Below are 57440 nucleotides of genomic sequence, written 5' to 3'. Positions count from 1 at the left end.
CTCGGCCACTTCGTCCACCACGTCCCCAAGCGGCCCGACCCTGAGAGGGACAACCCGCACGTCCTCACCCGCACGGTCGCGCTCATCGAGCAGGCCGGGTACATGGTCGACGCCGAGCTGTGGACGGAGCCGACGCGCGCCCTGGTGCCGGTCGGCACGCCGAGCCTGCACACCCCCCGGCCCGGCGGCTGCGGGCCGATCAACCCCGGCAACTGCGCCACCCATGGAGGCGGAGGATCGACCGGTTCGGGCGGCGGCAGCAAGTAGGCTCGGCTCACCGCAGAGAGGGGCAGGGTATGGACGCGGCTGAAGCACGGATCGTGGATGCCGTCCTCCGGCAGCACGGGATCGACGGGGTGGTCGCCCCGGAAGACCCGGACCGCCCGGGTGGCGCCTGGAGCGTGTACGACCAGGCAGATCCCGCCGCCCGCCGGGACATCACCGGTGCCGCTCTGGCCGCCCTCGCGGCAGCCGTCCACCGGCCGCCGAACGGGCCGCAGCGCGGCTTCATCGTCCCGCCGCCCGTGGCCTGACCCGCACAACGCCCAACAGCGCCCGTCGTACGGCCCGGGGCGGCCGTACGACGGGCGTTCGCGTGCTACTTGGAGAGCGGTGCCAGGGGGCCGGCCCGCGACCCGGCGTCCGCCATCGACACAAGACGAGCCGAGCAGACAAAACACTAGGTGTCCAGGCCGTTCGTTCAGTAGAGGGGGGTCACCTTGACTAACGGCACCGCGCCCGCTGCATATTCGTGTGGGCGGACGGTAGATGGGATGGAGGTCGCGGGTGCTGACGGGTGAAGGTAGTCAGGATGGCGATCCGTTACTCGGGGGAGCGTCCGTGATCACCCTTATCCTTCTTCCTTTCGAATCGCGCCGAGCGAGGACGATCGATTCGAAGAAACCGACGACGCCGAATAGGGAAAACGGTGCGGCAACTGCTGCGCACCACCACCAATAACCCCCGTTACTCGCCGGTAGCCACCACAGGAAAGCCCCGGATGCCGCTAGGAATACGGCCACTGCGGCGCCGGCCAGGTCGCGCGATTTATCGCGTCGATCTGCGATGTATCGAGCCACAGCCTCTTCAACGCTGGCCTGTAGGGGTGCACGCTGCTCGCTCTGCTCGGGTAGGAGTGCCCACACTTCCAAGTCGCGCTTTACGTCGTCCATCACGTGGCGCGTGCGGCGAGCCTGAACAATAAGACCGATCACGCCGCATAGGGCCACCACGGCTGCTGCTACAGGCTGGTAGTTCATAGTCAGGTGATGCTAGCGCTGAGGCAGGTTCGTCGTCTCGGGATTGCCGGAAACTGAACGGCCGGATATGAGGAATGCTTGGCTCGCCAACAATTCCGCAGGCGACACCCTCTCGTGAGGGCGAATGGCCTCGGCGGCCGCTGCGACGGCGAGGAGGTCGGCCTCGTGGTGGTGGCGGGCGATCAGTTGGAGGCCGACTGGTTCTCCGGAGGGGGTCAGGCCGGAGGGGAGGCTGATCGCGGGGTGGCCGGTGATGTTGAACGCCCAGGTGAGGGCCACGCTCATGGTGGCGCCGGGGCCTTGGTGGCCGTGGGGCGGGTTCGGGGTGGTGGGGGTGGCGATCAGGTCCACCTGGTCGAAGACCGCGTCGAGGTGGTGGGTAAGGGCCGCGGACTGGCGGGCGGCGTCGGCCAGGGCGGCGGTGGGGCGGCGGCGGTGGGCTTGCCAGGAAGGGACGGGGTCGGGGAGGTGGACGGGGGTCTGGTGGAGGTCCAGTGCACTGGTGGCGGCCAGGGTGGTGAGGTTCGGCGGCGCCTGGGCGGCGGCGAGGTCGGGCCAGGGTGCGGTGAAGGCCCGTAGGGTGTCGCGCTCGGCCATCCGTTCCAGTGCCGCCGCGGCTGTATCGCGTGTGGTGAGCTCGCCCGCGTGGACGGCGGCGGCGATGGCGCAGGCGGTCGTCGGGATTTCGGCGAGGGGGCCGGGGGCGGTCATGCTCCCGGGGTGAGGGCCTTGGCGAAGCAGCGGCTGCTGTCGTAGTGGCGGTAGTAGCCGAACTTGGCGCAGGGGGCGTAACCGCTGGAGGTGTAGAGGGCGATGGCCTCGGGCTGCATGTCGCCGGTCTCCAGCACCATGCGGGTGCGGCCGGCGGCGCGGGCGTCGTCTTCCAGGGCGGCGAGGACGCGGCGGGCGAGGCCCAGGCCGCGTGCCTCGGGGATGACGTACATGCGCTTCAGCTCGGCGTCCCCGTCGGCGTAGCCCTCGTCGTTGCGGTTCTGGGAGCGCCAGCCGCCGGTCGCCACGGGGCGGTCCAGGTGGTCGTAGGTGATGAGGAACAGGCCGTGGGGCGGGCGGAACATGATCGGGTCGAGGTAGGTGAGGTCGCCGCCGTCGCCGTAGCGCTCCATGTACTCGAGCTGGACCTCGTCGTTGAGCTTGCGGGCGTCGGGGTGGTCGAACGGCGTGGGGCGAACATGCATGCCCGCATGCTACGGGGGAGGGGAGGCCCTGGCCTGGGGCGAAGGTCCTGAGGGTTCGGAGGGCGGCGGCCGGTGGGGCGGGTAGGGTGCCGGGATGCTCACCGTGACGACCGTGAATGTGAACGGGCTGCGCGCCGCCGCCAAGAAGGGGTACGTGGAGTGGCTGGCCGGCAGCTCCGCCGACGCCGTCTGCCTCCAGGAGGTACGGGCCGAGGAGGCCCAGCTCGCGGAGGAGGTGCGGGCGCCGGAGGGGTGGTATGTGACGTATGCGCCGAGTGCGGTGAAGGGGCGGGCGGGGGTGGCGCTGCTCACGCGGCGGGAGCCGGACGCGGTGCGGGTCGGCTTCGGGTCGGCGGAGTTCGACGCGAGCGGGCGCTATGTGGAGGCGGATCTGCCGGGGGTGACGGTGGCCAGCCTGTATCTGCCGTCGGGTGAGGTCGGGACCGAGCGGCAGGACGAGAAGCTGCGGTTCATGGGGGAGTTTCTGCCGTATCTGCAGGAGTTGCGGGGGCGGGCTGCGGGGGAGGGGCGCGAGGTGGTGGTGTGCGGGGACTGGAACATCGCGCACCGGGAGGTGGATCTGAGGAACTGGCGGGCGAATCGGAAGAGCTCGGGGTTCCTGCCGGAGGAGCGGGAGTGGTTGGGGCGGGTGTACGGGGACGCCGGGTATGTGGATGTGGTGCGGGCGCTGCATCCGGAGGGGGAGGGGCCGTACTCCTGGTGGTCGTACCGGGGGCGGGCGTTCGACAACGACTCCGGGTGGCGGATCGATCTCCAGGTGGCGACGCCGGGGCTGGCGGCGCGGGCGGTGAAGGCGTATGTGGAGCGGGCCGCCACGCATGGGGAGCGGTGGAGCGATCATGCGCCGGTGACGGCGGTGTACGGGGACTGAGGCGGGAGGGGCGGTCAGGCTTCGCGGAGGCGGCGGTCGAGGGCCATGGAGAGTTCGGCGTCGACCACGCTCTTGGCCAGGGGGCGGAGGCGGTCGGCGTCGGTGCCGGCGCCCTTGTGCTCGTGGAGGAGGTCGGTGAAGAGGGCGGCGAGGGCGTCGGCGTGTTCGCGGACGCGGCCGGCGGCGGCGAGCACGGCGGCGAGCGGCACTCCTTCGCGTACGAGGGCGGAGGAGACGTCCAGCAGGCGACGGCTGACGTGCACGATCTCCTCGCCGTCGGTGGCGAGGTAGCCGAGGTCGAGGGCGGCGGCCAGGTTCTCCGGGGTGACCTGGTCGCCGAAGTGGTCGGCCAGCTCCTCGGGGGTGAGGCGGACGGGTTCTTCCTCGGTCGGCTCGCCCAGGCCCAGGACCTCGCCGACGTCGCGGCCGCTCTCGAAGGCGGTGGCGAGGTCGGCGATGCCGTTGAGGGTGTGGCCGCGCTCCAGCAGGGCCGCGATGGTGCGCAGCCGGGCCAGATGGTGGTCGTCGTACCAGGCGATCCGGCCCTCCCGGCGGGGCGGCGGGATCAGTCCGCGTTCGCGGTAGAAGCGCAGCGTACGGGCGGTGATGCCGGCGGCCTCCGCCAGCTCCTCGGCCCGGTATTCGCGCCCGGGGGGCCTGGAGGCCGGGCCTGCGTCCCCGGCTTCCTCCTTGGGCCGTCCGTCATGGGCCCTGGTTCTCGTCCGCTCGTTCGCCACGGCGACAACCCTATGTTGTACCGCCGGTAACTTTGTCGGTCGCACCCCTACCGCTCGGTAGGTGACTGCTCTACGCTCCCGACCAGAGACCTTGCCAGTGATTGCTGGCAAGGTTGCGTGCGCCGATGGCGGCGAGGTCGGTCTGGACGGTCGACGCGGTCGATGCGGTCGAAGCGGATGTGGAGGCGGTGGCGATGAGCCAGCACGAGCACGTACGAGTGGCGGTGATCGGGTCGGGGTTCGGCGGGCTGGGCGCCGCCGTCCGGATGCGCCGCGAGGGGATCACCGACTTCGTCGTCCTGGAACGGGCCGACTCGGTGGGCGGCACCTGGCGGGACAACAGCTATCCGGGCTGCGCCTGCGACGTCCCCTCCCATCTGTACTCCTTCTCGTTCGCGCCCAACCCGGACTGGCCGCGCACCTTCTCCGGGCAGCGGCACATCCGCGCGTATCTGGAGCATGTCACCGACACCTTCGGGCTCCGGCCCCATCTGCGGCTCGGGCACGAGGTGCTGGGGATGCGCTGGGACAACGAGGAGCTGCGCTGGGAGATCGAGACCTCGCGCGGGCGGTTCACCGCGCAGGCGGTCGTCTCGGCCACCGGGCCGCTGTCGGACCCGAAGATCCCGGACGTGCCGGGGCTCGACGGCTTCCGCGAGGCGGGCGGCCGGGTCTTCCACTCGGCCCGCTGGGACCACGACTACGACCTCGCGGGCAAGCGGGTGGCGATGATCGGGACCGGCGCCTCCGCCATCCAGATCGTGCCGGCCGTGCAGCCGACGGTGCGGAAGCTGACGCTGTTCCAGCGCACCCCGGCCTGGGTGATGCCGCGGATGGACCGGGCCATCAGCGGCCCCGAGCGCTGGCTGCACCGCCGGCTCCCGCTCACCGCCACCGCCCGGCGCGGGCTGCTCTGGGGCATCCGCGAACTCCAGGTCAGCGCCTTCACCAAGCGGCCCGAGCGGCTCGGCCTGGTCGAGTCGCTGGCCAAGGCCAACATGGCCAAGGCGATCAAGGACCCGGAGCTGCGGGCCAAGCTGACCCCCTCGTACCGCATCGGCTGCAAGCGGATCCTGCTGTCCAGTGAGTTCTATCCGGCCCTCGCCCAGCCCAATGTGGACGTGGTGGCCTCCGGGCTCTCGGAGATCCGGGGGCGTACGGCGGTGGCCGCCGACGGCACCGAGGCCGAGGTGGACGCGATCGTCTTCGGCACCGGCTTCCATGTGACGGACATGCCGATCGCGGCCCGGGTCACCGGGGCCGACGGGATCACGCTCGCCGAGGCGTGGAAGGACGGCATGGAGGCGCTGCGCGGCGCCACCGCGGCCGGCTTCCCCAACTGGATGACCATCATCGGCCCGAACACCGGGCTGGGGAACTCGTCGATGATCCTGATGATCGAGTCGCAGCTGAACTACATGGCCGACTACCTGCGGCAGTTGGGGCTGCTGGGGGAGCGGGCGGCGCTCGACCCGCGCCCCTTGGCCGTCTCCGCCTGGAACCGGCGGGTGCAGTCCCGGATGGAGCGCACGGTGTGGAAGGCCGGCGGCTGCGACTCCTGGTACCTGGACCCCAGCGGCCGCAACACGACCCTCTGGCCGGGGACGACGAGCGAGTTCCGGCGGGCGACCAGGGCGGTGGACCTGGCGGAGTACGAGATCGTGCGCCCGCCCCGGGCCGTACCGCGGCAGAGCGGCACGACCGCGAAGGAGGCGGTGTGATGAGGGTGGTGTCGGCGGACGGGACCGAGCTGTACGCCCGGGTGCACGGGCCCGAGGGGGCGCCGGCCGTCGTGCTCGCGCACGGCTGGACCTGCTCCACGGACTTCTGGAACGCGCAGGTACGGGAGCTGGCCGCGGACCAGCGGGTGGTCCTCTACGACCAGCGCGGCCACGGCCGCAGCCCGGCCGCGGGGCCCGGCGGCTACTCCACCGAGGCGCTCGCCGACGACCTGGAGGCGGTGCTCGCCGCCACCCTCGCCCCCGGCGAGCAGGCGGTGCTGGCCGGGCACTCCATGGGCGGGATGACCATCATGGCCGCCGCCGCCCGGCCCCGGGTGCGCGAGCACGCCGCCGCCGTACTGCTGTGCAGCACCGGGGCGTCGAGACTGGTGGACGAGTCGCTGGTGCTGCCGCTGCGGGCCGGGGCGCTGCGCACCCGGCTGACCGCCGCCGTGCTGGGCGCCCGCGCCCCGCTCGGCCCGGTCACACCGGTGTCCCGCGCCATCCTCAAGTACGCCACCATGGGCCCTGCTTCGGCGCGGGACCGGGTCATCGAGTGCGCCAGGATCGTGCACGCCTGCCCGCGCGGCGCCCGGGTCGCCTGGTCGCATGTGCTGTCCGGGCTGGATGTGGAGGCGCACGTACGGGAGTTGGCGGTGCCCACGGCCGTGATCGCCGGTACGGCCGACCGGTTGACCCCGCCCGTACACGCCCGGGCCATCGCGGCCGCGCTGCCGCAGTGCGTCGGGCTGGAGGAGCTGGCCGGGATCGGCCATATGACCCCGATCGAGGCGCCGGACGTGGTCACCGGCCGCATCCGGGAGCTGGCCGGGACCTACCTGCCGGGGACGGAGACGGCGACGGGGACCGGGGCGGGGACGGGGATCGGGACCGGTACGGAGACGGAGATGGAGAAGGAGGGGGTGGCATGAGCTCGCAGCGGAGTGTCGGTCGTCTGGAGGGCCAGGTCGCCGTCGTCACCGGCGGCGCCCGGGGCGTGGGTGAGCTGCTGGCCCGCAAGCTGTCGGCGCGCGGGGCGAAGGTCGCGCTGGTCGGCCTGGAGCCGGACGAGCTGAAGCGGGTCGCCGGGCGGCTGCACAGCGAGAGCGACTGGTGGCACGCCGATGTCACCGACCACGAGGCCATGAGCCGGGTCGCCGCCGAGGTCAGGGAGCGCTTCGGCCGGGTGGACATCGTGGTCGCCAACGCGGGCGTGGCGACCGGCGGTCCGCTCACCGAGTCCGACCCGGTCGCCTGGCGCCGGGTCATCGAGGTCAACCTGATCGGCGGTGCCGTGACCGGCCGCGCCTTCCTGCCGGTGCTGCTGGAGAGCCGGGGCTACTTCCTTCAGATCGCCTCGCTCGCCGCGATGACCCCGGCGCCGATGATGACCGCGTACTGCGCCTCCAAGTCGGGCGTGGAGGCGTTCGCGCACAGCCTGCGCGCCGAGGTCGGCTACCGGGGCGTGAAGGTCGGCGTCGGCTATCTGTCCTGGACCGACACCGACATGGTGCGCGGAGCCGACCAGGACGACGTGATGCGGGAGTTGCGGCAGCGGCTGCCCTGGCCGTGCAACCGCACCTACCCGCTGGGCCCGGCCGTGGACCGGATCGTCGCCGGCATCGAACGGCGCTCCGCGCATGTCTACGCCCAGTGGTGGCTGCGCGGGATGCAGTCGGTGCGCGGCTATCTGCCGAGCCTGATCGGCACGGTCGGCGCCCGCGAGGTCCGGCGCTTCGAGGGCCGGCTCTCAGGGATCGGCAAGGGCCTGGTCGGGGCGGGTGGCGAGGCCGACGAACTGGCGCGTGCGGAGCGTGACGAACCGGTCACGTCTTGATCGAAATGCGCGGTATGTCCGGGCGTGTCAGTCTGATCGAGGCCGGGGATCGGGAAACGGTCCCCGAAGTCCCCACTTCCCTTACAGGAGACCCTCGATGGGCATCGCAGACCAGTTCAAGGACAAGGCGCAGGAGATGAAGGACCAGGCCAAGCGCCAGGGCCAGGACGCCAAGCGGAACGCGCAGCAGCGCCCCGCCAAGGCCGACCGCCCGCAGCGCGACGAGGCCGCGCGCCGGCAGGACCGTCCGATGGACGAGCGCCGGCAGCCGACCGCCATGGCCGCCGACGAGCGCCGCGACCGCCGCGCTTGAGCCGCGCCTGAGCGTGCTTGAGCAGGGCGCCTTCGGCGCCTGCGCTGGTGGCCTTTGAACGGCCGCTGAGAAAGGCGCACCCGGGACGCCGGGTGCGCCTTTCGCGTGTGTGCGGTGGGCGGGAAAAGGCTTTCCCCGGGTGGCTCCCCGGCTGGCACGCTGAGGCCGACCGGGGGACGGGGACGGGGATGGGCCGGGGATGGGGGAGGGATGGCGGACGGAACGCTGGCGGCGGTGGACGAGGTGCCGTGGGAGCGGGTGGTCTCCGAGGTGGGGCGGAGCCCGGCCGGGGAGCTGCGACGCGGTCTGAGGCGGCTGGTGCGCAAGGGGCGGCAGGCCACCGAGGAGGACGCCTGCGAGCCGTTCGAGCGGATGTCGTATGGCTACAGCATGCGGGCGACCGGAGACGGGGCGGTGCTGGCGACCGTCCTGCTGCCCGTCCTCGTCGCTCTCGCCGGCGACCCGGAGCTGGGCTGCCGGACCAGCTTCGTCGACGACCTGGTGGGCCTGCACGAGGAGGTGGCGGGGGCCCGGCCGGAGGACGTGGACGCCGGGTGGCGTGAGGCGTGGGAGCGCCATGCCCCGGCGATCGGGGCGCTGCTCGTGGACCAGGATCCAGCGGTACGGAGGGAGGCCCTGGGGCTGGCCGGGGGGATCGGCGGGCTGCTGGAGCGGTGGCGGGAGGAGAGGGACCCGGCGGTGCGGCTGACCGTACTGCTCGCCCTCGGGACCGCCGCCGCGGGGTCGGCGGACGCCGGGGCGGTGGAGCGGGTACGGGCGGTGGCGGAGGAGGTGCTGCGGACCGGCGTCCCGGTGATGCGGGCCGCGGCCGTGCACGCCTGGGCGGCCTTCGAGCCCCGGGTGGCCGTGGAGGAGTCGGAGCTGCTGGTGGAGGTGGTCTGCGACCCGGACGCGCGCTTCGAGGACGTCTGGTACGCGCCCGGTGTCCAGGGGGCCTTCGCACGTGAGGACGTGGCCCGCTGGTCGGCGCAGCTCTTCGAGGACGAGCCCCGGACGCAGCTGGCCTTCGCCCTGCGGCTCCTGGAAGAGGCGCGGCGCACCGGGAACGCCCCGGTGTGCCGGGAGATGCTGGACGCGGTGTGGCAGGTGCTGGTGGTCCTGCCGTCGGCGGCCGCCGTGCTGCTGCCGCTCGCCGGTGCGCTGCTCGCCGACCCGGACGACGGCGTACGGTACCGGGCGGTCCATCTGCTGGCGGTGCTGGGCGCCCAGGCGGCCCCGTACGCCGAGGAGTTGGCCGCGCTGGTGGACGACCCGGGGGAGGCCTGGCTCCTGGAGGGGACCATCGGCGATCACGCCCGCTGGGCGCTGGCCCGCATCGGTGACCAACGGGCGCTGCCGGGGCTGGTGGAGCGGCTGTGCGCGCCGTACCGGGGAGCCTGGTCCCGGGGGTACGTCATGGGCGACCCCCGGCTGCCGGAGGTCGAGGAGGTGCTGGCCCCGCTGCGCACCTACGCGGAGGCCCTGGTGCCGGAGGTGCGCGCGGCGCTCGCGGAGGGCGGCGGGGGCGGCCCGCTGACCGGCACGTTTCTGAGGGTCCTGGCCGCCTGGGGACCCGCCGCCGCGCCCGCGCTGCCCGAGATGGTGGCCCTGCTGGGTGATGCGCGGTACGCGCGGGAGGCGGTGAACGCGCTGCTGGCGATGGGCCCGGCGGCGAGGTCCGCCGAGCCGGCCGTGCGCGGGTGCGCGCACCTGGGCGAACCTGCCGACCACCCCTGGGTGGCCTGGGCCTGCTGGCGGCTCGGGGGCGACCGCGAGGCGGCGCTGCGGTCGGTCGGTGCGGAGATGGCGAGCGCGGAGGAGCCGTACCTCGGTCCGATCCGCCTGCATGGGGTACTTCGGCCCGGCGGCGGCGCCGTACGCCGAGCGGGTGCGCCGGGTCATGGCGGACGGGGATGACTGGGCACGGCCCAAGGCGGCGGTCGCCCTCTGGTCGATCACCGGGGAGCCGGAGCCCAGCGCCTCCGTCCTGGAGGGGTGCCTCGCGGATGTCGCCGAGGGCGGGGACTCCTACGGCCTGTTCCACGAGGCGCTGCGGGCGCTGGCACGGATCGGCACGGTCTCTCCGGAGGCGCGGAGCCTGCTGCGTACGGTGCGGAACTCCGACCGGCGGCTGTCGACGTACCGGGACTACCGGGCCTTCCTGGACGACGAGTTGATCCGGTCGGCGATCGACGAGGTGCTGGCGCTGGACGCCCGGCCCTCCGAAGGATGAGCTGGCGATCCTCTGCGATGGCTCCGTTAAACAAGGTCAGGCTGGCCTGAGTTGAGATCTACGATCGTGATCATGAGGAGATCGATTCGCGCCTTGGCGCTGACGCTGGCCGCGTTGACCTTGGCCGCCCCGACCGCCCTGTCCGGTACGGCGGTTGCCGCGAGCGCCGGGCCCTCGCCCGCGGGCTCCGGCACCGCCGCGCCCCGGCTCACCCTGCCGGAGCCGACCGGCGCATCCGCCGTGGGCCGGGACACGCTGCACCTGGTCGACAAGGGCCGCAAGGACCCCTGGGTGCCCACGGCCGACCGGGAGTTGCTGCTGTCGCTGTACTACCCGGCCAGGGCGGGCACCGGCCGTCCGGCCTCGTATATGACGGTGCCGGAGGCCACGGCGCTGCTTACCGACCGGGGCACGCTGGGGCGGCATGTGACGGCGGAGCAGGTGAGCGCGACGCGCACGTACGCGCGTGACGGCGCCCGGCCGTTGACGGGCCGCCATCCGCTGGTGGTGCTCTCGCCCGGCTTCACCGTGCCGCGCACCACGCTGACCTCGCTCGCCGAGGAGCTGGCCAGCCGCGGCTATGTGGTCGCGGCCGTGGACCACGCGTACGAGACGGACGGCACCAGCTTCCCGGGCGGGCGGCTGCTGGGCTGTGCCGCCTGCGAGCAGATCTCCTCGATGGAGGAGATGGGCCGGGTCTCGGACGGGCGGGCCAAGGACATCTCGTTCGTACTGGACCGGCTGACCGGGCCCCGGGCGGTGTGGCGGTACGCGGAGCTGATCGACCCGCGCCGGATCGGTGCCGCCGGGCACTCCATCGGCGGGGCGAGCACGGCGGCGGTGATGGCGGCCGACCGCCGGGTGAAGGCGGGGGTCAACCTCGACGGCACCTTCTTCACCCCGGTGCCGGAGCGGGGGCTCGACGGTCGGCCCTATCTGATGCTCGGCGGCGACCCGGCCCTGCTGCCCCCGGACGTCGAGGACCACAGCTGGGAGCAGGCCTGGCAGCGGCTGGACGGCTGGAAGCGGTGGCTGACGGTCACCGGCGCCGGCCACTTCGCCTTCACCGACTGGCCCGTGCTGGGCGAACTGGCCGGTGACACCGACCCGGACTCCCCGCTCTCCGGCACCCGCTCGCAGCAGATCACCCGCGCCTATGTGGGCGCCTTCTTCGACCACCAGCTGCGCGGCCGCCCGGCACCGCTCTTCGACGGGCCGAGCGCCGCGAACCCGGAGGTGGTGTTCCAGCCCTGAGGGCCGCCCGCCTCAGTCTCGTCCCTTCTCGCCTGTCGCCATATCGAGATATGGTGTTTGTATGGCTACCAAGAAGGTGACCGTCACTCTCGATGAGTCCCTGGTCGAAGCACTGGCGGACGCGGCCGAGCAAGAAGGAGTGCCGCTTTCCCGGCTTGTCGCGGGGGCGGCTGAGCGGGAACTGCGTCGGCGGGCCGCCCGGGCGGTGGTGCAGGAGTGGCAGGCGGAGCGCGGCGCCTTCACGCCGGACGAGCTCGCCGCCGCCCGCGCGGAGATGGCCGCCGCCGACGCCGAGTATCTGAGCAGTGCGGGGACCTCGGCCGCGTGAGCATCCCCTACCTCTACGACGCTGGTGTGCTGATCGCCATCGACAACGACGACCGGAGCATGTGGGCTCGCCACCACCTGGCCTTGGAGGAGGGCCGTGACATCCACGTCCCGTCCGTGGTCGTCAGCCAGGCCTGGCGGAACTCGCGTCGCCAGGTCAGGCTCGGCAAGTTCCTCGCCGGGTGCACGGTTGTGCCGGTCGGCCTGGAGACGGCCAAGGCCGCCGGCATTCTCTGCGGCGAGGCCGGAACCAGTGACGTAGTCGATGCCACGGTCGTCGTCATGGCGGCCAACTACGGTGCCGTCGTCTGGACCTCCGACCCGTCCGACATCCGGGTTCTCATCGACGCCTTGGACATCAAGCCCGCCCCCGTCGTTCGCATCGTCTGACCGTCCGGCCACTGGGCCCGCCCGCCTCACCCCCGTGGCGGGAGCTTGGGGCGGCGCAGGTCCGGGACCTGGGAGTAGTCGGGTGGGCGGGCCGCGGGGTGGTCGGCGAGGAGCTCCATCGCCAGCTCGACCGCGTCGGAGAGCTGGCGGTGGCGGCCCTCGGCCCAGTCCAGCGGGGTGCGCGGGATCTCGATGTCGGGCTCCACGCCCCGGTTCTCCACGGTCCAGCCGTACTCGTCGAACCAGGCCGCGTTCATCGGCACGGTGATGACCGTGCCGTCGCCCAGGCGGTGGCGGCCGGTCATGCCGACCACCCCGCCCCAGGTGCGCAGCCCGACGACCGGGCCGAGCTTCAGCAGCCGGAAGGCGGCGGTGATCATGTCGCCGTCGGAGGCGGTGGCCTCGTCGGCGAGGGCCACCACCGGGCCGCGCGGGGCGTTGGAGGAGTACGAGACGGGCTGCGCGTTGCGGGTGAGGTCCCAGCCCAGGATCTTGCGGGTCAGGGTCTCCACCACCAGCTCGCTGATATGGCCGCCGGCGTTGCCGCGCACGTCCACGATCAGCGCGGGCCGGGAGACCTCCATCCGCAGGTCGCGGTTGAACTGCGCCCAGCCCGAGCCGCCCATGTCGGGGATGTGCAGATAGCCGCACATGCCGTTGCTCAACTCGCGCACCACATCCCGCCGTTTGGCCACCCAGTCCTGGTAGCGCAGCGGCCGCTCGTCCGACAGGGGCACGATGGCGATCCGCCGCGCCCGGCCCGGCTCGCCCTCGGGCGGCTCGAAGGTCAGCTCCACGGAGGTGCCGCCGGCGCCCGCGAGAAGGGGGAAGGGGCCGGCCACCGGGTCCACCGGGCGGCCGTCCACATGGGTGAGCGCGGCACCCTCGCGGATGCCCGTACCGGCCAGCGGGGAGCGGGCCTTGGAGTCGGAGGACTCACCGGGCAGGATCCGCTTGACCAGCCAGCGGCCGTCCCGGACGGTGAAGTTGGTGCCGAGCAGGCCCTGGGGGCGCTGGTAGTGCGGAGGGCCCTCGTTGCGGCGCGCGGGGGTGACATACGCGTGCGAGGTGCCCAGCTCGCCCAGCACCTCGCGGACCAGATCGGCGAACTCGTCGGGTGAGGACACCCGTTCGAGCAGCGGGCGGTACTGGTCGAGGATCTGCTCCCAGTCGATACCGCTCATCCCCGGGTCCCAGAAGTAGGACCGGATGATCCGCCCCGCCTCGTCGTAGGCCTGCCGCCACTCGGCACACGGGTCCACCTCGTGCAGGATCCGGCGGGTGTCCAGGTAGACCGTGCTGTCGCCGTCCCCGGGCTCGGTCGCCGGGACGGCCCGCAGCTCACCCTCGTCCAGCACGACCAGCCGGGTGCCGTCGCCGCTCACCGCGAACGAGTCGAGTCCGCTGACCAGTTCGGTGCGGCGGGCCTTGGCCAGGCTGAAGTGCTCCAGGGTGGGCCGCCCCGAGGTGTCGGCCGGGTTGGCGAAGGTCTCACCCAGCGCCCCGGAGATCGGCCAGCGCATCCAGACCAGTCCGCCGCCCGCGACCGGCCGCAGCGAGGAGTACTTGGAGGCGGAGACCGGGAAGGCGGTCACCCTGCTCTCCAGCCCCTCGAACTCCACCACCACGGTGCCGTCGCCGGTCCCGGCCTCACCCGGGTCCAGCCCGCCCGCCGCCGGGCGCCCCTCGGGGGAGAGGGCGAAGGGGGAGGGGGTGGCGGAGGCCAGTGGTACGAGATGGGGGCGGCAGCCCAGCGGGAAGGAGAGGTCGCCGGTGTGCACGTCGTACACCGGGTCGAAGCCCCGCCAGGAGAGGAAGGCGAGATAGCGGCCGTCCCGGGTGAAGACCGGGTTCTCGTCCTCGAAGCGGCCGTTGGTGACGTCCACGATGGTGCGGTCGGCGATGCGCGCGATCTTGATCTGGCGGAGGGAGCGGCCGATGCCGGGGTGCGACCAGGTCAGCCAGGCCCCGTCGGGGGAGAAGGCCAGGTCGCGGACGGGGCCGTTGACGGAGCGGGTCAGTTCGAAGGGGGAGGGGGAGGGGGAGGCTGAAGCCTCCGGGGAGGGGGGCGCCGGGGCGGCCGTCTCCGGGGAGCGGGGCTCCGGGGCGGCCGTCTCCTGGGCGGGGGACTGGGCGGTCTTGGGAGCCTGTTGGACGTCGGCTTCCGGCCCGGGGGCCTCTTGGGCGGGGGACTGGGCGGTCTTGGGGGCCTGTTGGACGTCGGCTTCCGGCTCGGGGGCCTCCTGGGCGCCCGCGCCCGTACGGCCGTCGGCACCGGCACCGGCGCCCGTACGACTGCCAGTGTCCGTACCCGTACCCGTACCGTCTTCGGCGCCCGCGCCCGTATCCGTACGCGTACGGTCTTCGGCGCCCGCGCCCGCACCCGTATCCGTACCGGATTTCGCACCCGTGCCCCCGCCCGCCTCCGTGCCGACCGGTCGGGCGCGCACCAGGCGGGGGCCGTTCGTGATGCCGCCTGTCGAGGGGGCCGCCGCCTCGGGTACCGCTGCCGCGTCCTCGGCGGAGACGTCCAGGAGGAGGAGCCGTCCGTCGTGGCAGGCGACCGCCAGCCGGTCGCCGTCCGGGTCGGCGGCCAGCTCGTGGACGCGGCCCAGTTCACCGGCGGCCAGGCGGCGGATCGGGCGGTCACCGCTGGCCCGGGGGAGGTGGGCGATCTCGACGGCGTCCTCGCCCTCGGCGTCGGTGACGTAGGCGACCCGGCCGCCGTCGCCCAGCATCACCGGCAGCCGTACCCGTACGCCGGGGGTGTCCGCGATGGTGCGGGCGGGGCCGTCCCGGTGGGTGAGCCAGTAGAGGCTGCCGCGCACGCCCACCGCGCTGGCCCGGCCGGTGTCGTCCACCGCGACGGCGTTGACGTGGTGGGAGGCCGGGACCTGGTAGGTGCGGCGGCCGGGGCGGGGGCCGCCGAGCCGGACGTCCAGCCGGCGCGGCCGCGAGTCGGGGGTGAGCGCGTCCACCGTCCACAGCTCGCCGGCGCACTGGTAGACCACCCGCCGCCCGTCGGTGGAGGCGTGCCGGGCGTAGAACTCGTCGTGGTCGGTGTGCCGGGTGAGGCCGGAGCCGTCGGGGCGGCAGGAGTAGAGGTTGCCGACACCCTCGTGGTCGGAGAGGAAGGCGATCCGCTCGCCGACGAACATCGCGCAGTCCAGATGCCCCCGCCCGTCCAGCTCGGGCAGCAGCTGCTCGCCGTGCAGCCAGAGCCGGCCGGTCGCCCCGCCCCGGTACCGCTTCCAGGCGGCCGGCTCGTGCGGCGGCTTCCCGGTCAGCAGCAGGGTGAGGTGGCGGCCGCCCACGTCGGCGACGGCGATGTCCGAGACCGGCCCCCAGGGCAGCCGGCCCCCGGGGGAGCCGTCCACCGGCACCTTGTAGGCCCAGGAGAAGTGCGAGAACGGCTGGCCGTGCGAGGCGACGGCCAGGATCTCGCCGTCCGGCGTCCAGCCGCAGACCCGGGTGTCCAGCGCACCCCAGTAGGTCAGCCGCCGGGCCGGGCCGCCGTCCACCGGGGCGAGGTGGATCTCCGGGTCCAGGCTCCGCCAGGTCGTGTACGCGATATGGCGGCCGTCCGGCGAGAAGCGCGGCTGGTCCACCCGGGTGCGGTCCACCGTCAACCGCCAGGCCCGCCCGGGCGGATCGCCGTCCGCCGCGAGCGGGGCGATCCACAGGTCGTCCTCGGCCGTGAAGCACAGCAGGTCGTCGTGGAGGTGCGGGTGACGGAGGTAGGCGGCTTCGCTGCTCACACGTTCATGCTTTCCGCGCGGAAGGGGCCCGGCAACCCGGCTGGGGGGACTTCCACGATCTTCTCGCTTCGGCGGTTCGGCACGGCGGGCGCCGGGACGTGATCGGGGACACGTACGAAACCGTTTCGTTTCGCTGAGGGGCGGACATACGATGCTGGTGTACGAAACCGTTTCGTATCGCGAGTGGATGTGTGTCCGGGCGGCCCGGTGCCGACCGGGGGCGGACCGCTCGCGGCCGGTCAACGCATCACACGCAGGACGGTCCCATGGCACGCGGCAGGCTCACCCCCGAGCGCGAGGCGGAGTTGTACGAGGCCGTCCTCGACCTGCTCCGGGAGGTCGGGTACGACGCGCTGACCATGGACGCGGTCGCCGCGCGGACGCGCTCCAGCAAGGCCACCCTCTACCGCCAGTGGGGGAGCAAGCCCGAACTGGTCGCGCACGCGCTGCGGAACGACAAGCCGGTGGACATCGCCGCGATCGACACCGGTTCGCTCCGCGGCGACTTCCTGGCACTGCTGGCGCACACCGACGAGTGCCAGATCGAGAAGGACTCCGCGCTGATGCGGGGTCTGGTCCACGCCGTCCACGACCATCCCGACCTGCTCCAGGCGCTGCGCGAGCTCCTGGTCGAGCCGGAGGTCACCGGCCTCGGCGAGGTGCTGGCCCGTGCGGTGCGGCGGGGTGAGGTGGCGGCCGACAACCCGGCCCTCCAGCTCGTCCCGCACATGGTGCTCGGGCTCTTCGTCGTCCGTCCGCTGATCGACGCCCGGGACGTGGACCGGGCCTTTCTGACCGAGTACATCGACGCGGTGGTCCTCCCCGCCCTCCTCGTCCGAACCCCTCGCAGCCAGCCGTAACCCGTACCACCCAGAGCTCGATCCGCACCACCCGCAGCTCAACTGACGCGTGACCGCTCGCGCCGTCGGCCGACTCCCCATGTCCTGTCCCTCTCGAACCGGGAGACGCCCTCGTGGCCACGTTCCTGTACCGACTCGGCCGTGCCGCCTTCCGGCGCCGGCATCTGGTGGCCCTGCTCTGGGTTGCCCTGCTGGCCCTCGCCGGAACCGGCGCCGCGCTGGCGCCCGCCGCCACCTCCAGCTCCTTCTCCATACCCGGCACGGAGGCCCAGCGGGCCTTCGACCTGCTCGACGAGCGCTTCCCCGACGCCGGCGCGGACGGCGCCACCGCCCGGGTCGTCTTCAAGGCCCCGGGCGGCCAGAAGATGACCGACGAGGCCAACAAGGCTGTCGTCACCCAGGCTGTCGGCGAGCTGCGCTCCGGCTCCGACAAGGTCGCCGACGTCAGCGACCCCTACCGGTCGCAGGCCGTCTCGCGGGACGGCACCACCGCCTACGCCCAGGTGTCGTACAAGGTCAACGGCATGGAGCTGACCGACGCGGACCGCGAGGCGCTCACCGAGGCCGGCGACCAGGCCCGCAAGTCCGGGCTCACCGTGGAGATCGGCGGTGACGCCCTCCAGGCGGTGCCCGAGACGGGCTCCGGCGAGATCGTCGGCGTGGTCATCGCCGCCCTCGTCCTGGTCATCACCTTCGGCTCGCTGATCGCCGCCGGAATGCCGCTGGTCACCGCCCTGATCGGGGTCGGCATCGGCTCCTCGGCCATCACCGCGCTGGCCGGTGCCCTCGACCTGGGCTCCACCACCGGCATCCTGGCCACCATGATCGGCCTCGCGGTCGGCATCGACTACGCGCTGTTCATCGTCTCCCGCTACCGCGCCGAACTCGCCGAGGGCCGGGAGAAGGAGGAGGCCGCCGGGCGCGCCGTCGGCACCGCCGGCTCCGCGGTCGTCTTCGCCGGCCTCACCGTGGTCATCGCGCTGACCGGCCTCGCCGTCGTCAACATCCCGATGCTGACGAAGATGGGCCTCGCCGCGGCCGGCACGGTCGCCATCGCCGTGCTCATCGCCCTCACCCTCATCCCCGCGCTGCTCGGCTACGCCGGCACTTGGGTGCACGGCCGCAAGGCCCGCGCCAAGCTCGCCGAGGACGGCTCGGGCGCCGACGCCAAGCCGAACATGGGCACCCGCTGGGCCCGTACCGTGCTGCGCCACCCGGTCGCCGTGCTGCTCGCCGGGGTGATCGGCCTCGGGGTGATCGCCGTCCCGGCCGCCTCGCTGGAGGTCGGCCTGCCGGACGACGGCGCCCAGCCCACCTCCACCACCCAGCGCCGCGCCTACGACCTGATCTCCGAGGGCTTCGGCCCCGGCGCCAACGGCCCGCTGATGATCGTGGTCGAGGGCGGCAAGGAGTCCGCGGAGAAGGCCACCGGCCAGATCAAGAAGGTCGACGGGGTCGCCGCGGTCACCCCGGCGATGTTCAACAAGGCCGGCGACACCGCGATCGTCACCGTGGTGCCCAAGGACCGCCCCTCCTCCACCGAGACCGAGGAGCTGGTCCACTCCATCCGGGACACCACCGGGGACGAGGTCCATGTCACCGGCGCCACCGCGATGAACATCGACTTCTCGCAGAAGATGAACGACGCCCTGGTGCCGTATCTGGCGCTGGTGGTCGGCCTGGCGTTCCTGCTGCTGATGGTGGTCTTCCGCTCGGTGCTCGTCCCGCTCAAGGCGGCGCTCGGCTTCCTGCTCTCGGTCGTCGCCGCGCTGGGCGCGGTGGTCGCGGTCTTCCAGTGGGGCTGGCTGGGCTCGGTGTTCGGCGTCGAGCAGACCGGCCCGATCATGAGCATGATGCCGATCTTCATGATCGGTGTGGTCTTCGGGCTGGCGATGGACTACGAGGTCTTCCTGGTCACCCGGATGCGGGAGGCGTTCGTCCACGGTGAGACCCCGCACGAGGCGGTCGTCACCGGCTTCCGGCACGGGGCCCGGGTGGTCACCGCCGCCGCGATCATCATGATCGCCGTCTTCGCCGGGTTCATCGGCTCCAGCGACCAGATGGTCAAGATGATCGGCTTTGGCCTCGCCGTCGCCGTCTTCTTCGACGCCTTCGTGGTCCGGATGGCCATCGTCCCGGCGGTGCTGGCCCTGCTCGGCCGCGCCGCCTGGTGGCTGCCGCGCTGGCTGGACCGCGCGCTGCCCAACGTGGACGTCGAAGGCGACTCGCTGCGCAAGCACATCGAGAGTCGGCGTGGCGAGGACGAGCGGGAGCTGGTCACCGCGGGCGGTGGCGGCACCGGCCGCTGACGACACCCCTTTCCGGTATGACCGGCGGCCGGACCCCTGGACGGGGTCCGGCCACCGGTGCGTGTCCGGGTGGGGCTCGGCCGGCTCAGCTGGTGACGGAGGGGCGGGACGCGGCCGCCGCCGAGGCCGCGTAGCTGCGGCGGACGCAGCGCAGCAGCGCCGAGGAGTCGAACTGGACCACCGCGACCGACTCCGGCGCGTGGAACTCCACGATCACCTGCACCCGGCCGCAGGGCCAGATCTCGATGTCACCGCCGCGGGCCGGGCCGCGCAGGCCCTTCTCCAGCAGCGCCCGGGGCACCGGCCACTCGGTGCCGCCGGGGAAGCAGAAGCGCACGGACGGCTCGGCCGCCTCTTCGCCGGCGGTATCGGGCTCGTGCTCGTGCTCGGGCTCGGTCGGGTCGATGCGCAGGGCGACCGGTACGGGGCGGGAGAGCGGGCCGTCGGTCACGATCAGCGCCTTGGTGTGGACGACGTGGCCTTCCTCTGTGGGGCCTTCCTCGGCGGGATACATCGACCCGACTCCTCACGCTTGCGTTGTTTGTCTCCAATGTCCCACTTCTCAGTGGAAAACGCCCGCCCCCCTACGGCACCCTTGTGACAATGGACTGGCTCTTGCGACCGGCTCGCAACAAGCCCCATCATGCGGAAGCCCTCTCCGTATCGCCTGTCCGAAAGCGGGCCCACCATGCATGTCCCTGACGGATTCATCAACGCACCCGTCTCCGTCGCCGCCGGGGTCGCCGCCGCCGCAGCGGTGGCCGTCGCCCTGCGCGGGGCCTCCAAGGAACTTGGGGGCACCTCCCATGCCGCCAGGCATGGGGGAGAGAAGACGGCGCCGCTGGCCGGGCTGGTCGCCGCCTTCGTCTTCGCCGTGCAGATGCTGAACTTCCCGGTGGCCGCCGGGACCAGCGGCCATCTGCTCGGCGGGGCGCTCGCGGCGATCCTGGTCGGGCCGTACACCGGGGTCCTGGTCGTCTCCGTGGTGCTGCTGATGCAGGCGCTGCTCTTCGCCGACGGCGGGCTCACCGCGCTCGGGGTCAACATCCTGCTGATGGGCGGAGTCACGGTCGTCGTGGCCTACGCCCTCTTCCGCACCCTGGTGAAGGTGCTGCCGCGCCGGCGCTCCTCGGTGACGGCCGCCTCCTTCGTCGCCGCACTGGTCTCCGTACCGGCCGCGGCGGCCGCCTTCACCCTGCTGTACGCCATCGGCGGCACCACCGACGTCCCGGTCGGCACCGTGCTCGCCGCCATGCTCGGCGTCCATGTCCTGATCGGCATCGGCGAGGCCCTGATCACCGCGGTGACCGTGGGCGCCGTGCTCGCCGTCCGCCCCGACCTGGTGTACGGGGCCCGGGACCTGGCCGCACCGCTGAAGCTGCGGGTCGGCGGCGCACTGGTGGACGCCCCGGCGCGCGAGCCGGAGCCCGCCTCCGCCCCCGTACACCGCCACTCCACCCGCCGGGTGTGGGGCGTCGGGGCGGCGGCCGCCCTCGTCCTGGCCGCGTTCTTCTCCTTCTACGCCTCCGCCAGCCCCGACGGCCTGGAGCGGGTCGCCGCCGACAAGGGAATCGACCGGGAGGTCCAGGACCACGGGCTGGCCGACTCCCCGCTCGCCGACTACGGGGTGGCCGGCATCGACGACCCGAGGCTGTCGGTCGGCCTGGCCGGGGCCATCGGGGTGGCCGGCACCATCGCCCTCGGCACCGGGGTCTTCACCGTCGTCCGCCGCCGCCGCGAGACCCCCGGCCACCGCGAGCAGAGCGACCGCCAGGACCGGGAGAGCGTCTGAGATGGGTGCGGGCCACGCCCACCGGCTCTACCGCCAGGGGGACTCCGCCGTCCACCGGCTCCCGCCGCACTGCAAGCTGGCGGCCGTCTTCTGCTTCGTCCTGGTCGTGGTCTGCACCCCGCGCACCGCGCTCTGGGCCTTCGGCGCGTACGCCCTGCTGCTCGCCGCCGTCGCCGTGACGGCCAGGGTCCCGATCGGCTTCCTGCTGCGGCGGATGCTGATCGAGGTGCCGTTCGTCGCCTTCGCCTTCCTGATGCCGTTCGTGGTGCCCGGCGAGCAGATCCAGCCGCTCGGCTTCCTGCCCGTCTCCGTCTCCGTCCCCGGACTGTGGGACGCCTGGAACGTGCTGGCCAAGGCCACCCTCGGGGTCGCCGCGTCGGTCCTGCTCGCCGCCACCACCGAGCTGCGCGCGCTGCTGCTCGGGCTGGAGCGGCTGAGGCTGCCGCCGCTGCTGGTGCAGATCGCCACCTTCATGATCCGCTACGGGGACGTGGTCACCGACGAGATGCGGCGGATGTCCGTCGCCCGCCGCTCCCGGGGCTTCGAGGCCAGCGGCCCGCGGCACTGGGCGGTACTCGCCAAGTCGGCCGGCGCCCTGTTCATCCGCTCCTACGAGCGCGGCGAACGCGTCCATCTGGCGATGCTCAGCCGCGGCTACGCCGGGACCATGCCGGTGATCGACCGGGTCACCGCCTCCCGCGCCCAGTGGACCGCCGCGGCCGCCCTGCCGCTGGCCGCGCTGCTGGTCTGCCTGCTGGGGTGGGCGCTGTGACCCCGGTACGCAGCGGGCACGGCCGTCTGCTGGGATGGACGCCATGAGCGGCACCCTGGCTTTTGTCCCCTCCCTGGACGTGCGCGGCCTCGCCTACGCGTACCCCGACGGCCACCAGGCCCTGTTCGGCGTCGACCTGACCGTGGAGCGCGGTGAGCGGGTCGCCCTGCTCGGCCCCAACGGCGCGGGCAAGACCACCCTGGTCCTTCATCTCAACGGCATCCTCACCGCGGGCGCCGGGACGGTCGCCGTCGCCGGGCTGCCGGTGGCCAAGGCCAACCTGGCGGAGATCCGGCGCCGGGTCGGGATCGTCTTCCAGGACCCGGACGACCAGCTGTTCATGCCCACCGTCCGGGAGGACGTGGCCTTCGGCCCGGCCGCCGCCGGGATGCGCGGCCCGGAGCTGGAGGCGGCGGTGCGCACCGCGCTGGAACGGGTCGGCATGGCCGAGTTCGCCGACCGGCCGCCGCACCACCTCTCCTTCGGGCAGCGCCGCCGGGTGGCCGTCGCCACCGTGCTGGTCATGGAGCCGGAGATCCTGGTCCTGGACGAGCCCTCCTCCAACCTCGACCCCGCCTCGCGCCGCGAACTGGCCGACATCGTCCGTTCCTTGGACGTCACCGTGCTGATGGTCACCCATGACCTCCCCTACGCGCTGGAGCTGTGCCCGCGCTCGGTGGTGCTCAGCGAGGGGGTGATCGCCGCCGACGCCCCGACCGGGGAACTCCTCGCCGACCGGGAGCTGATGCGCCGCCACCGGCTGGAGCTGCCGTTCGGCTTCGACCCGGCGGCGGCCCCGGTCACGCCCGTGACCACGACCCGGAAGCCGGGCGACCGGTAGCCCGTTGCACCATGGGACGGGGCAGGGTGGGCAACACCGCCCCGTACGGCGATGGCGGACAAGGCGCGAGGAGTACGAGACGGTGGACGTCCAGGGAAGTGCGGCGACGGGCTGGGAACCCGTCCGGGAGGCGTTCGTCCGCAACTTCGAGCAGCGCGGGGAGCGCGGCGCCGCGGTCGCCGTCTACCGCGACGGCCGCAAGGTGGTGGACCTCTGGGCCGGCACCCGGGACGTGGACGGGGACGCGCCCTGGGCGGTGGACACCGCGCAGGTGGTCCGCTCGGTCACCAAGGGCGTCGCCGCCGCCGTACCGCTGCTGCTGCACCAGCGCGGCCAGCTCGACCTGGACGCACCGGTGGGCACCTACTGGCCCGAGTTCAAGGCGAACGGCAAGGAGCGGGCGCTCGTCCGCCATCTGCTCGCCCACCAGGCGGGCGTGCCGGTGCTGGACCGCCCGCTGACCCTGGCGGAGGCCGCCGACCCTGCCCTCTCCTCGGCCGCCGTCGCCGCCCAGGCCCCGCTGTGGCGGCCCGGCACCGACCACGGCTACCACCCCCACACGTACAGCTGGCTGCTCGGCGGCCTGGTCCGGCGGGTCACCGGGCGCTCCCTGGGGCGCTGGGTCGCCGAGGAGATCGCCCGCCCGCTCGGGCTCGACCTGTGGATCGGGCTCCCGGCGGACGAGGCCCACCGGGTGGGCCGGGTCGGCCCGGTCGCCGAACCGGAGCCGGCCGCCGGGGGCGGGCTGCGGCTGCGCCCCAAGCGCTCAGTCGCCGACGCCTACGCCGACCCCGACTCGCTCACCCGCCGCGCCTTCGCCGCCATCACCCCCGTACCCGACGAGAACGACCCCACCTACCGGGCCGCCGAACTGCCCGGCTCCACCGGCGTCTCCACCGCCCGGGCGCTGGCCCGCTTCTACGCCGCCACCCTCGGGCCGGTGGACGGCCACCGGCTCTTCGCCCCGGCCACCCTGGCCATGGCCCGTACCCAGGAGTCCGCCGGGCCCGACCGGGTGCTGGTGGTCTCCACCCGCTTCGGCCTCGGCTACATGCTGCACTGCCCGGCCTCCCCGCTGCTCGGCCCCGGCTCCTTCGGCCACCCCGGCCGCGGCGGCTCCCTCGGCTTCGCCGACCCGGAGTCCGGCATCGCCCTCGGCTACGTCACCAACGGCATGCGCAGGACCGTCACCGCCGACCCGCGCGCCCAGGCGCTGATCCGCGCCGTGAAGACCGTCATCGGCTGACCGCTGTCCGCTGATCCCTATTTCGCTGATCCCTCTTCATACGGCTGGACCCAGTACCGCACCGAGGCCTCCCCGTCCTCGATCCGCAGCACGCACTCCTGGTGCACCCTCAGCGTCCGCCCGCCGTCCGGGTGCTCCAGGGTCAGCCCCAGCGCCACGATGGCGGCGATGGCCCGCTCCAGCAGCCGCTCCTCCGCGTCGTGCGGGCCGACCGCGTTCATCGCCTCGAAGTACGGGCCGACCTCCGCCCAGCCCGGTCCGGGCAGGAAGTCGTGCAGCAGCAGCGGCATGTCCATCCCGCTGGGACGCAGCTCGCCCACCAGCGTCCCGCCCCGCATCAGCCGCGGATTCCCGGTCATCGGTCCCCGCCTCCCCCTCGTCGTCCCCTGATCCTCCCCGGCCGCCCTCAGCTCCCCGCCGCCGCGGCGACGGTCACCGGGTCGAGGCCGGTCAGCTCGGCGATCCGGTGGGCGGGCAGCCCGGAGGCGACGGCCCGGCGCAGCAGCTCGTCGCGGTCACCGGCGCAGTTCTGGTACGCCATGAGCTCGGCCTCCACCGAGGAGCGCACCCCCGAGGCGGCCGCCTGCCGGACCCGGGCCAGCTCCTCCTCGGTCAGGGGTACGGGCAGCCGCTCGGCGTCGTCGGGGATGGCGACGGCCTCCTCCGGCACCGCCAGCCGTACGGACTGGGAGTCCGGCGAGACGCCCTGGGCGCCGAACCAGGCCTGCACCGCCGAGGTCTCCAGGCACTCCAGACCGCCCACGGCGACCAGCGGGACACCTGGCGCACCGGTGGTGATGCCGTTCTGCGCGAGGTAGAGGTAGGCGTCGTCGGTCATCGTCAGCTCACTTCCGTCGGGTACCGGGCGGCCAAGTCCCCCGGACGTCTCATCTCCCTTCCCGGCCTACCCCCAAATCCTCCGCCTGCGCCCGGAAGGCGCCATTCGCCGCAGCCGATCCGCCGTCCACAGCAGACCCCGCGCCCGGTGAAGCGGCTGCTCGGGTGGCGGCGAGCGTACCGGTGCGCCCGCCGAGGAGGCCGCGCACGTCCACCCACAGCACCCGTCCTGTGCCGGGGCGGGCGCCCGTGTCACCCGTGGGGGCCGGGGTGTTCCTCCCGGGTGCTCGCGCGGGGTGGGGCCGTCCTCGTTCCGGTGGAGCCGCCGTGGTCGTCCGGCGCGGTCGGGTCGCCGCGCCAGGGCAGGCCGTGGTGCGCCAGACGGTGCGCGACTTCCTGGCGCGAGGCCGCTCCGAGCTTGCGCAGCACGTTGGCCACGTGCTCCTCGACGGTCCGGCGGGACAGGAACATGGTCTGCGCGATCTCGCGGTTGGTGCGGCCGTCGGCCAGCCGGGACGCCACCTCGCGTTCCCGGGGCGAGAGTTCGTTGCCGTAGCCGCGCCGCCCGCGCCGGGAGGGGGTCGCGGCCCCGGTGCCGCGGACCAGGTGGCGGCAGCGGGCGGCGTCCGCGGACGCGTCCAGCTTCTCGTAGGTGCGCGTCAGACCGGTGAGCGTGGCGACGTCGGCGGCGCGCGCCGCCACCCACTCGGCGAACCGTGCGGCCCGGTAGGGGAGGCCGAGGGCCCGGAGGCGGCCGACCGCGTCCTCGGAGAGCCGGGCCGCGCCGGTGGTGTCCCCGTCGGCGTCCGCGAGCCGCGCCCGGCAGGCGACCAGGGCGGCGTCTGCCAGCGGGGCGTCGAAGCCCACCAGCCCCGCGGCCAGCTCGTCGGAGAACGCCTGCGCGTCGTCGCGGCGCCCGGCGGCCAGGTACGCCTCCACGGCCTCGCAGGCCAGCTCGCCCGCCCACACCCACAGGCCCTTGCGGCGCAGCAGCGCCGCGCCCCGGTCGGCGTACGCGCAGGCCGCGCCGGTGTCGTTCCGGTGGAGCAGCAGCGTGATCGTCCCCCCGGTCGCGGCGACGGCGACCGGGGCGATGGCCGACTCGGGCTGGTCCATGCGGGTGTCCCGGAAGGCGGCCTCGGCGCGGTCCCAGTCACCGCGCGCGGTGGCCAGCCACCCCTGGACCAGGCGGAGTTCACAGGTGAGCGGCAGCAGGTGGGCGTAGCTGCGGGCGAGCCGGTCGGCCCGTTCCGCGAGGCCGTCCCAGGCACCGGAGTACCAGTCCAGCCGGACGCGGGTGGCCTCCGCGGTCCCCGTGATGTAGGACGCGCCGGCCTGCCCGGCCAGACTCAGACCGCTGCGCAGGAACTCCCGGGCCCGCTCGTAGTGCCCGGTCCAGGCCCACCCGTCGGCCAGGTTGGCGTGCACCCGGGCCAGGTCGTGCAGTGCTCCGGCGGCCTCCGCCTCGGACACCGAGGGCAGCAGGCCGAGCCGGTCCGCCGCCTGCGGCGAGCCGGAGATCGTCCGGGCGCAGAGGGTGTTGGCCAGCAGCGCGGTGCGCGGCGAGCCCTGCGGCAGGGTGTCCAGGCTCGCCTCCACCCGCTCCAGCCACATCAGGTCGGTGGTGAACGGGACGGTCGCCATGCACGGCACGGCCAGCACGGACATCCCGCGCAGTCGCCGTTCGGGACGGCTGTGCAGCGCCTCGACGGCCAGTTCGATCTCGGCCCGGCCGCGGTCCATGGCGCCGGCTTCCCGGATGAGCAGCAACCCCAGCCACAGGTGCAACTCGGCGCGCACCTCGTCAGTGAGCCGGGGGTCGCAGGACAACCGCTCGATCCGGTCGGTGACCTCCCAGTGGTGCAGCCCGATCAGCGCGCACCCGCACAGTTTGAGCGCGAGCCGGTTCACGTCCCCGGCGCCGACGGCGGGATCGGCCACCGCGGCGCGCAGCAGTTCCATCGCGGTGGAGGTGTCCCCGGCGCGTACCGCCGCGTCGGCGGCCTGCTCGCTGTAGCGGAGCCAGTCCTCGGTCAGCCCCGCGCGCCGGGAGTGCGAGGCGAGCCGCACCAGCGGTCGCGGAGTGAGCCGGGCCAGCTCGCGGGCGGCGCGCAGGTGCAACTCCTGGCGATGCGGACCGGGCAGCGCGTCGTACACCGCGCGCTGTCCGAGCGCATGGCGGAACCCGTAGGCGTTCTCGACCGCCTCGACCAGCACGGCCCGCTCCAGCAGGGCGGCGACCTGCTCCCGGGCGCGGTCCACACCGGCGACCGCGCCCAGCAGCTCGGCGGTGGCGGGCACGCCGAGCACCGCCGACGCCTCGGCCACGGCGCGGGTGTCGGCGGGCAGTGCGTGCATGCGCTCGGCCATCGCCTCGCGCAGCAGCACGGGGACCCGCACGATGTCCAGCAGCCGGCGCGCCGTCGCCTCGTCGGTGCGCAGCCGTCCTTCCCGGGTGCGCAGCGCGCAGGTGATCTCCTCCACGACGAAGGGGATGCCGGCGGTGCGCTCCCGCACCGTCTCGGCGAACCCGGCCGCGACCGGACGGCCCAGGATGCCTTCGACCAGTCCGCGCACCCCGGCCGAGTCCAGGGGCGCCAGCGACAGGTGCGTTCCGGTGGTGCCCGGCGGCGGGCGGAACGTCCGGCCCAGCGGGGCGTCACCCGGCAGGTCCTCGCGGCGGTAGGTCAGGACGAGCGACAGGCCCGGCGGCGGGTCGCTCATCACGAAGCGCAGCAGCTGCCGGCTCCCCTCGTCCGCCCAGTGCGCGTCCTCGATCACCAGCACCGCCGGCCCCAGCACCGCCAGCAGGTCGCGGACGGCACGGAAGACCTGGTGCCGTTCGGCCGCGGCGTCCCGGGGACCCGGCGGTGCGGGCGGCAGCAGGTGGGCCAGCTCGGGCAGATAGCGGCGCAGCGTCCCGAGGACCGGCCCCAGCCGCCCGCGCACCCGCTCCAGCCGATCGGCGCACAGGCGCAGGCACTCCAGGACGACGCCGTAGGGGAAGGGGTCGCGCAGCGGCTGGCAGTACCCGACCGCGGTCCACCGGGAGCCGCCGCGCAGGCCGGCGGCCATCTCGGCGACCAGCCGGGTCTTGCCGACGCCCGCCTCGCCCTCGACGAAGACCACAGACGGGGCGGCGGCCACGGCGGCGGCCAGCGACCCCAGCTCACGGGCGCGGCCGACCAGCACCGGTGAGCTCATCCGCCGCCGGGTGGCGGAGAGCCGGCCCGGCTGGGTGGCGCGCGTCATCGCTCCCCTCCCGCTGAGGTGCCGGCATGGCCGTCGACGGCTGGCCGAGGCGTCCCGAGGATAGGCACCGCGATGGATTTCCGGAAGGACGCGCGTCGCGTAAATCCCGTACCCATACGGGGCGTTGCCACGGTTGTTCGGCGGTGGCGCAGGGACGGATCGTTTCCCCCGAGTGGCCCTTCCGTTCCCTCGACCCCCCACCCGACGGCCACTCCTCGGGCCCGGTCCGCCGGGCATCGAGCGGGAGACGGAGTAGCCATGCGACACGGATTCCTGAGCGGAAGCCGGCGTGCCCTCACGGCCGCCTGCTGCGCCGCCGCCCTGACCACCGGCGGCGTGGCAGCCGCCGCGAGCCACCAGCGTTCCGCCGACCCGGCCTGGGGCGGTGTCGTCCAGGCCGACCAGCCGGTCGCCGGACAGTACGTCGTCGTGCTGGAGGACGACGCCCCCAAGGCCGCCCGAGGCCATGCCGCGACGCTGGCCGACCGCTACGGCGGGGAGGTCGTCAGGACCTTCTCGGCCACCTTCAACGGCTTCGCGGTCCGCGGCGCCGACGAGCGGGAGGCCGCCCGGCTGGCGGCCGATCCGTCCGTGGCGGCGGTGTACGAGGACGGCACCGCCCGGGCCGCGGGCGAGCAACCCGACCCGCCGTCCTGGGGGCTGGACCAGATCGACCAGAGGACCACCGGCCTCGACAAGAAGTACACCTATCCGAACACCGCCGACTCCATCACCACCTACGTCATCGACTCCGGGGTGAACAAGGACCACAGCGAGTTCGAGGGCCGGGCGGGGTTCGGCTACGACTTCGTGGACAACGACGCCGACGCCAGTGACTGCTTCTGGCACGGTACCCACGTCAGCGGCACCATCGCCGGCAGGACCGTGGGGGTCGCCAAGAAGTCCAGGATCGTCGCGGTGCGGTCCCTGGGCTGCAACGGCTCGGGACCGGACTCGGCCACCGTCAGCGCGCTGGAGTGGGTCGCCACTCACGGCAAGGCGCCGGCGGTGGTCAACATGAGCCTGGGCATGGACACCGTCGGCGTGGGCGACCAGCAGGTCAAGGCCCTGGCCGCCAAGGGCTTCACGGTGGTGGTCTCGGCCGGCAACAGCGGGGCCGACGCCTGCGGCGTCAGCCCGGCCCGGGTGCCCGAGGCGATCACCGTCGGGTGGATCGACAAGGGCGGCAGCCGCAAGGGCAACTACGGCGGCTGCCTGGACCTGTTCGCACCGGGCGGGAACATCTACTCCGCCGACCGCACCAACGGCTACCGCACCGGCAGCGGCACCTCGATGGCCGCACCGCACGTCGCCGGGGCGGCGGCGCTGTACCTCCAGGCCAACCGCGGTGCCACACCTCAGCAGGTGCGGGACGCACTCGTCGGTGCCGCCACGCCGAACCTCGTCACCAACCCCGGTTCCGGCTCCCCGAACAAGCTGCTGTACACCGGATCCATCGGTGGCGGCCCGCAGCCCGGCTGCGGAACCAAGGCCGACGACGAGGACGTGGCCATCCCCGACGCCGCGGAGCCCGTCACCAGCAGCATCCGCCAGGAGGGCTGCGCGGGCCGTGCCTCGTCCGCACTGCCGGTGAAGGTCGACATCGACCACACCTACAGCGCGGACCTGGCCATCGAGCTCGTCGGGCCCTCGGGCGCCGAATACCCGCTCAAGCGGGCGGGCGGAGTCGGCGTACCGGACGGCGTCCACCAGACCTTCACGGTCGACGCCTCCGCCGAGAACGCCGACGGCGTGTGGAAGCTCCGGATCACCGACGTCCACCGGTACGACACCGGAAAGCTCACCGGCTGGTCCATCACCTTCTGACGCCCCGTCCGCGGGGGCCGGTCCTCGGTCATGGCCGGCCCCCGCACCCTTCCGCCGGATCCGCCCGGTCACCGCTGCCTCGGCGGCCCGGCGCCCGTCCACGCCCTTCCCTCCCAACCACCGCGTGAGGAAACGTCCATGAGAGCACGACACCTGACAGGAATCCTGGTCTGCGCACTGGCGGTGGCCGTCGCGCCGACCGCGCCGGCGGCGGCGGACCCCGCCCCCGCACCGGCCACCGCGGCCACCCCCACCGACTCCTTGCGTCCGGACCCCGGCCCGGGCACCAGGATCGTCAACGGGCAGCGCACCACGGTCCGCGAGAACCCCGCCGTCATCGCCGGCCTCCGGGTGGGCGGCGGCGGGCCGCAGGGCGCCTCCTGCACCGCCTCGGTGGTCGGCAAGCGCAAGATCCTCACCGCCGCGCACTGCATGATCGACGTGTCCGGCGAGAAGAGCTACCTGTACGGCGACGACGACCTCGACTCCGCCGGTGACGAGAGCTTCCGCACCAAGGTCGCCTCGTACAAGGCGCACCCGAAGTACACCGGCCCGGGCAGCTGGCGGCAGGGCTACGACGTCGCCGTGGTCACCACCGCGGACGACATCCCGGTGCCCGAGAGCCAGTGGGCCAAGGTCGCCGGATCCGCCGACGCGGCACTCACCAGGCCCGGTGCGTCGGGGACCTCCGTGGGCTATGGCAATGTGGGACCCGGCGGCTCCTCGGGGGTGCTGTACAAGACCACGTTGCCCATCAACGACGCCGGCCGGTGCCAGGTGTTCGACATCAAGGTCGACCCCGACGTCATGGTCTGCGCCGGCTACGACGACGGCCGCACCGCGAACTGCTCGGGGGACAGCGGCGGACCGTTCACCGTGGACGGCGTCGTGGTGGGCGTGAGCTCCTGGGGATCGAGCAAGTGCGACCGCTACAGCATCATGGCGCGGCTGACCAACGAGATGGGCGACTGGGCCAAGGCGCAGATCGGCGGCGGCCAGCCGGGCGACGGGAAGTTCTCCGTGGAGCTGAACCCGTCCAGCGGGCGCGCCACCCCCGGCGGGCACGTGTCCACCACGCTGACCAGCCAGGCCGGGGACGCGGGCGCGGAGAGGATCGACCTGTCGGCCACCGGGCTGCCCACCGGTGCGAGCGCGGTGTTCCAGCCCGCGTCCCTCACGTCCGGCGGCACGTCCAAGGTCACCTTCCAGACCTCGGCACAGACGCCGGCCGGCTCGCACACCGTCACCGTCCACGCCAAGGGCGCCTCCGGCACCAGGACCGCGACGTACACCCTCACGGTGGGCGACGGGAACGGCACCGACGGCCCCAGGCCCACGGTCTCGCCGACCTCCGGCACCGTCACCGGCGGCCGGTACGTCAACGTCGACGTCACGGTCTCGGGCGGGCGCGGCCCCAGCACTCTCAGCGCCACCGGACTGCCGTCGGCACCGACGTTCTCCCCGCGGACGGTCCCGGCCGGCGGTACCTCGCGGATGACCGCCATGGCCCCTTACCAGGCGGGCACCTACAAGATCACCGTCACCGCCACCGACAAGGAGGGCAGGACCGGCAGCGCGGACTACACCCTGACCGTGCGCTGACCGGCTGATCCACCCTCCCGCCCAGGGCCCGCGAACGACGTGGTTCGCGGGCCCCGGGCGCATCGCCCCGGTACGTGACGCCGGCGGCGGTATCCGGACGCGGCTGCGGGAGCCCGGTCGCACGGATCCGGCGGGGGCGGCGGCAAGCGCCGCAGACCGATCCGGGGCGGGCCGACCGGCGCGGTGCGGCAGATCGAGGACGCGCTTGTCCGTCCTCACGGCCGACGATGAGCAACCCCAGGTGGGAGCCGCCATCGAGCGGGCCGGCTACGCGCCGGCCTGCCGGACCGCCGACCGGACCCGTCCGGACAGGCGCGCGGTGCCGCGGTCGCCGGCCGAGCCGCGCGAGCGGTGGGGACGGTCCGCGGTCCGGGCGTACGGCCGACGCCGTCGACGGGCTGACCCGGTGCCCCCGATCCGCCGCCCGTTCACCCGCCGTGCAGCATCAGCCCGATGCCGACGACCATCAGCCCGGCGGCCGCGATCCTCGGCGCGCCGAACCGCTCCTTGAAGAACAGCGCCCCGATCGCCGCCCCGACGATGATCGAGGACTCGCGCAGCGCGGCGACCGGGGCGAGCGGAGCCCGGGTCTGCGCCCAGAGCACCAGCCCGTACGCGGCCACCGACAGCGCCGCGCCGAGCAGCCCGCGCGCCGCGTACGGCCGCAGCTGGGCCGCCAGCTCCGAGCGGCGCCGGTGGAGCGCGTACACCGGGATGGCGACGCCCTCGGCGATCATCAGCCAGGCGGTGTAGCCGAGCGGGGTGTCCGCGGCCCGTACACCCATGCCGTCCACCACGGTGTACCCGGCGATGGCGACCCCGGTGGCGACCGCCGCCAGCAGCGCGGGCCAGTGCGGGGAGCGCCCGGTGCCCCGGATGCCCCACACGGCGAGGCCGGCCAGCCCGGCACAGGCCACCGCCACGCCCATCAGCTGCTGCCCGTCCGGGATCTCGTGCACCAGCACGGCCGCCAGCACGGTCACCACCAGCGGCGCGGTGCCCCGGGCGATCGGGTACATCTGGCCGAAGTCGCCCAGCGTGAACGAGCGCATCAGCAGCAGCATGTACGCCACGTGCAGCACCGCCGACAGCCCCAGATACGGCCAGGCCGCCGGGGCCGGCAGCGGGGCGAAGCAGGCCAGCACGGCACCGATCAGCAGCCCGCCGCCCGCGATCAGGGTGAACGAGACCAGCTTGTCGCGGATGTGGTGGGCGATCGCGTTCCAGCCCGCGTGCGTCACCGCCGCGGTCAGCACCGCGGCCACCACCAGCGGCGTCACGCCGTCCGCTCGCGCGGCTCGGCGACGGTGGCCCCGGAGTGGCCGACGAGCACCCCGGGGAAGCCGACCGCTCTGTCCGGACCGCTGAGCGACACGGGGACGGAGCCGGGGAGGGAGCCGGTGACAGGGCCGGGAACAGATGCGGTGACGGGGCCGGGAAGGGATTCGGGGACGGAATCGCTCATGGCCCGCACGCTAACGGTAGGTGTACGAGCCACGCGAACCGTTTCGCCCCGTGGACGCTTCCCCGCTCAGCGGGCGTTGAGCACGTCCGCGACCACCTTGCCGGCCGAGTCGCCGCCGTGGCCGCCGGACTGGACCACCGAGGCGGCGGCCAGGTCGTCGGCGTAGCCGGTGAACCAGCTGTTGGACGAGGACTGCCCGTCCACCTCCGCCGAGCCGGTCTTGGCGCCCTTGTCCCCGCCCACCGAGGCCATCGCCTGGGCGCCGGTGCCGGTGGTCGCCGTGGCGCTCATCATGGCCCGCAGGGCGGAGGCGATGTTCCCGGGCAGCGGCTGCGCGGTGGTGATCTCGCCCTTGATCAGCTCCTTGGGCACAAGCACCGGCTGGTGGAACGCCCCGCTCTTGGCGGTCGCCGCGATGGAGGCGACGCTCAGCGCGTTCATGGTGACCTTGCCCTGGCCGATGTAGGAGGCGGCCGTCTCCGAGCCCTGGGAGGCGGGCACACTGGCGTCGGAGGAGGGGATTCCGGTGGACCACACCCCGCCGAGGCCGAAGTACTTCCGCGCCGTCTCACCCAGCGCGGTGTCCTCCACGTCCTTCTCGCTCAGCGGGCCCACCGCCTTGATGAACGCGGTGTTGCAGGAGCGCCGGAAGCTCTCGGTGAGGCTGCCGCCGTCCGGTATGGAGAAGTGGTCGAGGTTGTGGAACGTGCCGCCCTTCCACTGCACCTCCTCCGGGCACTCGACCGGCGAGGACGGCCCGTCGACCACACCCCGGTCCAGCATCATCGCCGCGGTGACGATCTTCATCGTGGAGCCGGGGGCCTGGGCGCCCTGCATCGCGGTGTTGAACCCGGTGGCCGGGTTGTTGGCGACCGCGCTGATCTCACCGGTGCTGGGCCGGATCGCCACCACCGAGGCCTGCCCGAACCTCTTCACCGCCCGCTCGGCGGCCGCCTGCACCTCGGCGTCCAGGGTCGTCCGCAGCTTGCCGGGGACCCCCTTGGTGAGGGTCAGCAGCGTCTGGTTCGGCGCGTCGGCGGAGGCCGGCTCGATCCAGGTCTCGATGCCCGGCTCGCCCTCGACCTGGTCCGCGTACCGGGTGCGCAGGGTGTCCAGGACGGTGCCGAGCGACGGGTACTTCTCCCGGGTCAGCTTCCGCCCCTGGCGGTCCACCGCCTCGATCGCGGCGGTCTCCGCCTCACCGGTGCGCAGCGACGCCCCCTTGGTCAGCTTGGGGTGCAGCACCGTCGGCGCCCAGTCGACCAGCGGCCGGCCGGTGGTGGCCCCGCGCACCACGGTCAGCTTGGAGGAGTACGACAGCACCTTGCTGTGCCCCTGGTGGCTGACGGTCGCCTTCACCGTGTACGGGACGGTGGTGCCGCTCGCCGTCCCCGGGGTGATGACCGCCTTGGCCACATGCGCCGCCTCCCGGAAACTCCCCACCACCGGGGTGGCGTTCGCCGGGTCGTTGGTCAACTGCCCGGCCGCCTCCGCGTCCCCCTTGGCCCAGGCGGCCAGGAAGTCCCGCGAGGTCCGCTCGGTCTCCTCGGCGGTGATCGGCCCGGAGGCCTTCAGCGGCCGCGCCTCGCCAACGTTGTCCACCCCGCCGGTGATGCCGTTCCACAGGTTGAACCCCGCATAGCCGACGCCGCCCGCCACCAGGACGAACGCGCCGCCGACGATGGCGACCTTCGCTCCGCTGCGCATGGTGCAGTCCCCTCCCCAGGAGCCCCCGTGAGCCCGAACCGTGCTTGAACACGTTCAAGCGTGATACCTCGGGCACTCTACGCGACCCCTGTGACAACAGTTCGGATCGTTACCCGACCGGAACGCGCCCCGGGCGCCTGGCAGGAACGCCCGTCGGCGCCCGACCGGAACGCGCCTCTGGGCGCCCGGACGCACCCAGGCCGCCCGCCCGTCGGCGCCTTACCCCGCCCGCGGGCCCAGCCGGATGCGGGTGGTGCAGCTCAGCGTCTGCTCGTACTCCACGCCCCCGTGGCGGTAGCGGTAGCGGCAGCCGGAGAGGTCGCCGGTGATCCTTCCCACCACCTGGAACCGGGCCGCCCAGAACACCTCCCCCTCCCGGTGCGGCGCGATGGGCGACGGGCGGGCGGAGTGGGCCCGCAGGGGGATCGGATCGGGCAGGCCGGTTCCGTGCCCGACGGGGGAGACGCCCAGGGGGTGCCCGTCCGTGTCCCGGTGGCTGAGGGCCCGGTACTCGACCAGCCTCAGGCCGCGCGGGACGTCCGTGAACTCGCCCGCCAGCAGTGTCACCGGCTCGTCGGAGACGTTGTCCGCCGGTGGCAGGGCCACCCAGTACTCCTCGCCCACCTCGGCGTGCGCATAGGCCGCCGTCCCGCCCGCCCCGGCCCTCCCGTCCAGCGCGGTGCCCACCGGGTGCCCCGGCGTCCCACCGCCCGGCAGCGGCCGGCCGAGGAGGGCGAGCGCCGTGGCGGCCAGGGCGATGACCAGCGCGGCGGCCGAGGCGGCGACCGCCCACCCCCGGGCGAGCGGCGCCGCTATACCCACGTATCCAGCCACATCCGCCCCCGCCAGTCGTCCAGCGGGATCGGCTCGGCCGTGAACAGCGGCCAGAAATAAATGAAGTTCCAGATGATCAGCAGCACCAGCACCCCCGCGCCGATCGCGCCGATGGTGCGGCGCCGCTCGGCGGCCGGGCCGGTGCCGGGCGGGCCGAGGATGGCGCCGATCATCATGGCGACGGCCAGGCAGAGGAACGGCACGAACACCACCGCGTAGAACAGGAAGATCGTCCGCTCCTGGTAGTGGAACCAGGGCAGCCACCCCGCCGCGATGGCGCAGGCGATGGCCCCGGCCCGCCAGTCCCGGCGGAACAGCCAGCGCCACAACACGTACAGCACGGCGAAGCAGGCCGCCCACCACAGCAGCGGGGTGCCGATGGCCAGCACCTCGCTGGCGCACTTCTCCGCGGTGCCGGCCGGGCAGCCGCCGGTGCCGGGGGCCGGGTCCTCGTAGAAGTACGAGACCGGGCGGCCCAGCACGATCCAGCTCCACGGGTTCGACTGGTACGTATGGCCCGAGGTCAGCTCCACATGGAAGTCGTAGACCTGGGTCTCGTAGTGCCACAGGCTGCGCACCCAGTCCGGCGCCAGCCACGACCAGGAGCTGTCCTTGCCCTCGGTGGCCGCCCAGTTCCGGAAGTAGCCGCGGTCGGTCGCGATCCACCCCGTCCAGGAGGCCAGATAGGTGGCGACGGCCACCGGGACGGTGGAGAGGAAGGCGGGCACCAGGTCGCGTCGCAGCACCGCCGCGTACGGGCGGACCGCGCCCGCCGTCCGCCGCGCGCCCACGTCCCAGAGCACCGTCAGCAGCCCGAAGGCCGCCAACACGAACAGCCCGTTCCACTTGGTGGCCGCCGCCATGCCGAGCATCACCCCGGCCGCCAGCCGCCACGGCCGCCAGCCCAGCCCCAGCCGTTCCGCGATGTCGGCGTCCGGCCGCAGCACGCCCTCGCCCTCGCCCGCCGGCAGCGCCGCCGCCAGCCGCGCCCGCGCCCGGTCCCGGTCCACCAGCAGGCAGCCGAACGCCGCCAGCACGAAGAACATCACCACCAGGTCCAGCAGCGCGGTGCGGCTCATCACGAAGTGCAGCCCGTCCACCGCGAGCAGCGCGCCCGCCAGGCAGCCCAGGAACGTCGACCGGAACAGCCGCCGCCCGATCCGGCAGAGCATCAGCACCGACAGCGTGCCGAGCACCGCCATCATGAACCGCCAGCCGAACGGGTCGAACCCGAACATCGCCTCGCCGAGCCCGATCACCCACTTCCCCAGCGGCGGGTGCACCACATAGCCGGGGTCGACCGGCACCGCCACCGCGTCCGGGTTCGCCAGGATCGACTTGTCGACGTCTTTCGGCCACGATCCCTCGTAGCCCTGGTGGATCAGCGCCCAGGCGTCCTTGGCGTAGTACGTCTCGTCGAATATCACCGCCCGGGGCTCGCCCAGCCGCCAGAACCGCAGCACCCCGGCGACCAGCGCCACCAGCAGCGGCCCGCCCCACGCCCACCGCCGCCAGACCCGGTCCGCCGCGTCCGGCTCCACCCCGAACAGCGCCCACACCCGCTCGGAGGGCCGGGCGTACGGGGGCACCAGCCGCTCCCGCAGCCCGGCGGCCGAGGGCGGCGGGGCGTAGCCGAAGCGGCGCAGGCGGTGCCGCCACGACGGCGGTTCTTCCCCGGCGTCCCGGCCGGGCACGGCCTCGGCAGCCTCAGGCGCAGTCTTGGTCACCGCGCCATCGTAGGGAACAGGCCTGTGCGCGTCGTGCGTCCGGGCTGCGAGGATGGCCCGTGTGACAGGAACGGACAGGGACAGCGGCAGGGACACGGACGCGGACACGCGTACGGAGACGGGCACGGACGCGGGTACGGAGACGGGTCCGGACGCGGGCACGGACGCCGGTACGGAGACGGGCACGGACGCGGGTGTCGAGGTGGGCCCGGAGGGGGGTGTCCGGGGCGGCGGTGATGGTGCGGGCCGCGGGGACTCCGCCGGCACGCTGGTCCTCGCCGGCACCCCGATCGGTGACACCGCCGACGCCCCGCCCCGGCTCGCCGCCGAGCTGGCCGCTGCGGACGTGGTCGCCGCCGAGGACACCCGGCGGCTGCGCCGGCTGACCGGCGCCCTGAACGTCCAGCCCACCGGCCGGATCGTCTCCTACTTCGAGGGCAACGAGTCCGCCCGCACCCCCGAGCTGGTCGAGGCGCTGGCCGGCGGTGCCCGGGTGCTGCTGGTCACCGACGCCGGCATGCCGTCCGTCTCCGACCCCGGCTACCGGCTGGTCGCCGCCGCCGTGGAGCGGGACATCCGGGTCACCGCCGTACCCGGCCCGTCCGCCGTGCTCACCGCGCTGGCGCTGTCCGGGCTGCCGGTGGACCGCTTCTGCTTCGAGGGATTCCTGCCCCGCAAGGCGGGCGAACGGCTGGGCCGGCTGCGCGAGGTCGCCGCCGAGCGGCGCACCCTGGTCTACTTCGAGGCCCCGCACCGGCTGGACGACACCCTGGCCGCGATGGCGGAGGCCTTCGGCGCCGAGCGGCGCGCCGCCGTCTGCCGCGAGCTGACCAAGACCTACGAGGAGGTCCGGCGCGGCCCGCTGGCCGAACTGGCCCGCTGGGCGGCCGAGGGCGTACGCGGTGAGATCACCGTCGTGGTGGAGGGCGCGCCCGAGCCCGGACCGGCCGATCTCGACCCCGCTGAGCTGGTACGCAGGGTGCGGGTGCGCGAGGAGGCGGGGGAGCGGCGCAAAGAGGCCATCGCGGCGGTCGCCGTCGAGGCCGGGCTACCCAAGCGCGAGGTCTTCGATGCCGTGGTGGCGGCAAAGAACGCCTCCTCGGAAGGCTCAGCGCACGGTAAAGGCCTATCGTGAAAGGCAAAGAAAGGACCGCAGACCGGGCCTCCCGGTATGCGGCGTCCCAAATCGGTTCGATGGTTCGGCAGATGGCTTAGCGCTCCTGCCGGTGAAGGCGTCCACTGGCTTCAGTGACTCGCTCGACGGCCGAAATCGGCGGTCTGAGCACTCCTCGGCGGCATGCGTCCGCGGTGAGGTGCCGCCCCCCAGCGGGTCCTGAGCAGTCCCGAGTGGGAAGGAGCCGGCATGACCGAGACAGTGAGCACCCCGGTCGGACATGAGGCCTACGCCTTCGCCTGCATGAGGTGCGGGCACGGCTGGGAGCAGGCGTACGAGATAGAGCACCACACCGACGTCGACGGCCGCGCCTTCGTGGTCTACCGCGCCGACGGCGGGCGCCGGGTGGCCTCCCCGCTCTCCAAGCCCACCTGCGAGAACTGCGACAGCCATGTGGTGCGCATCATGCGCTCCGGCCAGGTCTCCTCGGTGCTGGACCTGCTCGCCCGGCAGGCCGTCCCGGCCCGGGGCGCCCTCGGGCCGCTCGGCCCCACCGACCTGGACGAGCGGGAGCGCGAGGCCGCCGCGGCCGCCGCCGCGACCCCGGTCTCCGCCGTCCCGATCGACCCCTCCGCGCCCGCCTCCGCCGTGCCGGCCCAGCCCGCCGCCGCCCCGGACGCCGACCTGCGCAAGGAGCCGCACCACTGGCACCTGTCCGACCTGCTGCACCCCTTCCGGGGCAGGTAGGCAGGTAGGAGCACACCGGGACCGGGCGGCGGCGCCCTCGGTACGGCCGCGGTGCCTTCCGTGCCATCAGGGCACGAGCGCCTTCCGTACGATCGGGGCATGAGTGCCAAGGACGCCCCGCCGCCGCTGCCCGAACCCCTCGGCGTACCGGTCGCCGATTCCCACACCCACCTGGACATGCAGTCCGGCACCGTGGACGAGGCGCTCGCCAAGGCCGCCGCCGTCGGTGTCGAGACGGTCGTCCAGGTGGGCTGCGACCTGAAGGGCTCCCGCTGGGCGGCGGAGACGGCCGCCGCCCACGCCAACGTCCACGCCGCCGTCGCCCTGCACCCCAACGAGGCCCCCCGCATCGTCCTGGGGGATGGCCCTGGGGCTGGGGGAGGCCGGTCCCGTCAAGGCGCCCGGGAGGCCGGCGGCGACGGCGCCCTGGACGACGCCCTCGCCGAGATCGACCGGCTGGCCGCGCTGCCCCAGGTACGGGCCGTCGGTGAGACCGGGCTCGACTACTTCCGTACCGGCCCCGAGGGCACGGCCGCCCAGGAGCGCTCGTTCCGCGCCCATATCGAGATCGCCAAGCGGCACGGCAAGGCGCTGGTCATCCACGACCGCGAGGCCCATGCCGACGTGCTGCGGATCCTCGCCGAGGAGGGCGCGCCCGAGCGGACCGTCTTCCACTGCTACTCGGGCGACGCCGAGATGGCCCGCACCTGCGCCCAGGCCGGCTACTTCATGTCCTTCGCCGGAAACGTCACCTTCAAGAACGCCCAGCCCCTCCGGGACGCGCTCGCGGTCGCCCCCCTGGACCTGGTCCTGGTGGAGACCGACGCCCCCTTCCTCACCCCCGCCCCCTACCGCGGGCGGCCCAACGCGCCCTATCTGATCCCGCTCACGGTGCGGGCGATGGCCGAGGTGCGGGGGGTGGACGAGGAGGCCATGGCCACCGCGATCGCCGTCAACACCGCCCGCGCGTTCGACTACTGAGCGGCACCTGCTCCCCACCGCCGAGTGCGACACCGCGTAACCGGACCGTTTGGGAGAGTGACCGCGACTCCGCTAGGGTCCCGACCTCGTGAGCACCTCCGCCACGTACGAGTACGAGCCGGCCCCCGGCTACGGCCCCCCGCCGGACGCCTACGGCCCGCCCCCGGCCGCCGAGGGCTACGGCCCGCCGCCGGTCGCCGCCGGGTTCGGTCCGCCCCCGACCGGGGCCGGGTTCGGTCCGCCGCCCGTCGCCGACGGCTACGGCACGCCGTCGATGGCTGATGGGTACGGTCCACCGTCCACCGCCGAGGCGTACGGTCCGCCGTCCGCCGCCGAGGGGTACGGGGCGCCGCCCACCGCCGAGGGGTACGGCCCGCCGCCCGTCCCCGCGTACGACCGAGGCCCCGGCCCCGTACCCCCGGCCGCCCCCTGGCCCCCGGCCGCCCCCTGGCCGCCGGAGCCGCCGAACCCGTACGGCCCGAGCCCGTACGGCCCGGCTCCCTACGGCAGCCACCCGGCGTACACCTCCCCCGCGCCACCCCCGCCGCCGGCCGATGGGCCACCGACCGGTGGCCGGGGCGAGGCGCGCCGGGCAGCCGCGCGCCGCCGCCGTACCCCCGAGACGGCCCTCCCCGCCCCCCTCCCCCTCCCCTCCGCCGGGCCGGACACCCTGCGGCGGCTCGTCCCCCAGGCGCTCGTCGTCGCGGTGCTCGCCGGCGGCACCACCGCGTTCGTCGCCGAGGACAAGGCGGTGGAGCTCAGCGTCGACGGCGGCCCGACGCGCACCCTGCACACCTTCGCCGACGACGTGCGGGAACTGCTCGCCGAGGAGGACCTGGCCCCCGGCCCGCACGACACCGTCACCCCCGGCGGCCCGGACGGGGCGCTCTCCGACGGCGACCGGGTCCAGCTGCGCTACGGACGTCCCGTCGCCCTCACCCTCGACGGCCGGCGCCAGGACGTCTGGACCACCGCCCACACCGTCGACGAGGCCCTGCGCGAGATCGGCGTCCGGTCCTCGGGCGCGTACCTCTCCACCGCTCCCACCACCCCGATCCCGCGCTCCGGCCTGGCTCTCGACGTACGCACCGAGCGGGCGGTGACCTTCATGGCCGACGGGCGCGAGCGCACCGTCCGCACCAATGCCGCCACCGTCGGCGAGGCGCTCGCCCAGGCCGGGATCACCCTCGCCGGGCAGGACACCACCTCCGTACCCGCCGGCACCTTCCCCCGCGACGGCCAGACGGTCACCGTCATGCGGATCACCGACGGCCGCGAGGTCCGCGAGGAGCCGCTGCCGTACACCGTCGTACGCACCCCCGATCCCGAGCTGTACACCGGTACGGAGGTGGTGGAGCGCCAGGGCCGGGCGGGCGTGCGCCGCCTCACCTACGCCCTGCGCACGGTCAACGGCGTCCGGCAGCGGCCCCGGCTGCTGGCCGACGAGATCGCCCGCGAGCCGGTGAGCCGCCAGGTCCGGGTCGGCACCCGGCCCCGGCCCGCCACCGTGGCGGTCTCCGGCGCCGACGGCCTGGACTGGGCCGCGCTGGCCGCCTGCGAGTCCGGCGGCCGGGCGGACGCGGTGGACCCGTCCGGCACCTACGGAGGCCTGTACCAGTTCGACCCCGGGACCTGGCAGGCACTCGGCGGCAGCGGCACCGCCCAGCAGGCGCCGGCCGCCGAGCAGACCTTCCGCGCGAAGAAGCTCTATGTGCAGCGGGGCGCCAGCCCCTGGCCGCACTGCGGCGCCAGGCTGCACGGGTGAGAAGCCGTCCGTTGACGGCGGCTGTCTCCCCGCCCCGTAGGCTGTATCGGTGAGCACCACAGAGCCCGACGCCCTCCTCGGCCCCGCCGACATCCGCGAGCTGGCCGCCGCGCTGGGCGTGCGCCCGACCAAGCAGCGCGGCCAGAACTTCGTCATCGACGCCAACACCGTGCGCCGGATCGTCCGCACGGCCGAGGTGCGTCCGGAGGACGTGGTGGTCGAGGTCGGCCCCGGGCTCGGCTCCCTCACCCTGGCGCTGCTGGAGGCCGCCGACCGGGTCACCGCCGTGGAGATCGACGACGTCCTGGCCGCCGCCCTCCCCTCCACCGTCGCCGCCCGCATGCCCGCCCGCGCCGACCGCTTCTCGCTCGTCCACTCCGACGCGATGCTGGTCGACGAGCTCCCCGGCCCGCCCCCCACCGCCCTGGTGGCGAACCTCCCCTACAACGTCGCCGTCCCCGTCCTCCTCCACATGCTGGACCGCTTCCCGACCATCGAGCGCACCCTCGTGATGGTTCAGGCGGAGGTCGCCGACCGGCTGGCCGCGCGCCCCGGCAACAAGGTGTACGGAGTGCCCTCGGTCAAGGCCAACTGGTACGCGGAGGTCAAGCGGGCCGGCGCCATCGGCCGCAACGTCTTCTGGCCCGCCCCCAACGTCGACTCCGGCCTGGTCTCCCTGGTCCGCCGGGACGCCCCCGTCGCCACCACCGCCACCAAGCGCGAGGTCTTCTCCGTCATCGACGCGGCCTTCGCCCAGCGCCGCAAGACCCTGCGCGCCGCGCTCGCCGGATGGGCCGGCTCCCCGGCCGCCGCCGAGCGCGCCCTCACCACCGCCGGGGTCTCCCCCCAGGCCCGCGGCGAGTCCCTCACCGTCGAAGAGTTCGCCCGGATCGCGGAGGCCAAGGAAGCGTGAGCAGCACCGGTACGCGTACGGGGGTGACCGTCCGGGTCCCCGCCAAGGTCAACGTCCGACTGGCGGTGGGCGGCGCCCGCCCCGACGGCTACCACGACCTGGCCAACGTCTTCCTCGCCGTCTCCCTGTACGACGAGGTGACCGCCGTCCGCTCCCCCGGCGGGGTACGGGTGAGTTGCTCAGGCCCCGACGCCCCCCAGGTCCCCCTGGACTCCACCAACCTGGCCGCCCGGGCCGCCGAGGCCCTGGCCGCCCGCCACGGCATCGCCCCCGACGTCCACCTGCACATCGCCAAGGACATCCCGGTCGCCGGGGGGATGGCGGGCGGCAGCGCCGACGGGGCCGCCGCCCTCCTCGCCTGCGACACCCTCTGGGGCCTGTCCACCCCCCGCGACGAACTCCTCGCCCTCTGCGCCGAGCTGGGCAGCGACGTCCCGTTCTCCCTCCTGGGCGGCGCCGCCCTCGGCACCGGCCGCGGCGAGCACCTCACCCCGCTCCCCGTCGGTGGCGACTTCCACTGGGTCTTCGCGGTGGCCGACGGCGGCCTCTCCACCCCCGCCGTCTACGCCGAGTTCGACCGCCTCACCGCCGGCACCGCGGTCCCACCCCCGGTCGCCACCCCCGCCCTCCTCGAAGCCCTCCGCACCGGCGACCCCACCGCCCTCGCCGCCACCCTCGCCAACGACCTCCAACCCGCCGCCCTCTCCCTCCGCCCCTCTCTCGCCGCCACCCTCACCACCGGCACCACCGCCGGCGCCCTCGCCGCCCTCGTCTCCGGCTCCGGCCCGACCACCGCCTTCCTGGTCAAGGACCCCGAGGCCGCGCAGAGTGTGGCCACCGCCCTGCTGCAGTCCGGCACCTGCCGCACGGCCCGGGTGGCTACGTCGCCTGCGGAGGGGGCGGTGGTGGTGGGCGCACCGCCCCGGCAGTCCTGATCGCGGCGGTCCGACCCTCAAGGACCCCATGGGCTCCGTAGGCCCCATAAGCCGCGTAGGCCCTCCCCGCCCGAGAGTCACACCGCCACAAGCTCCTCGGCCACGAAGCGATCCACGAACCCCTCTGCACGACGGTCGAAGGCCGCGTACCGCGCCTCCCGTTCGGGGCCCGCGACCGCTGCGCCGACCAGCAGGGTGCCGCCGGCGTCAACACGCTGCGGACGCTCCTCCGCGTCGGTGAGCAGGCCGACAGTGGAGCGGGAGAAGCCGCAGTAGTAGGCGATGCCGTCGTTCAGACCGGTCTCCAGGACGGTCTGCATCCCCTCCACCAGAGGATCGTCGGCGGTGGCGCCGGCCAGGCCCAGCCACAGGATGCGCTTGCCGGCGAGGCGGGGCTTGCTGCGGCCGTAAGCGAACCCGTAGTTCCATACGCGGTCGATCCAGCCCTTGAGGACGGCGGGCACGCTCATCCAGTACACCGGGAAGACGGCGAGGAGGACATCGGCGTCGAGGATGCGCCGCATATGGGTCCGCACCTCGTCCGAGTACGCCTTCTCCCGGTTGCCCCAGTCCGGCTGGTCCGACTCGTTCATCCGCGGGTCGAACCCCTCGGCGTGCAGGTCGAGCAGGTCGACCTGGTATCCGGCGGCTTCGAGTCGGGTGGCGGCACGGCGGGCCGTGTGCGCGGTGAGGGAATCGGCGCGGTGGTGTGCCACGACGACGAGGGCTGTCCTGGTGCGGTGGTCGTGCTGCGTCACGGTGTCTCCCGGCTGCGGCTGGTCTCGGTCGGTTCGATGAGTCCAGTACAGCCGGGGTCGGCGTGGACGCTCTATGGGAGAAGCGCTCTCATCCATAGGAGTTCGTCTACCCTGTCCGCCATGGACCCTCTGAGTTCGCTGCTGAGCGGCATCCGGGCCGAAGGGTCGGTCGTCAGCCATGCCGTACTGACGGCGCCCTGGGCCATCCGCTTCGTCGACGACGCGCCGCTCACCATGATCAACGTGCTGCGCGGTGGCGGCACCCTGCTGCTGCCCGACGGAACCGAGCGGGCGGTCGGCCCGGGCGACACGGTCCTCGTACGCGCTTCCGCGCCGTTCCACCTCGTGGACCGTCCCGCCACCCTCCGCGGCCCCCACGACGCGTACGAGATCGCCTGCTTCACCGCGAACACCGACTGCGCCGCCCAGGAACTCGGCGGCATCCACTGGGGCGCCGACTCCCGGGAGACGACCGCGCTGATCGTGGGCGCCTACCGCGCCTCGGGCATGCGCCACGAACGGCTCCTGCGCACCCTGCCGCCGGTCCTGGTGGTCACGGAGGACGCCGAGGTCTGCACCTGGCTGGAGGCGGCCGCCATCGACGCCGCCCGGCACTCGGCCGGTTCGCAGGCGCTGATGGACCGGCTCCTCGACTGGGCCCTGGTCTGCACCTTGCGCACCTGGTTCGCCCGGGCGGGCGCCGACGCGCCTGGCTGGTACCGGGGCCTTGCCGACCCGGTGCTCGCTCCCGCCCTGGAGTCCTTCAACGAACGACCCGCCGAGGCCTGGACGGTGGCGTCCCTGGCCGCCCGGGCTGGCGTCTCGCGTGCCCTGTTCGCCAAGCGCTTCACCGAACTGATGGGCCGCCCGCCCCTCGCCTACCTCACCGAGTGCCGCATGGACGAGGCCGAGGCGCTGCTGTCCGAGACCGACCTCGGCATCGCCCGGATCGCCAAGTCCGTCGGCTACGCCGATGCCTTCGGCTTCAGCGCCGCCTTCAAACGCCACAAAGGCCTGAGCCCAAGCGCCTTCCGCGCCGCGACCACCCCGCCGAAGAAACCGGCGATCGGCTAGCCGGGAACACCCGTGACGGGCCTCTTGGGACGGGGCGCGATGGCCCAGGGGTGGGTCGCAAAGCGCCCGGGGCGTCCGATCCTCGGAAACGCGTACGGAGTTGCCGGACAGGCGTTAGCGTCGCAGGTCAGTGAAAGTGCTCCCCGTGGACGCGGGGATGGCCCCTCGCAGTCCTGGGTGAACCGGCCCTTCTGCGGGTGCTCCCCGCGCGTGCGGGGATGATCCGTACCTTGTGGGCGAGATGGCGACCATCCTCCTGCGCTCCCCGCGTACGCGGGGACGGTGGCGCTGAGCGCAAGGGTCAGACGGTCTCCACCGCATCCAACGCCGTGTCCCACGGATACGGCCACTTCTCGCCGGGCGGGTTGGGCTGGAAGCCGCCCGGGCCGTACAGCACACGCAGCCCGGCCGCACGCAGCGTCGCCAGGGACCGGGGCAGTTGAGGGTGCTCGGCATAGGCGGCGTTGACGCATGGCATCAGCGCCATCGGAATGCGCTTGCCGATGCCCTCGGCGACAAATCCGGCCACCCAGGTGTCCGTCAGCCCGAGGGCGATCCGGTTGATCGTGTTGGTGGTGGCCGGAGCGACAAGGACCGCGTCGGCCCGAGGCCAGACGTCCGGCTCTCCCGGCCGTCGGTAGCGGTGACGGATCGGGTGCCTGGTAAGGGTCGTCAGACTTTCCAGACCCTGGTCCAGCCACTCGGCCGCTGTCGGTGTCAGCCCCAGGCACACATCCCAGCCGCGCGCCTGGGCGTTCTCGATGACGGGCGCGACTTCCAAGGCCGGAGGTGCCGCACAGCAGAGCAGATACAGGGTGCGAGTCGTCGACATGGACCGACGATATGCAGATGGCCACCGGTCCGGGTGAGGTCGAGAAGAACCCCGGCCTTGCTCAGCCGACCCGGGTACCGTCCGAGACGAAGAGTCAAGGACGGAGACCAGGATGCCCGTGCCCGATACCGACCGCATCGGCTCCCGTATCAAGGAGCAGCGCCGACTCGCACGCCTCACCCAACGACAGTTGGCCGACCGCATCCCCTTCTCGTACAGCCTGCTCAACCAGGTCGAGTGCGGCGCCCGTCCCGCGACACCTGAGCTGGTCGACGCGGTCGCCACAGCCTTACGGATCGACGCCGCCGTACTGACCGGGGGCGAACCCCGAGAACCGCGGACCGGCCGTGTGGACGTGGCCAAGTTGCTCACCCCGATTCGCGAGTCCTTGGACTACTACGACCTGGGCCCGAACGAGGATCTCCTCGAGGTGCGGCCGGTCGGTGCACTGATCTCCGCTGCGGAACAGGTATGCCGGACAGTCAGAGCCACCCACCTGCGGGCTGCTGCCGAGGATCTGCCAGGACTGATCGTCGAGTTGACGCACATCATCTGGACCTCACCGACGACCGAGGCATGGCAGGCCCTTGCATCGTCGTACCGGACCGCGCATGACGTCGCCCTCAAGCTCGGGTACCTCGATCTGGCTCGGGTGGCACTGGATCGGATGGGCTGGGCAGCCAGTCATGCGTCGACGCCATGCCTTGCCGCCGTCCAGCGCTACAAACGCGCCATCCTCTTGCGAAGCCCAGCATCGCTTCGGCTGCTGGTCACCGGCCAGCAACTATTGGACGGACTGAGTAGTCGCGAAGCTCTGGCCGTATCAGGCCAACTCCACCTCGGCGCGACAGCGGTCGCCGCTCGCTCGGGCGACCAGACTGGCGTAGCGGACCACATCGCAGCCGCCGAGGAACTGGTCGGCCGTCTTGGAGGGGGAGCCCCTGAGATCCACCAGCTCAGCTTCGGCCGAACGAATGTCGCGCTGCACGAGTTGGGCGCCTCCATCACCATGCGCCGATACGACGACGCGCTCGTACAGGCACGGAAGTTGCGTATGCCGGCGTCGGCGGCCACGTCGCGGCGGGCTCGTTACCTGGTGGACCGGGCGCTGGTGGAAATGGAGGCCGGACACTCCGAGGCCTCGCTCCGTTTCCTGGTCCAAGCCCGGCATGCGGCGCCGGAGCAGACCCGCCACCTTCCCGGTACGCGGATCACGGTGCGAGGCCTGGTGCACACCTCTCGACGCTCGTCGGAGACGCTTACCGGGATGGCACGCTGGATCGGGCTGTAGCCACGCTCACAAGATTGTGAGCGTTTCGGGTATCTGACCGGCGCAAGCTGGCCCTCCGAGCACGAGCACTTCGATTCGGAGGCGCCTAGATGGCCAGTCGTGCCCACCCTGAGAAATCCGACGCCAAGGCGCGTGTCTGCAACTGGTGCGGCACGGTGACCGGCTCCTGTACGCCGGTGGGCATTGTGCACGCGGCATCCGGCCCCGGCAGCGTTCTCTGCGCCTGCCCGCACTGCCTGTCTCGGCACCGGTTCGTGCCGTTGGACGAGCACCCCGCCGACAGCATCGGCACCGTGTTCTCCGCCCAGCCGCCGCGTGCCTGAAGCACCGCGCCTACCGCCCACCGATCTCCGCTCGGGCGGTACCGCATGCCCTGGCCGAACATGCCTCTGCCGGCCTGACCCGGGGCGCCTGTCCGTCCAGTGACTCATGCGCGCTTGACCAACACACGTGAGGAAAGTGATCGCGATGACGAACCCGCCCGAGAAGACCCGACAGGCTGACGGGACCGCCGCGTCGGCCGGTGCCGCCTCGATGCAGTCAGCGATGAGCCGACCCTTCATCAGCCGGGTCGTCCCGCTCAAGCGGGACCTGCGCTATGACCGCTCCACCGGCCGCGCCCACCTGCCCGTACGTGTGTGTCTGCGCGACGGGACCGCCATCTCCACCACGCTCGACCTGGCCCCCGGGCAGGTGGAACTCCTCTACATCCAGTTGGAACGCGGCATCGAACTCCGCGAAGACACCCTGCGGCAGGCCTGAACGTACCCGCCACGGAGGAGGACACCGTGACACATACATCCGCCACCATCGCCGACCCGCGTCTTGCCGCCGGCTACTACCTTCGCGGAGACGGCCTCGGCCCCTACGTCTCCGGGCTGCTCGCCCGCGCAGGGACCGTGTTCGACATCAAGCCGCTTCTGGTCGCCGACCTCGACCACCCCGCCACGCACGGTCTGTACGACGACCGAGAGGGGGTGATCGAGCCGGGAGCCCTGGTAGAAGGAGACGTGATCGTCCAGGGCGGCGCCCGGGTCGAGTCAGGCGCGATGGTGTTCGGCCCGGCCCTCATCTGCACCGGGTCCGTCGTCAGCGCCGGGGCCCTGGTGCGCGAGTACAGCGTGATCGGGCCGGGCTGCCGGATCGGTTTCAACGCCGAGATCACCCGCAGCCTGCTCGCGGGGCACATCTTCGCCAAGCACGCCTGCTTCATCGGGGATTCCGTCGTCGGCCGCCGGGTCAACTTCGGAGCCTTCTGCTCCACCACCGGGCTGCGCTGCGATGCCGGCCCGGTCGCGGAACCCGCGATCGAGGAGATCACCGTCCGCCTCGACGGCCATCGCGTCGGCACCGGCCAGACGAAGTTCGGCGCCGTCATCGGCGACGAGGTCGTCTTGCCCGCCGGTACGGCCCTCGCACCCGGCACCCTCATCGGTCCCGGCTCGGTGGTGTACCCCCGCAACCAACTCGGCGGCACCCTGCCCGCCGGCTCCCGCGTTCGGTGACGGCCACCCACACCCGAGCCGACGGTGCCGTGAAGGTCACCGGAGGCAAAGCGCTCTCCGGTGACTACCAGGTGCAGGGCGGGAAGAACATCGCCTTGCACCTGTACGCGGCGGCACTGCTGGCTGATGAGGCTGTCACCCTTCGGGACGCGCCCGCCATCCTGGACACCGAGGTCTGCGTCCGTCTCCTCCGGCACACCGGGACCGGGGCTTCGTTCGACGGGCAGGACTTCACCGTGGTGCCCTCGGCGGCCCCACTGCCCGTCGTGCACCCTGAGGCGGGGCGCCTGATCCGCACTACGGCTGTGCTGGGCGCCGCGCTTCTGGCGAAGACCGGCCTGGTGGAGTTCCCCCACCCGGGCGGGGACGCCTTCTGTCCCCGCTTGATCGACCGGCACCTGGCCGCGATGCAGGCGGCCGGAGCGGAAGTGCTCGTCTCCGAGGAGGGAGTGCGTGCTTTCCTCGGCCACCGGGGCGTACGCCCGTTCACCGTGGACGTGGGTACGCCGTACGGGCCGAGCCTGGGGGCCACCGTCACCGCACTGCTGCTGGCCGCCTGCTGCCCGCGTACCTCGCTGATCACCAACCCGAGCGTCGAGCCGGAGGTCATCGAGGTGGCCCGCTTCCTCGCTGATCGGGGCGTGGCGGTCTGCCGCGATGCCGCCGGACTGCACGTGACCGGCACCGGGCACATCGGAGGGGGAGCCTTCCCCGTACTCGGCGATCGGATCGAAGCCGCGACCGTCGCCATGGCCGCCGTGGCGACCGGGGGACGCGTCACCCTGCGCGGCGTAACCCTCCGCGACCTCCCGAGCGGGCTTGTCAGCGCGCTGACCGCCGTCGGAGTGCTTTTCTCTCCCGGCCAGAACGCGTTGGACGTCCGACCCGGCCGTTCGCTGTCCGCCATCCAGACCCTGACCGGCCCGCATCCCGGACTGCCGACCGACACCGCGCCTCAGCTGGCCGCGCTGCTCACCCAGGCGGCCGGTACGTCCGTCATCCACGAGCGTGTCTATCCCCGGCGCGACTCGCATGTGGCACCTCTCAGGGCGTTCGGTGCCCGGGTCGGGTCCACTGGGCCGCTGGTCAGCGTCGAGGGAGCGAGCTGCCTCCGTGCGGCCGAGGTCGAAGCCGCCGACATCAGGGCGGGCGCGGCCCTGCTGATCGCGGCGCTGGTCGCGGACGGCACTTCCGTCATTCGTGGCCTGCGCCATCTGCGGCGCGGCTACGGCCACTTGCTCAGGGGACTCGCCACCCTGGGAGCCGAGATCACCACTGAACCGGAGACAAAGTGATGCCCCTCCCGTACAGCCAGGGCGACCACACGTCCTTGAACGAAACCCTCCATGCCGTCATCGCGGACGGGGCCACCCCGGGCGGTGTCCTCCTCACCGGTACGGCCGACGGCCTGCGTACGGTCCTGGCCGCCGGTGCCGTCGTTCCCGAGCGCAGCCCCGAAGCCCCCGACGAGCACACGCTCTACGACCTCGCCTCGCTCACCAAGGTCGTCGCCACCTGGCCCCTCGTCGGCCGCGCCGTGGAACAGGGCCTGCTCGACATCGACGCCCCACTCCGCGACGCCCTCCCCGCCATGTCCGGCAGCACCCCGAGCGCTGAACCCACCATCCGGCAGATCCTCACTCACACCAGCGGCATGCGGGCCACCACCCGGCTCGACCACTACCGGGGCGCGGAGTTGCCGCTGTACGAGCTGATGTGCCGTGAACCGCTGGACGACGTACCCGGCCGTGCCCACCGGTACATCAACCGCGGCTTCGTCCTCCTCGGCCTGGCACTCGCCCATGTCCATGGGCGACCACTCGACCAGCTCGCCCGCGAACTCTTCGACGACCTCGGCATGCCCGCGACCACCTACGGGCCACTGGCCCGCTCATCGCGGGTCGCTCCCACCGAACCGCGCTTCCCCGGAGCGCCCCGCCTCTGGGGCGCCGCCCATGACGACAACGCCGCCCTGCTCGGCGGCGTCGCCGGACATGCGGGTGTCTTCGCCAGCGCACACGACCTGGCCACGTACGCGGAACGCCTCCTCGATTCGTACGCGACTGCCGACGCCCCGCTGGGCGCCTGGTTCCGGGCCGGCCTCGTCCCCCAGGCGGAGATCGAACCGGGCCTGCACCGGGGACTGGCCTGGGTCACCGCTCATGGTGGACACACCGCCTACCACCACGGCTTCACCGGCACGAGCCTCTACCTGGCGCCGGCGGCAGGCCGCTACCTGGTGATCACCACGAACGCCATCCACAACGGCCCCGCGCGAACCCGCCTCGCGCCCCTGCGGGCCTTGGCGCTCAAGGTGCTTACCACCGGGTGAGAGGGATGCCCGGTGGGTGGGCTAACGTCCCACATGTCGGATTCTGTGAAAGTCATGCGGGAGCGGTGGCAGCCCGAGTAACGTCGCAGGTCGCGAAGCGTGCTCCCCGCCTGCGCGGGGATGGTCCCGGCCGCACCTCCCCCTGGGACATCGGCGACGCGTGCTCCCCGCCTGCGCGGGGATGGTCCCCGGATCGTGCCGGCGACGTCGACCTTGCCGGCGTGCTCCCCGCCTGCGCGGGGATGGTCCCACCCACGCGGCCCGGGACGCGGCCACGGCCTGGTGCTCCCCGCCTGCGCGGGGATGGTCCCCAGACGGAGACGACCTGGTCCATCAGCTCGTCGTGCTCCCCGCCTGCGCGGGGATGGTCCCGGCGGCGATTTTCATGCCGACGCGGGAGACCGGTGCTCCCCGCCCGCGCGGGGATGACTTGGGGCGGCGCCAGCGTCGGCATCGGTGCCGTGTGACCGTCTGAGGCAAGGCCCATCTTGCCGCCCGATCCCAGGTGCCTGACTTCCATTCTTTGGAGTGACGGTGAACCTGATCGTGCCGGTGTGGGCATGATCATCGCTACGGTCAGCGGGTGGTTTCCAAGGGGCGGCACCAGAATGCGGATGTTGCTAGTGCGCTTGACCGCGCCAAGCAGGCGGGCTGCACGGTCGCGCCAGACAAGAACGGGCATCGGTGGGGGTGGGTCGTCTGCTGTTCGTGCGGAGCGCGTCTCGCTGTCTCCGGCACGCCCAAGAACCCCGGTAATGAGGCGAAGAAGATCGACCGCTTCGTCAAAGCCCATGCGCACTAGGGAGGTACGAAGTGGACTGGAGCTTCAGCATCCGCCTCAGGCAGCCGCTCACCCCCGAGCAGGCTGACGCGTTCGATCACTGCGACGCCCTCGCGGACGGGGCGATCTCCTACACGCTCGGCCCGGAGAATCCTGCCGATCATCCGCGGTTCGCGGACTCGGCTCTGCTGCGGGAGCTGGCCTGCGATATCGAGGCACCGACCCTCCTGGACGCGGTCGCTCAGGCGGTGCAGCGGATTCGGCTTGTCGACGGGCTACAGGCTGTGGGTGTCGCTCTGCCCGACACCGTGACGCTTGATGAAGCCGGTCAGCGCAGTGGGCTGGGTGCTTCGGCGCTGACTCGGCTGTGCCAGGAGGAGGGTTTCCCGGTGCCCGTGTCCGGTGAGGGAACGGTGCTCTATGCGTGGGGTCAGGTCCTCGGGTTCCTGCGGGAGGTCGGTCACCCGGTCCCCGACCCTCCGCAGGACCTGGTGATCGCGGAACAGGTACTCCGCCTTGTCGACGCCCTCGACGGCGCGGGTGTCTCCCTGGGGACGCTGAGAGCCTTGGGACTACCAGTCGACTATGAAAGTCACAGGTCGTGAAGCGTGTTCCCCGCCCGTGTGGGGATGGTCCCTGCTGGAGCATGTGGCCCGGCACCACTATGGCGTGCTCCCCGCCCGCGCGGGGATGGTCCGTATCCGATCTGCGTCAGGGTGGCGCCGAGGTCATGCCCCCCGCCCATCGCGGGGAGTGCCCCCAGGCCCACCCCCCTACCCCTCCACCCGCATCGTCCGCTTCGCGCGTTCGTAGGCCGGGAGCATCGCGGTGTGTTCGGCGGCGTCGAGGCCGCCCAGGTGGAGGATGACGGGGCCCTGGGGGGTGGTGACGGCGAGGGCGCGTTCGGGTTTGTCGCCGAGGATTTCGTTGGTGGCGGTGTAGGTGACTTCGGCGGAGTCCGCGATGCCGGAGAGGCGCGGGGTGGTGTAGCGGGGGGTGCCGGTGATCTTCTCGTCGGCGACGAAGGCGGTCAGGGCCGCTCGGGCGGGGGTGTCGCGGGTGGTTTCGGGGCTGGGCACGTAGACGCGGAGGAAACCGGTGTGCCCGGCCGGTTTGGCGTCCAGCTCGCAGCGGATGTCCAGGGTGCCCTGGCGGAACATCGCGTCGATCTTGTCGTCGCCGATGGGCTTCGTCACTCCGGCTTCCAGCGCGCTTCCCTCTCGAAGGAGACGGGGAGGGGGCAGGGAAAGGAGGCCGCGTCGATCCGCACGCCGGGGGATGAGGGGGAGGGGGAGGGGGCTGGGGGGTTCGGGGTGGGGAGGGGGCCGGCGGTGCAGCCGGTGGGGGTGAGGGAGAGGGCGGTCAGGGCCGCCGTTGTCATGATCGTCCGCCGCTTGGCTCGCACGAAGGCCCCCGCCCCTGGTCGTAGAAGAACGCGGCACGGTACCGCACCGCTGGTCCGGCTACTCTGGTAGGTCGCCCCCCGCCCGCGTACAGGAGTGTTCATGGCCGTCAACCTGGTCAATGTCGAGGCAGTCAGCAAGGTGTACGGCACCCGTGCGCTGCTCGACGGGGTGTCCCTCGGGGTCTCGGAGGGCGATCGCATCGGCGTGGTCGGGCGGAACGGGGACGGTAAGACGACCCTGATCCGGATGATCGCGAAGTTGGAGGAAGCGGATCAGGGGCGGGTCACGCACAGTGGTGGGCTGCGGCTGGGGGTGCTGACGCAGCACGACTCGCTGGACCCGGCCGCCACCGTGCGGCACGAGGTCATCGGGGACCGGGCCGACCATGAGTGGGCCGGGGACGCCAAGGTGCGGGATGTGCTGACCGGGCTGTTCGGGGGGCTGGACCTGCCGGGCTTCCCGCAGGGGCTGGACACCGTGATCGGGCCGCTGTCGGGTGGTGAGCGGCGGCGGATCGCGCTGGCGCAGTTGCTGATCGCCGAGCAGGATCTGGTGGTGCTGGACGAGCCGACCAACCACCTGGATGTGGAGGGGATCGCCTGGCTGGCGCGGCATCTGCAGGCGCGGCGGTCGGCGCTGGTGTGCGTCACCCACGACCGGTGGTTCCTGGACCAGGTCTGCACCCGGATGTGGGATGTGCAGCGGGGCGCGGTCCATGAGTACGAGGGCGGGTACTCGGACTACGTCTTCGCGCGGGCCGAGCGGGAGCGGATCGCCGCGACCGAGGAGGCCAAGCGGCAGAACCTGATGCGCAAGGAGCTGGCCTGGCTGCGCCGCGGCGCCCCGGCCCGTACCTCCAAGCCGCGCTACCGCATCGAGGCCGCCAACGCGCTGATCGCGGATGTGCCGCCGGTGCGGGACACGAGCGAGCTGATGAAGTTCGCCAACGCCCGGCTGGGAAAGACCGTGCTGGAGATGGAGGATGCGACGGTCACGGCGGGGCCGAAGACGCTGATCAAGCATCTGACCTGGCAGCTCGGGCCGGGGGACCGGATCGGGTTGGTCGGTGTCAACGGGGCGGGCAAGACCTCGCTGCTGCGGGCGCTGGCGGATGCCGCGTACAGCGGTGGGGAGAAGCAGCCGGCGGCCGGGAAGATCGTGGTCGGGAAGACGGTGCGGCTGGCTTATCTGTCGCAGGATGTGACGGAACTGCCGCCTGCGTTGCGGGTGCTGGAGGCGGTGCAGCAGATCCGGGACCGGGTGGATCTGGGCAAGGGGCGGGAGATGACCGCCGGCCAGCTGTGCGAGCAGTTCGGCTTCGGGAAGGAGAAGCAGTGGACGCCGGTCGGTGATCTGTCGGGCGGCGAGCGGCGGCGGTTGCAGCTGCTGCGGCTGCTGATGGACGAGCCGAACGTGCTGTTTCTCGATGAGCCGACGAACGACCTGGACATCGAGACGCTGACGCAGCTGGAGGACCTGCTGGACGGGTGGCCGGGCTCGATGGTGGTCATCTCGCACGACCGCTTCTTCATCGAGCGCACCACCGACCGCACCTTCGCCCTGCTCGGCGACGCCACCCTGCGGATGCTGCCGCGCGGCATCGAGGAGTACCTGGAGCGGCGGGAGCGGATGGTGGAGGCCGCGGCGCCCGCCCCGGCGGCCGCTCCGGCGCGGGAGAAGTCGGCGGGGGACGCCCGGGCCGCCAAGAAGGAGCTGCAGAAGGTGGAGCGGCAGCTCGACAAGGTGGCGGAGCGGGAAGGGAAGCTGCACGCGTCGATCGCGGAGAACGCCACCGATTTCGCGAAGGTCGCCGAGCTCGACGCCGAGCTTCGCGCACTGGCCGCGCAGCGTGAGGAGTTGGAGACGCGGTGGCTGGAACTCGCCGAGGACGCGTAGCGGGGATGCGGGGACAACCCGCCGCCCGGCGGCGTGGAGTCGGCGTGGAGAGGCGATAACAGAGGCATCACGGGCCGGTCCTCCCTTGGGTACAGGGGCGGGACCGGCCCTTTTCATGTCCTCGCCGGGTGATAGAAAGAAGCCCCGCTCGACTCACGCAACACTGCGGATTCCATGTCCGATTCACTCCATTCCGGCGGTACGTGCGCGCCGGAATCGCGGGGGAGGCCGGTCGGGCAGCGGGCCGCGCGAAGGGGGATGCGCTGATGAGTCAGCCACCCAACCAGCAACCGCCGCAGGGGGGCTTCGGGCCTCCGGAGGAGCCCGACCCGCGGTCCGGTCAGGACAGCCCGTCGGGTCGGTCGGATCAGGGTGGGCAGCAGTCGCCGGCCGCCCAGCCTCCGGCCGGGGCTCCGCAGCCGCCGGCCCAGCCGCCGGTCGGGCCATCGGCCGGGGCTCCGCAGCCGCCGGCTCAGCCGCCGGTCCAGCCGCCGGCCGGGGCTCCGGCAGGCGCACCGCAGCCGCCCGCCGGGCCGCCGCCGATGCCGCCGCAGGCCCCGGGCCAGGCGCCGGGGCAGGCCGCCTCTGGCCAGTCCGGTGGCTATGGCACCCCGCAGCCGGGTTACGGCACCCCGCAGCCCGGTTACGGCGCCCCCCAGCCCGGCTACGGCTACCCGCAGACGCCGCCCGGCCAGGCCCCGGGCCCGTACGGCGGTCAGACGGCCCCCGGCCAGGCCCCGGGCCCGTACGGTGCCCCGACGCCCCCTGGCCAGCCCCCCGGCCAGGCCCCCGGTCCGTACGGGGGGCAGCCCAACCCCTACGGCGGCCAGCCCGGCAGCCCGTACGCGGCGGCTCCGCAGCCCGGCGGGCCCGGTCAGCAGGCCCCGTACCCCGGGGCGCCCGGCCAGCCCGGGGGCCCGTACGCGGCGGCTCCGTACCCCGGTGGGCCCGGTCAGCAGGCCCCGTATCCCGGCGGGCTCGAAAAGGGGTCTCCCGGTGACAAGGGGCCCTTCAAGGGCAAGTCGCTGGTCATCGTGGCGGCGGCGGTGGCCGCGCTGCTGGTGGTCGGCGGCGGGGTCTGGTTCGCCGTGGGTTCCGGTGACGACGACCCGGCCAAGCCGGACGCCAAGGGCAGCAGCGCCCCGGTGAAGCCCAGCGGCTCACCCACGGTGGACAAGGGCGACGGGACCGGCACCGGCGGCGGCCGGGACGTGGGCGACGACTTCAACGCCGACCGCCAGCCCGGCGAGGCGAAGGTCGCCTTCACCGTCAAGAACGACGTGGACCTGCCGCGCAACGGCGCCGATGTGTACGGCCCGTGGGTGGTCGGCGACACCGTGGTCAAGGCGATGTACAAGAGCGTCGTCGGCTACTCCGCCGCGGACGGCACCAAGAAGTGGGAGATCCCCTTCGCCACCGAGGTCTGCACGGCCCCGGCGGCGCCCACCGCCGACGGAAAGATCGTGATCGGCCTCAACGACGGCGTCACCGAGAAGGCCGACTGCAACGACCTCCAGCAGATCGACCTCAACACCGGCAAGGCGGGCTGGAAGAAGCCCGTGCCGCGCGGTGACGGCTTCGGCTCGCTCTTCGAGATCACGCTCGCGATGAGCGGCGACACGGTGACCGCGGCGGGCACCGGCAACTCCTTCGCGTTCTCGATGGCCGACGGCAAGCAGCTGTGGGGCAAGGACCCGGACGCCGAGTGCAAGCGGTACGCCTTCGCCGGCGGCCCCAGGCTGATCGCCGCGGCCGACTGCGGCGGTGCCGCCAAGACCCTGCACGAGCTCAGCGAGGTCGACGCCAAGACCGGCAAGGCGAAGTGGAGTTACCGGCTGCCGGAGGGCTGGGAGGTCGACAAGGTCTACTCGGTCAGCCCGCTGGTGGTCTCCGCGATCAAGCGGGACAAGAAGCAGTGGAGCGTCTTCGCCCTCACCGACGGCGGCAAGCTGCGCTCCACCATCCAGGGCGGCAAGGACAAGTTCCGCCCCCAGTGCGGCGGCAGCTTCATCATTCTGGGTGAGTACCTCCAGGGCTGCGTCGGGGTCGCGGCGGACGCCTCCACCTTCTACATGGCGACTGAGCCGACCCAGCTGACCCGGGGCACCAACGAGGTCGTCGC

At 73.1% G+C, this 57440-nt stretch carries 51 protein-coding genes and 1 CRISPR repeat array (2 of these 52 cut by a window edge); of the genes, 35 read left to right on the top strand and 16 right to left on the bottom strand.

The genetic code is table 11. From position 1 onward, the window contains the following. Both M1O15_RS22955 and M1O15_RS22950 read left to right on the top strand, forming a co-directional pair. A protein-coding gene (locus M1O15_RS22955; protein ID WP_248636019.1) for a glycine-rich domain-containing protein crosses the window boundary here: on the top strand, positions 1-267 show its 3' portion. 243 nt of this gene lie to the left of the window's left edge; 267 of the gene's 510 nt are visible here — the last part of the coding sequence; its start codon lies beyond the left edge, outside the window; its stop codon occupies positions 265-267. 29 nt (positions 268-296) lie between these two features. After that, positions 297-533 carry a hypothetical protein gene (locus tag M1O15_RS22950; RefSeq protein ID WP_248636018.1) on the top strand — a complete coding sequence of 79 codons (237 nt, stop codon included), beginning with the start codon at positions 297-299 and terminating at the stop codon, positions 531-533. A gap of 738 nt (positions 534-1271) precedes the next feature. Here M1O15_RS22950 and M1O15_RS22945 read toward each other — a convergent pair. Both M1O15_RS22945 and M1O15_RS22940 read right to left on the bottom strand, forming a co-directional pair. Beyond that, complete coding sequence (locus M1O15_RS22945) at positions 1272-1970, bottom strand: amidase family protein (protein WP_248636017.1); 699 nt, start codon at positions 1968-1970, stop codon at positions 1272-1274. Beyond that, on the bottom strand, positions 1967-2455 hold the full coding sequence (locus M1O15_RS22940; protein WP_248636016.1) for a GNAT family N-acetyltransferase: 489 nt from the start codon (positions 2453-2455) through the stop codon (positions 1967-1969). The genes M1O15_RS22945 and M1O15_RS22940 overlap by 4 nt, the downstream gene beginning before the upstream one ends. Before the next feature lie 94 nt (positions 2456-2549). On the opposite strand from M1O15_RS22940, the gene M1O15_RS22935 reads away from it, so the two are divergent. Beyond that, on the top strand, positions 2550-3347 hold the full coding sequence (locus tag M1O15_RS22935) for an exodeoxyribonuclease III (protein WP_248636015.1): 798 nt from the start codon (positions 2550-2552) through the stop codon (positions 3345-3347). Positions 3348-3361: 14 nt separating this feature from the next. Here the strand turns inward: M1O15_RS22935 and M1O15_RS22930 are convergent, their stop codons facing one another. Beyond that, positions 3362-3973: a MerR family transcriptional regulator gene (locus tag M1O15_RS22930; RefSeq protein WP_248636049.1), complete on the bottom strand. Its 612-nt coding sequence runs from the start codon at positions 3971-3973 to the stop codon at positions 3362-3364. 305 nt (positions 3974-4278) lie between these two features. Here M1O15_RS22930 and M1O15_RS22925 point away from each other — a divergent pair, with 305 nt between their 5' ends. The 9 genes from M1O15_RS22925 to M1O15_RS22885 all read left to right on the top strand — a co-directional run bounded on the left by M1O15_RS22925 (position 4279) and on the right by M1O15_RS22885 (position 12159). Then, positions 4279-5805 (top strand): flavin-containing monooxygenase, encoded by a 1527-nt coding sequence (locus M1O15_RS22925; protein ID WP_248636048.1) that lies wholly within the window; start codon positions 4279-4281, stop codon positions 5803-5805. Continuing rightward, complete coding sequence (locus tag M1O15_RS22920) at positions 5805-6737, top strand: alpha/beta fold hydrolase (RefSeq protein WP_248636014.1); 933 nt, start codon at positions 5805-5807, stop codon at positions 6735-6737. Before M1O15_RS22925 ends, M1O15_RS22920 begins: the two co-directional genes overlap by 1 nt. Further along, positions 6734-7642, top strand: coding sequence for an SDR family oxidoreductase (locus tag M1O15_RS22915; RefSeq protein ID WP_248636013.1), 909 nt, complete (start codon positions 6734-6736; stop codon positions 7640-7642). Before M1O15_RS22920 ends, M1O15_RS22915 begins: the two co-directional genes overlap by 4 nt. Positions 7643-7739: 97 nt before the next feature. Then, a complete protein-coding gene (locus M1O15_RS22910) occupies positions 7740-7955 on the top strand; it encodes a hypothetical protein (protein WP_248636012.1) in 216 nt (71 codons plus the stop codon). A 210-nt stretch (positions 7956-8165) separates the two neighbouring features. After that, positions 8166-9872, top strand: a complete 1707-nt coding sequence (locus M1O15_RS22905; protein WP_248636011.1) for a hypothetical protein — start codon at positions 8166-8168, stop codon at positions 9870-9872. Then, positions 9856-10188, top strand: a complete 333-nt coding sequence (locus M1O15_RS22900) for a hypothetical protein (protein ID WP_248636010.1) — start codon at positions 9856-9858, stop codon at positions 10186-10188. The genes M1O15_RS22905 and M1O15_RS22900 overlap by 17 nt, the downstream gene beginning before the upstream one ends. Before the next feature lie 72 nt (positions 10189-10260). Continuing rightward, the gene (locus M1O15_RS22895) at positions 10261-11442 is read left to right on the top strand and encodes an alpha/beta hydrolase family protein (protein WP_248636009.1); all 1182 of its coding nucleotides are present in this window, start codon (positions 10261-10263) and stop codon (positions 11440-11442) included. 61 nt (positions 11443-11503) lie between these two features. Next, positions 11504-11770: a hypothetical protein gene (locus M1O15_RS22890; protein ID WP_248636008.1), complete on the top strand. Its 267-nt coding sequence runs from the start codon at positions 11504-11506 to the stop codon at positions 11768-11770. Then, positions 11767-12159, top strand: a complete 393-nt coding sequence (locus tag M1O15_RS22885; protein WP_248636007.1) for a PIN domain-containing protein — start codon at positions 11767-11769, stop codon at positions 12157-12159. Before M1O15_RS22890 ends, M1O15_RS22885 begins: the two co-directional genes overlap by 4 nt. 26 nt (positions 12160-12185) lie before the next feature. Here M1O15_RS22885 and M1O15_RS22880 read toward each other — a convergent pair whose 3' ends face one another. Continuing rightward, a complete protein-coding gene (locus M1O15_RS22880) occupies positions 12186-15917 on the bottom strand; it encodes a S41 family peptidase (RefSeq protein WP_248636006.1) in 3732 nt (1243 codons plus the stop codon). Between the two features lie 266 nt (positions 15918-16183). Between M1O15_RS22880 and M1O15_RS22875 the strand changes: the two genes are divergently transcribed. Continuing rightward, positions 16184-16777, top strand: a complete 594-nt coding sequence (locus M1O15_RS22875) for a TetR/AcrR family transcriptional regulator (protein WP_248636005.1) — start codon at positions 16184-16186, stop codon at positions 16775-16777. 113 nt (positions 16778-16890) lie between these two features. Further along, positions 16891-19086 carry an MMPL family transporter gene (locus M1O15_RS22870; RefSeq protein ID WP_248636004.1) on the top strand — a complete coding sequence of 732 codons (2196 nt, stop codon included), beginning with the start codon at positions 16891-16893 and terminating at the stop codon, positions 19084-19086. 85 nt (positions 19087-19171) lie between these two features. Here the strand turns inward: M1O15_RS22870 and M1O15_RS22865 are convergent, their stop codons facing one another. Then, a complete protein-coding gene (locus M1O15_RS22865; RefSeq protein WP_248636003.1) occupies positions 19172-19600 on the bottom strand; it encodes an SsgA family sporulation/cell division regulator in 429 nt (142 codons plus the stop codon). Between the two features lie 174 nt (positions 19601-19774). Between M1O15_RS22865 and M1O15_RS22860 the strand changes: the two genes are divergently transcribed. The 4 genes from M1O15_RS22860 (at position 19775) to M1O15_RS22845 (ending at position 23737) form a co-directional block, all read left to right on the top strand. Further along, positions 19775-20878, top strand: coding sequence for an energy-coupling factor ABC transporter permease (locus M1O15_RS22860; RefSeq protein ID WP_248636002.1), 1104 nt, complete (start codon positions 19775-19777; stop codon positions 20876-20878). Position 20879: 1 nt separating this feature from the next. Next, entirely contained in the window at positions 20880-21650 is a 771-nt protein-coding gene (cbiQ, locus tag M1O15_RS22855) for a cobalt ECF transporter T component CbiQ (RefSeq protein WP_248636001.1), read from the top strand. 34 nt (positions 21651-21684) lie between these two features. Beyond that, entirely contained in the window at positions 21685-22491 is an 807-nt protein-coding gene (locus tag M1O15_RS22850) for an energy-coupling factor ABC transporter ATP-binding protein (RefSeq protein ID WP_372499554.1), read from the top strand. Between the two features lie 82 nt (positions 22492-22573). Continuing rightward, a complete protein-coding gene (locus M1O15_RS22845) occupies positions 22574-23737 on the top strand; it encodes a serine hydrolase domain-containing protein (protein ID WP_248635999.1) in 1164 nt (387 codons plus the stop codon). A gap of 17 nt (positions 23738-23754) precedes the next feature. Here the strand turns inward: M1O15_RS22845 and M1O15_RS22840 are convergent, their stop codons facing one another. The 3 genes from M1O15_RS22840 to M1O15_RS22830 all read right to left on the bottom strand — a co-directional run bounded on the left by M1O15_RS22840 (position 23755) and on the right by M1O15_RS22830 (position 27826). Beyond that, positions 23755-24096 (bottom strand): hypothetical protein, encoded by a 342-nt coding sequence (locus M1O15_RS22840; protein ID WP_248635998.1) that lies wholly within the window; start codon positions 24094-24096, stop codon positions 23755-23757. Positions 24097-24143: 47 nt separating this feature from the next. Continuing rightward, entirely contained in the window at positions 24144-24575 is a 432-nt protein-coding gene (locus M1O15_RS22835; RefSeq protein ID WP_248635997.1) for a DUF6003 family protein, read from the bottom strand. Between the two features lie 251 nt (positions 24576-24826). Then, entirely contained in the window at positions 24827-27826 is a 3000-nt protein-coding gene (locus M1O15_RS22830) for an ATP-binding protein (protein WP_248635996.1), read from the bottom strand. Positions 27827-28084: 258 nt separating this feature from the next. On the opposite strand from M1O15_RS22830, the gene M1O15_RS22825 reads away from it, so the two are divergent. Continuing rightward, positions 28085-29653 carry a S8 family peptidase gene (locus M1O15_RS22825; protein WP_248635995.1) on the top strand — a complete coding sequence of 523 codons (1569 nt, stop codon included), beginning with the start codon at positions 28085-28087 and terminating at the stop codon, positions 29651-29653. A 138-nt stretch (positions 29654-29791) separates the two neighbouring features. Continuing rightward, positions 29792-31255 (top strand): trypsin-like serine protease, encoded by a 1464-nt coding sequence (locus tag M1O15_RS22820; RefSeq protein ID WP_248635994.1) that lies wholly within the window; start codon positions 29792-29794, stop codon positions 31253-31255. A 428-nt stretch (positions 31256-31683) separates the two neighbouring features. On the opposite strand, the gene M1O15_RS22815 is transcribed toward M1O15_RS22820, so the two are convergent. From M1O15_RS22815 to M1O15_RS22795, 5 genes are all read right to left on the bottom strand, one after another. Continuing rightward, positions 31684-32535, bottom strand: a complete 852-nt coding sequence (locus M1O15_RS22815) for an EamA family transporter (protein WP_248635993.1) — start codon at positions 32533-32535, stop codon at positions 31684-31686. Further along, positions 32532-32720, bottom strand: a complete 189-nt coding sequence (locus M1O15_RS22810; RefSeq protein WP_248635992.1) for a hypothetical protein — start codon at positions 32718-32720, stop codon at positions 32532-32534. The genes M1O15_RS22815 and M1O15_RS22810 overlap by 4 nt, the downstream gene beginning before the upstream one ends. Before the next feature lie 66 nt (positions 32721-32786). After that, positions 32787-34427 (bottom strand): penicillin-binding transpeptidase domain-containing protein, encoded by a 1641-nt coding sequence (locus tag M1O15_RS22805; protein WP_248635991.1) that lies wholly within the window; start codon positions 34425-34427, stop codon positions 32787-32789. Positions 34428-34646: 219 nt separating this feature from the next. After that, on the bottom strand, positions 34647-35249 hold the full coding sequence (locus M1O15_RS22800; protein WP_248635990.1) for a hypothetical protein: 603 nt from the start codon (positions 35247-35249) through the stop codon (positions 34647-34649). Continuing rightward, complete coding sequence (locus M1O15_RS22795) at positions 35240-36988, bottom strand: dolichyl-phosphate-mannose--protein mannosyltransferase (protein WP_248635989.1); 1749 nt, start codon at positions 36986-36988, stop codon at positions 35240-35242. The genes M1O15_RS22800 and M1O15_RS22795 overlap by 10 nt, the downstream gene beginning before the upstream one ends. Positions 36989-37190: 202 nt before the next feature. On the opposite strand from M1O15_RS22795, the gene rsmI reads away from it, so the two are divergent. From rsmI to M1O15_RS22765, 6 genes are all read left to right on the top strand, one after another. Continuing rightward, entirely contained in the window at positions 37191-38123 is a 933-nt protein-coding gene (gene rsmI, locus M1O15_RS22790; protein WP_248636047.1) for a 16S rRNA (cytidine(1402)-2'-O)-methyltransferase, read from the top strand. Positions 38124-38351: 228 nt separating this feature from the next. Beyond that, the gene (locus tag M1O15_RS22785) at positions 38352-38849 is read left to right on the top strand and encodes a hypothetical protein (protein ID WP_248635988.1); all 498 of its coding nucleotides are present in this window, start codon (positions 38352-38354) and stop codon (positions 38847-38849) included. Positions 38850-38948: 99 nt separating this feature from the next. Continuing rightward, positions 38949-39830: a TatD family hydrolase gene (locus tag M1O15_RS22780; RefSeq protein WP_248635987.1), complete on the top strand. Its 882-nt coding sequence runs from the start codon at positions 38949-38951 to the stop codon at positions 39828-39830. A gap of 274 nt (positions 39831-40104) precedes the next feature. Further along, positions 40105-41595, top strand: coding sequence for a resuscitation-promoting factor (locus M1O15_RS22775; protein WP_282577129.1), 1491 nt, complete (start codon positions 40105-40107; stop codon positions 41593-41595). Positions 41596-41644: 49 nt separating this feature from the next. Further along, complete coding sequence (gene rsmA / locus M1O15_RS22770) at positions 41645-42508, top strand: 16S rRNA (adenine(1518)-N(6)/adenine(1519)-N(6))-dimethyltransferase RsmA (protein WP_248635985.1); 864 nt, start codon at positions 41645-41647, stop codon at positions 42506-42508. After that, positions 42505-43443 (top strand): 4-(cytidine 5'-diphospho)-2-C-methyl-D-erythritol kinase, encoded by a 939-nt coding sequence (locus M1O15_RS22765; protein WP_248635984.1) that lies wholly within the window; start codon positions 42505-42507, stop codon positions 43441-43443. Before rsmA ends, M1O15_RS22765 begins: the two co-directional genes overlap by 4 nt. Before the next feature lie 77 nt (positions 43444-43520). Here M1O15_RS22765 and M1O15_RS22760 read toward each other — a convergent pair whose 3' ends face one another. Continuing rightward, positions 43521-44201, bottom strand: a complete 681-nt coding sequence (locus tag M1O15_RS22760; protein WP_248635983.1) for an NAD(P)H oxidoreductase — start codon at positions 44199-44201, stop codon at positions 43521-43523. 120 nt (positions 44202-44321) lie between these two features. Here M1O15_RS22760 and M1O15_RS22755 point away from each other — a divergent pair, with 120 nt between their 5' ends. Further along, entirely contained in the window at positions 44322-45275 is a 954-nt protein-coding gene (locus M1O15_RS22755) for an AraC family transcriptional regulator (protein WP_248635982.1), read from the top strand. 301 nt (positions 45276-45576) lie between these two features. Here M1O15_RS22755 and M1O15_RS22750 read toward each other — a convergent pair whose 3' ends face one another. After that, on the bottom strand, positions 45577-46107 hold the full coding sequence (locus M1O15_RS22750) for a flavoprotein (RefSeq protein WP_248635981.1): 531 nt from the start codon (positions 46105-46107) through the stop codon (positions 45577-45579). Between the two features lie 112 nt (positions 46108-46219). Between M1O15_RS22750 and M1O15_RS22745 the strand changes: the two genes are divergently transcribed. From M1O15_RS22745 to M1O15_RS22720, 6 genes are all read left to right on the top strand, one after another. Next, positions 46220-47398, top strand: a complete 1179-nt coding sequence (locus M1O15_RS22745; RefSeq protein ID WP_248635980.1) for a helix-turn-helix domain-containing protein — start codon at positions 46220-46222, stop codon at positions 47396-47398. Between the two features lie 546 nt (positions 47399-47944). Next, a complete protein-coding gene (locus M1O15_RS22740) occupies positions 47945-48160 on the top strand; it encodes a hypothetical protein (protein ID WP_248635979.1) in 216 nt (71 codons plus the stop codon). A gap of 26 nt (positions 48161-48186) precedes the next feature. Continuing rightward, a complete protein-coding gene (locus tag M1O15_RS31705) occupies positions 48187-48903 on the top strand; it encodes a hypothetical protein (RefSeq protein WP_248635978.1) in 717 nt (238 codons plus the stop codon). A gap of 29 nt (positions 48904-48932) precedes the next feature. Further along, entirely contained in the window at positions 48933-50198 is a 1266-nt protein-coding gene (locus M1O15_RS22730) for a UDP-N-acetylglucosamine 1-carboxyvinyltransferase (protein WP_248635977.1), read from the top strand. A gap of 35 nt (positions 50199-50233) precedes the next feature. After that, positions 50234-51235, top strand: coding sequence for a serine hydrolase domain-containing protein (locus M1O15_RS22725; protein WP_248635976.1), 1002 nt, complete (start codon positions 50234-50236; stop codon positions 51233-51235). Between the two features lie 99 nt (positions 51236-51334). Further along, a CRISPR array of direct repeats spans positions 51335-51607; the repeat unit is 29 nt; unit sequence GTGCTCCCCGCCTGCGCGGGGATGGTCCC. Positions 51608-52048: 441 nt separating this feature from the next. Continuing rightward, the gene (locus M1O15_RS22720) at positions 52049-52621 is read left to right on the top strand and encodes a hypothetical protein (protein ID WP_248635975.1); all 573 of its coding nucleotides are present in this window, start codon (positions 52049-52051) and stop codon (positions 52619-52621) included. Positions 52622-52789: 168 nt separating this feature from the next. Here the strand turns inward: M1O15_RS22720 and M1O15_RS22715 are convergent, their stop codons facing one another. Next, complete coding sequence (locus M1O15_RS22715; protein WP_248635974.1) at positions 52790-53212, bottom strand: lipoprotein; 423 nt, start codon at positions 53210-53212, stop codon at positions 52790-52792. 309 nt (positions 53213-53521) lie between these two features. Between M1O15_RS22715 and M1O15_RS22710 the strand changes: the two genes are divergently transcribed. Together M1O15_RS22710 and M1O15_RS22705 are read left to right on the top strand one after the other, a co-directional pair. After that, positions 53522-55318 carry an ABC-F family ATP-binding cassette domain-containing protein gene (locus M1O15_RS22710; RefSeq protein WP_248635973.1) on the top strand — a complete coding sequence of 599 codons (1797 nt, stop codon included), beginning with the start codon at positions 53522-53524 and terminating at the stop codon, positions 55316-55318. Positions 55319-55860: 542 nt separating this feature from the next. Next, positions 55861-57440: the 5' portion of an outer membrane protein assembly factor BamB family protein gene (locus M1O15_RS22705; RefSeq protein ID WP_308282384.1), read on the top strand. The gene runs 331 nt beyond the window's last position; the window shows 1580 of its 1911 coding nt (coding positions 1-1580); the start codon lies at positions 55861-55863; the stop codon falls past the right edge of the window.

Origin of the sequence: Streptomyces lichenis (genome assembly GCF_023218175.1) — a bacterium.
Taxonomy (GTDB): Bacteria; Actinomycetota; Actinomycetes; order Streptomycetales; family Streptomycetaceae; genus Streptomyces; species Streptomyces lichenis.
This window is presented reverse-complemented; position numbering and strand designations above follow the sequence as displayed.

Bases quoted from the DNA above. Each gene is read 5' to 3' on its own strand.
- M1O15_RS22950 (WP_248636018.1), top strand. From the start codon at position 297: ATGGACGCGGCTGAAGCACGGATCGTGGATGCCGTCCTCCGGCAGCAC.
- M1O15_RS22945 (WP_248636017.1), bottom strand. From the start codon at position 1,970: ATGACCGCCCCCGGCCCCCTCGCCGAAATCCCGACGACCGCCTGCGCC.
- M1O15_RS22940 (WP_248636016.1), bottom strand. From the start codon at position 2,455: ATGCATGTTCGCCCCACGCCGTTCGACCACCCCGACGCCCGCAAGCTC.
- M1O15_RS22935 (WP_248636015.1), top strand. From the start codon at position 2,550: ATGCTCACCGTGACGACCGTGAATGTGAACGGGCTGCGCGCCGCCGCC.
- M1O15_RS22925 (WP_248636048.1), top strand. From the start codon at position 4,279: ATGAGCCAGCACGAGCACGTACGAGTGGCGGTGATCGGGTCGGGGTTC.
- M1O15_RS22920 (WP_248636014.1), top strand. From the start codon at position 5,805: ATGAGGGTGGTGTCGGCGGACGGGACCGAGCTGTACGCCCGGGTGCAC.
- M1O15_RS22915 (WP_248636013.1), top strand. From the start codon at position 6,734: ATGAGCTCGCAGCGGAGTGTCGGTCGTCTGGAGGGCCAGGTCGCCGTC.
- M1O15_RS22910 (WP_248636012.1), top strand. From the start codon at position 7,740: ATGGGCATCGCAGACCAGTTCAAGGACAAGGCGCAGGAGATGAAGGAC.
- M1O15_RS22905 (WP_248636011.1), top strand. From the start codon at position 8,166: ATGGCGGACGGAACGCTGGCGGCGGTGGACGAGGTGCCGTGGGAGCGG.
- M1O15_RS22900 (WP_248636010.1), top strand. From the start codon at position 9,856: ATGGCGGACGGGGATGACTGGGCACGGCCCAAGGCGGCGGTCGCCCTC.
- M1O15_RS22895 (WP_248636009.1), top strand. From the start codon at position 10,261: ATGAGGAGATCGATTCGCGCCTTGGCGCTGACGCTGGCCGCGTTGACC.
- M1O15_RS22890 (WP_248636008.1), top strand. From the start codon at position 11,504: ATGGCTACCAAGAAGGTGACCGTCACTCTCGATGAGTCCCTGGTCGAA.
- M1O15_RS22875 (WP_248636005.1), top strand. From the start codon at position 16,184: ATGGCACGCGGCAGGCTCACCCCCGAGCGCGAGGCGGAGTTGTACGAG.
- M1O15_RS22865 (WP_248636003.1), bottom strand. From the start codon at position 19,600: ATGTATCCCGCCGAGGAAGGCCCCACAGAGGAAGGCCACGTCGTCCAC.
- M1O15_RS22860 (WP_248636002.1), top strand. From the start codon at position 19,775: ATGCATGTCCCTGACGGATTCATCAACGCACCCGTCTCCGTCGCCGCC.
- cbiQ (WP_248636001.1), top strand. From the start codon at position 20,880: ATGGGTGCGGGCCACGCCCACCGGCTCTACCGCCAGGGGGACTCCGCC.
- M1O15_RS22850 (WP_372499554.1), top strand. From the start codon at position 21,685: ATGGACGCCATGAGCGGCACCCTGGCTTTTGTCCCCTCCCTGGACGTG.
- M1O15_RS22840 (WP_248635998.1), bottom strand. From the start codon at position 24,096: ATGACCGGGAATCCGCGGCTGATGCGGGGCGGGACGCTGGTGGGCGAG.
- M1O15_RS22835 (WP_248635997.1), bottom strand. From the start codon at position 24,575: ATGACCGACGACGCCTACCTCTACCTCGCGCAGAACGGCATCACCACC.
- M1O15_RS22830 (WP_248635996.1), bottom strand. From the start codon at position 27,826: ATGACGCGCGCCACCCAGCCGGGCCGGCTCTCCGCCACCCGGCGGCGG.
- M1O15_RS22825 (WP_248635995.1), top strand. From the start codon at position 28,085: ATGCGACACGGATTCCTGAGCGGAAGCCGGCGTGCCCTCACGGCCGCC.
- M1O15_RS22820 (WP_248635994.1), top strand. From the start codon at position 29,792: ATGAGAGCACGACACCTGACAGGAATCCTGGTCTGCGCACTGGCGGTG.
- M1O15_RS22810 (WP_248635992.1), bottom strand. From the start codon at position 32,720: ATGAGCGATTCCGTCCCCGAATCCCTTCCCGGCCCCGTCACCGCATCT.
- M1O15_RS22805 (WP_248635991.1), bottom strand. From the start codon at position 34,427: ATGCGCAGCGGAGCGAAGGTCGCCATCGTCGGCGGCGCGTTCGTCCTG.
- M1O15_RS22785 (WP_248635988.1), top strand. From the start codon at position 38,352: ATGACCGAGACAGTGAGCACCCCGGTCGGACATGAGGCCTACGCCTTC.
- M1O15_RS22780 (WP_248635987.1), top strand. From the start codon at position 38,949: ATGAGTGCCAAGGACGCCCCGCCGCCGCTGCCCGAACCCCTCGGCGTA.
- M1O15_RS22775 (WP_282577129.1), top strand. From the start codon at position 40,105: ATGGCTGATGGGTACGGTCCACCGTCCACCGCCGAGGCGTACGGTCCG.
- M1O15_RS22755 (WP_248635982.1), top strand. From the start codon at position 44,322: ATGGACCCTCTGAGTTCGCTGCTGAGCGGCATCCGGGCCGAAGGGTCG.
- M1O15_RS22750 (WP_248635981.1), bottom strand. From the start codon at position 46,107: ATGTCGACGACTCGCACCCTGTATCTGCTCTGCTGTGCGGCACCTCCG.
- M1O15_RS22745 (WP_248635980.1), top strand. From the start codon at position 46,220: ATGCCCGTGCCCGATACCGACCGCATCGGCTCCCGTATCAAGGAGCAG.
- M1O15_RS22740 (WP_248635979.1), top strand. From the start codon at position 47,945: ATGAGCCGACCCTTCATCAGCCGGGTCGTCCCGCTCAAGCGGGACCTG.
- M1O15_RS22710 (WP_248635973.1), top strand. From the start codon at position 53,522: ATGGCCGTCAACCTGGTCAATGTCGAGGCAGTCAGCAAGGTGTACGGC.